Genomic DNA, 55701 nt, shown 5'->3' with positions numbered 1-55701 from the left:
CCAGCTCATTGTAGCGATCGAGGATGGCCTTCTGCTTGCCGACGCCGAGCATGACGTTCTCGCGCACCGTGAGCTTGGGATCGAGCTGCGGCTCCTGCTCCAGATAGCCGACACGCGCGCCGTCCGCGACCCAGGCCTCGCCGGTGTAGTCCTTGTCGATCCCTGCCATGATCTTGAGCAGGGTCGACTTGCCCGAGCCGTTGACGCCGAGCACGCCGATCTTGGCGTCGGGATAGAACGACAGGTGGATGTTATCGAGCACCTTGCGGGTCGGGTAGGTCTTGGACAGACCCTGCATGAAGTAGACGAACTGGCGCGCCATCGCGTGTCCCTCAAAACCGGCTGAAATTTCGGAAAATGGTTGCCGCTGATGTAGCCGTGCGGTCACCAAAGGGCAACCGGAGAGCCCACTTCAAGCGGAACAATTGCCGGGACAATCCCGGGTCGTATCCGCCCGGCGCAGACCCAGCGCTCACGGACGACTACGGTTTCCTCACCATGTGTGCGGTCGATCACGACAATTGCAACCATCTTTTAATTAATTCGGCGGGACACTCGGTCTCGGCCCGCAAGAACCGCGCGCCCAAGCGGCACAAGCCGCGACCGACAACAGCGAGAGCCCGTCATGGCAACCCTTACGTCAGTTTCACTGTCCGCCGCGGTGGCAGAACGCCAGAGCCGATCCGGTCTCCTCGCCGACGTCAGGGCTTTCTGGCGCGAATTCGTCGCCCGGGCCTTCAATCCGTATCGGCCGGAACTGCACTACATGCGCGGTCCGGGCCCCGCCTGGCGCGCGAAATACGGCAGCGACGCAGCGTTCCGCCTCAAGGCTGATCTCGACTGATCTTGACCGGCGCGCGGCTTGCGCCGCCCGCGCTTTGCGCGCAACGATGCCATCCATTCGCTGGCGACGGTCTCACGTCGCCGTTCCCTGCCCGAATGGATCCGGACCGATGACGCGGCTGCGCTGTGCAATTCTCGACGACTATTACGATACGGCTCTGTCGCTGGCGGACTGGCCCCGGCTGGCCGACAAGGTCGATGTCACGGCCTTCACCCATCCCTTCGACAGCGAGGATACGGCGGCCAGCGCGCTGGCCGAATTCGACGTCATCTGCGCGATGCGCGAACGGACGCCATTCCCGCGCACGCTGATCGACCGGCTCCCCAAGCTGAAGCTCCTGATCACGTCGGGCATGCGCAATGCCGCGATCGACATGGAGGCCGCCAAGGCGCGCGGCGTCGTGATCTGCGGCACCCAATATGGCCGCGACCCGACCGCTCCTCTCACCATGGGCCTGATCCTGGAACTGACCCGCCGGATCGGCCAGGAGAATGCGCGGATGCATGCCGGCCAGCCCTGGCAGTCGCTGGGCGGGGTCGAGATCGAGGGCAAGACGCTCGGCGTGATCGGGCTCGGCAAGCTCGGCGGCAAGGTTGCCGGGCTCGCTCAGGCGTTCGGCATGAAGGTCATCGCCTGGAGCCCCAATCTCACGCCGGAGCGCTGTCAGGACGCCGGCGTCGGCTACGCGAGCAAGGAGGAGTTGTTCGCGACGGCCGACATCATCACCATCCACGTCGTGCTGAGCGAGCGCTCACGCGGGCTGGTCGGCGACGCCGACATCGGGCGGATGAAGCCATCCGCCTATCTGGTCAACACCTCCCGGGCTCCCATCATTGATGAGCCCGCGCTGCTGCGCGCCCTCCGCGAGAAGCGCATCGCGGGTGCCGCGCTCGACGTGTTCACAGTCGAGCCGCTGCCGGTCACGCATCCCCTGCGCAGGCTCGACAACGTCGTGCTGACGCCGCATCTCGGCTACGTCACGGAGGAAAGCTTCCGCGCCCATTACGGCCAGATGGTCGAGTGCATCGCCACTTGGCTCGGTGGGGCCGAGCCGCCACGCCGGCTCGCCTGACCCCCTTCCGAAACGAAAACACCCTCCGCGAGGAGGGTGTTTCGAAGCCATCGATCGCCGCTGCTCAGCGGATGGTCACCGGCGGAGGCAGCGGCTGCATCGTCGCCGGCTGGGCGGCCGGGACATTGGCCTGGGCCTGGACGGGGGCCGGCGCAGGCGCGCCGTTGGCTGCTGCCGCCATGTTCTTGTTCGATCCCGCCGGCGCGCCGCCCGGCATGACCACGACGCGGGTGCCGACCTTGACGCGCTCGAACAGGTCCGAGACGTCCTCGTTCAGCATGCCGATGCAGCCGGAGGACACGAACTTGCCGATCGTCGAGGGCTGGTTGGTGCCGTGGATGCGATACACGGTCGAGCCCAGATACATCGCGCGGGCGCCCAGCGGGTTGCCCGGACCACCGGCCATGAAGCGCGGCAGATAGGGCTGGCGCTCGATCATCTCGCTCGGCGGATACCAATCCGGCCACTCGGTCTTCTTGGTGATCTTCTGCACGCCGGTCCAGGTGAAACCTTCACGGCCGACGCGGACGCCGTAGCGCATCGCCCGGCCGTTGCCGAGCACCAGGTAGAGATAGGTGTTCGGGGTGTCGACGACGATCGTGCCCGGCGGCTCCTTGGTGACGAAGTCGACTTCCTGGCGACGCAGGTTGGCCGGCAGCGGCGCGGGCGCTGCATCCGGCTGCTCTTCCGGCGGCAAAGCCGCCACCGTCATCGGCCGATCGCCGGCCGGAGCCTGGGCCGTTCCCGGAACGGACGAGGCGCCGCCGACCGCGCCCGGAGGACGCAGTGCGCCGGCATCGCCGCCATAGGCCTGCTGCGATGAGGCCGGGCGATCCCCGTAGATCACCGGGGGAGGCCCTGCTGGTCGACCGTAACGCGGATCATCCGGAGACATCACCGGGCCGGTCGGCGCCGCGCTATAAACCGGAGCATTGGCCGGACGCCCGTAGCGGGGGTCATCCGGTGAGAGAACAGGGCCGGTTGGAGCGGCGGTCCCATACACGGGTCCGCTGGCAGGCCGTCCATAGCGCGGATCGTCCGGCGAGATCACCGGTCCGGGCGGCGGCAGCGCGGCGGAGTTGCCGGGCGCGTCCTCGTCGTCCAGCGCATCGAAATCCGGGTTATGTCCGCGCGCGTCGGTTGGGTAAGGAGTCGGCGCGGGCGAGTAAGCTCCCGGTGCAGTCTGATAGACCTGCTGTGCCTCGGCGAACGAAGTCGCCGCCGCGCCCGCCGCTGCGACCGCGCAAACCGTCAGAATGTGTCTGATCATCATCGCCCTTGCAGTATCCCCAAGCCGCCGATTGGGACCTTTGCTCCGCCAGATGGCCGAAGATAGCGGCGCATTCAAGACAATTCCGGCCGACGCGGTGCCATTTCGGCAAATTGTGATCACACCACCGTCGTTGCACGGAAGTCTCACGCCGCCGAAAAAGTGCAGCCAAGCTCCGGATGGCCGCATCGATGCCGCGATTTGACGAGCGAGCGGGAACGCTTTCGGTATTCTGACTTCAGCCTGATTCGCGATGCACGGCAGAAGCCGGCACCGTCGCGAACGCGGCCATTCCCTGTGATCACCGCGTTCCCTACTGGCTCGAAGGTCTCGGCAGTCCTGCTGCCGTGACGGAGAGTTTTCCGTCGATGCTTCCCGGCTTTCGTTTCCTCGTCGCCGCGATCCTCTGTTCGATCTCTCTCACCGTTTTCGGCATGGGTGCTGCAGCTCTGTTGCGCGCCGCTCATGAACAGTTTGCCAGCAACTCGTCCTGGCGCTCGACCCAGGCATCCGGCTTCACCACCTTCCTGCCACCGGCGGAGCCACCGCCGGTTCTCGCCGTGCTACGGGTCGAGCCCAGCCCCGCAGCCCCGCTCGCTTCAGCCGCGAGCCCCATCGACGCGCCGCAGGCCGCAGCCGAGCCGCTGAGCGCCGCGGCATCCGATGCTCCGGTGACGGAGAAGATCGAGACAGCGGCCGCCGTCGAGCCGCCGGCCTTGCCGACCCCCTCTCTGCCGGCTGACCTGGTCGACACGAGCCGTGTCGTGATCCCGAGCCAGACCGTCGCGGCGCTGAGCGATGGCACCGGCAGCGTGAAACCTGAAATTGGCAGCGCCGATATGGCGAGCACGGTCGTCGTCGAGAAGGCGACCGACAAGCCCAAGATGGACATGGCTCCGGAAGCGGCCGCTTCGAATCCAGCACCGGTCGTAGCGTCCTCCACCAGCGAGCCTTCGGCCACCCCAACCGCGCCTGCGTCCGGGCTGCAAGTCGTCGCGAGCGCAGATACCGCCATCGCGACTCCGGCTCTGCCGGCGCCTGCCCCGGCACCGGTGGCGCTCGACCCGATCGCAGCCAAGCTGGCGGCACTCGGCGAGCAGCCCATCCACCAGGAGCGACCCGCGGCCGGCGAGCATCGCGCTTCGGTCAAAATCGCCAGCGTTCAGTTGCGGCGGAGCGTCCTGAAGAAGCGGCAGGCCCGCGAGAAGCAACTGGCCGCCAAGCGTGCCAAGCAGCGCCGCTATGCCCAGCGCGTCCGGGCCGCCCGCCAGGCTGCAGCCCAGCAGCAGCAACCCCAGGCCTTCCCCAACCCGTTCGAGCAGCAGCCCTTCGGTCAGGCCCAGGGCATGACCCAGGCGGCCGCGCCGCGCTCCCGATAGGAGCCGGCGCCGGTCAGGCCGGTCCGGTCGCGACGGGCGGCCCGTTCTCGACGCCCCATTCCGACCAGGAGCCGTCATAGAGCGCGGTGTCGCGAATGCCGAGCCGGTAGAGCGCCAATGTCAACACCGCCGCGGAGACGCCAGAGCCGCAGGAGGTGACGATCGGCCTCGCCAGGTCGACGCCCGCGGCGCTGAACGCTCTGCGCAGGTCCTCGAGCGGCTTCATCACGCCGGTGGCGGCGTCGAACAGTTCCGCATACGGCAGATTGCGGCTGCCCGGAATGTGACCCGAGCGCAGGCCGGGCCTCGGCTCGGCGACCTCGCCGGCAAAGCGCGGCGCCTGGCGTGCATCGATCACCTGTTCGGCATGGCCTGCGAGGTTGGCAACCATCTGCTCGATCCGGCGCACGCGCGCGGCGTCAAAGGTCGCGCGATAGCTGCCCGCGGCCGGCGTGACCTGTCCGCCATCCACGGGGCGCCCCTCGGCAACCCACTTCTTCAATCCGCCATCGAGAACGCGCACATCCGCGTGGCCGAACGACAGGAACATCCACCAGGCGCGCGGGGCGGCGACCCAGCCGCCGGCATCGTAGACCACGACCGTATCGCCGTTGCTGACACCGAGCCGCGCGGCGTCCCGGCCGAACTGCTCCGCGCTCGGATACATGTGCGGCAGCGGATTGGAATGGTCGGAGACCTCGTCGACGTCGAAGAACACGGCGCCGGGGATGTGCGCCTTCAGATAATCGTCCTTCGGCAAAGGCAGCACGCCCGGCATCTTGAAGGTCGCGTCGAGCACCTTGACCTTGGGATCGCCGAGACGGGCCGCAAGCCAGTCGGTGGAGACGAGCGGGTCATTGGGGGCGGTCATGGCCTGGCTCCAGCATCACTTTCAAATCGTCATCGCCGGACTTGATCCGGCGATCCATCTTCTTCAAGCGATGGACACGCGGGTCAAGCCCGCGTGTGACGAGCAGGTTTCAATCCTTTTTCTTCGGCGCCCAGGCCTCGACCGGCCCGCCCGCCTCGCGCCAGGCGGCAAAGCCGCCGCCGATGTGGGCCACGGGCTTGAGCCCCATATCCTTTGCGGTCTTGGCGGCCAGTGCCGAGCGCAGGCCGCCGGCGCAATGGAAGATGAACGTCTTGTCCTCTTGGAAGATCGGCTTGGCGTAGGGGCTCTGCGGATCGATCCAGAACTCCAGCATGCCGCGCGTGCAGGAGAATGCGCCGGGAATCCTGCCCTCGCGCTCGATCTCGCGGGGATCGCGGATGTCGACGATCACGACGTCGTCGCGCTTGGCCGCCTCCATCGCCTCAGCCGCGGAGAGCGTCTCGATCTCGGCATTGGCTTCGTCGAGCAGCGTCTTGATGCCGCGGGTGATGGTCTGGGGCATTCTCGAACCTCCCTGCCCCGCTATTGCAGAGCGTCGTATTTCTCGGCGTCATTCCGGGGCGGCCCGCAGGACCGAACCCGGAATCCAGAGCTTATCGAACAAACCTCGAGATTCCGGGTTCGATCGCTGGTGCGACCGTCCCGGAATGACGGGGCCGTTCTAGCGCACCAGCTCCTTCATCGCCGACTCCAGCCCCTCGATCGTGATCGGATACATGCGCTCGGAAAAGATGCGGCGGATGATGGTGGTCGACTCCGAGTAATCCCAATGCTTCTGCGCCACCGGATTGAGCCACACCGTATGCGGATAGGTGCGGATGACGCGATCGAGCCAGACCGAGCCCGGCTCCTCGTTGACATGCTCGACCGAGCCGCCGGGCACCATGATCTCATAAGGGCTCATCGACGCGTCGCCGACGAACACCACCTTGTAGTCGTGCGGATATTTGTGCAGCACGTCCCAGGTCGGCGTGCGGTCGGTGAAACGCCGCTTGTTCTGCTTCCACACGCCCTCATAGAGGCAGTTGTGGAAGTAGAAATATTCCATGTGCTTGAATTCGCTCTTCGCCGCCGAGAACAATTCCTCGACCTGGGCGACGTGCGAATCCATCGAGCCGCCGATGTCGAAGAACACCAGCACCTTCACCGCATTCCGCCGCTCGGGACGCATGTGCACGTCGAGATAGCCGTGATTGGCCGTCTCGCGGATGGTGGTGTCGAGATCGAGCTCGTCCGGCGCGCCGGTGCGGGCGAACTTGCGCAGGCGGCGCAGCGCGACCTTGATGTTGCGGATGCCGAGCTCGACATTGCCGTCGAGATCCTTGAACTCGCGGCGGTCCCACACCTTCACGGCGCGGTTGTTGCGGTTCTTGTCCTGGCCGATCCGGACGCCTTCGGGGTTGTAGCCATAGGCGCCGAACGGCGAGGTGCCGGCCGTGCCGATCCACTTGTTGCCGCCCTGGTGACGGCCCTTCTGCTCTTCCAGCCGCTTCTTCAAGGTCTCCATGAGCTTGTCCCAGCCCATGGCCTCTATCTCTTTCTTCTCTTCCTCGGTGAGATACTTCTCGGCCAGCTTGCGCAGCCACTCCTCGGGGATTTCGGCCTTCTCCATCGCATCGAGGAGATTTTCCAATCCCTTGAACACGGTGCCGAAGACGCGATCGAACTTGTCGAGATTGCGTTCGTCCTTCACCAGCGCGGTGCGCGACAGATAGTAGAAGTTCTCGACCGAATGCTCGGCGAGATCGGCGTCGATGGCCTCCATCAGCGTGAGATATTCACGCAAGGAGACCGGGACCTGCGCGTCGCGCAGTGCTGTGAAGAATTGCAGGAACATGCCCATTAGATCGCGCGGCCCGGAGGGCACGTCAAGGGCCAGGGCGCGTCGAGGGCTGCCGCTGCGGCCAGTCTGGACCGGGCGGCTTTTTGCTCTACAATCCCAGGAACCACGGATGGAATGGGGGTTTTCATGGGTATCATTGCAGCGCTGATCATCGGTGCCATCGCGGGCTGGCTGGCCGGATTGATCGTTCGCGGCGCCGGTTTCGGCCTGATCGGCAATATGGTGATCGGCATCATCGGCGCCCTGGTCGCGAGCTACGTGCTGCCGGCGCTGCACATCGCGCTCGCCAGCGGCACCTTGGGTGCGATTTTGGACGCCACCATCGGCGCCGTCATCGTGCTCGTGATCCTCTCGCTGATCAGGCGCGCTTGATTATTTCTCCTTCCGATGGCAGCCATCATCTCAAAGCCGCTGCCGCGGCGTAGCCACTCAACACAAGTTCGACCGACAAGCGAGGCGCGATGAAATTTACCGGGACCCAGGACTACGTCGCCACCGACGACCTCAAAGTGGCCGTCAACGCGGCGATCGTGCTCGAGCGCCCGCTGCTGGTGAAGGGCGAGCCGGGGACCGGCAAGACCGTGCTGGCCGAGGAAGTCGCCAAGGCCGTCAACGCGCCGCTGCTCACCTGGCACATCAAGTCGACCACCAAGGCGCAGCAGGGCCTCTACGAATACGACGCGGTGTCGCGGCTGCGCGACAGCCAGCTCGGCGATAGCCGCGTGTCCGACATCAAGAACTACATCAAGCGCGGCAAGCTGTGGGAGGCGTTCACCGCCGAGCAGCGCCCGGTACTGCTGATCGACGAGATCGACAAGGCCGACATCGAGTTTCCGAACGATCTCCTGCTCGAGCTCGACCGGATGGAGTTCCACGTCTACGAGACCAACGAGACCATCAAGGCCAAGTTGCGCCCGATCGTCATCATCACCTCGAACAACGAAAAGGAATTGCCCGACGCATTCCTGCGCCGCTGCTTCTTCCACTACATCAAGTTCCCCGACGCAGACACGATGGGCCGCATCGTCGACGTGCACTTCCCGAACATCAAGAAGCGTCTGGTCGAGGAAGCGTTGCGCATCTTCTTCGAGGTGCGCGACGTGCCCGGCCTGAAGAAGAAGCCGTCGACCTCGGAGCTGCTCGACTGGCTCAAGCTGCTGCTCAACGAGGACATCGGCCCCGAGCAGCTTCGTGAGCGCGATCCGCGCAAGCTGATCCCTCCGCTGCACGGCGCCCTCCTCAAGAACGAGCAGGACGTGCATCTGTTCGAGCGGCTCGCCTTCCTCAGCCGGCGCGAGGTGTAGGGCCTCCGCCTCCCGCCCGGCAGGTCCGTGCCGCGGGCGCGTCATTGTCGCGCCCCGGTTTCGGCCATGCGTCCGAGCGCACCGATGAGCCCCTCGACTGCAATCGGCTTCTCGTAGCGGAGAATCTCCGCGAACCGGTCGGGGATGATCGATTCATCGTAGCCCGTCGTGAACACGAAGGGCACGCCGCGCTCAACCAGCAAGTCCGCGACCGGAAACGCCATCTCGCCACGCAGATTCACGTCGAGCACGGCACCATCGATCCTCGCCTGGCTGTTCGCGAGCACCAGCGCTTCCGCAACGGTTCCGACCGGTCCCAGAACCGTTGCGCCGGCACCGCCGAGCTCGCGCCTGAGCTCGTCGGCCAGCATGTATTCGTCCTCGACGATGAGGATGTGACGGTCACGCAGCGGACGTTCAGGCATGGTCCTCGAGCTCCGGCGTGGTGAAAGACACGGGAAGCGAAATCGTGCAGCTGACACCGTCGGGCGTGAACCCGAACGAGGTCCTGGCATTGAGCTGATAGGGCAAGGCCTGCTCGATCAGCTCGCGGCCCTGTCCCGTGCCGACGGAGACGACGCCAGGGGGCGGCATGTCGACGTCGCTCTCCCGCCAATCGATGTGCAGCCAGGGCCTGTTGTCCGCGCCGTTCCGCTCCAGCGACCAAACCACTCCGAGCCGGCCGGACGGCTGCGCCAGCGCGCCATATTTGACGGCATTGGTGGCGAGCTCATGCAGCGCCATCGCAAGCATCTGCACCGTGGAGGATCGCAATCGCACACCCGGCGGCCCGGCCAGTGTGACGCGCTCGGACGTGCCGGCGACCGCGGACAGCTCGCTGCGGATCAGATCGTCGAACGTGACCCGGTCCTGCTCCTTGAGGCGCGACAGCAGGCCCTGGACACGCGACAGCGTGTCCAGCCGGTCACGGAAGCGCGTGCGGAAATCGGCGAGATCGGTGCTGGCGCGCGCCGTCTTGTCGGCCATCGAACGCACGACGCCGAGCAGGTTGCGGGTGCGATGCTGCAACTCGGCCACCAGCACCGTCTGCCGCTCCTCCCACTCGCGCCGCTCGGTGACGTCGATCATCGCGCCGGTCATGCGGATCGCCCGTCCGGCCTCGTCGTAGAAGAAGCGGCCGCGGCCATACAGCCAGCGCAGCGTCCCGTTCGGATGAATGACGCGAAACTCGCGCGCATAGTCCTCGCGCAGCTCCATCGCCCGCCGCACCGCCGCTTCCGTTGCCGCTCGATCCTCCGGATGAAGCCGCGCCGTCCAGGCCTCGTAGCTCGGAGGCACTTCGCCGACGCCGTAGCCTTCCATGCGGAAATGCTCGTCCGACCAATAAACCTCGCCGGTCCTGACGTTCCAATCCCACAGACCGAGCCGCCCGACCTCGACCGCGCTGCGCAGCCGCTCCTCGCTCTTGCGCAACTCCTCTTCGGCCAGCTTCTTTTCGGTGATGTCGCGGGCCGCGCCGAACCATTCGAGGACGACGCCATCGCCACTCATCATCGGCACGGCACGCGAATGCGCCCAGCCGAGCGTTCCGTCGACCCTGATGACACGATGCTCCAGCTCGAACACGCTCTTCGTCGCAATAGCCCTGCCGACGGCGTCCAGCACCTGCGGCTGGTGATCGGACGGGATGTACTTCGCGAGCCAGCGCCGGCTCGGGGTCATCGTATCGGCAATGAAATCCTTGCCTCGGAGAAAGCGCATCTCGCTCCAGTCCGGGCTCATGCAATAGACGACGTCGAAGCTCGCGGTCACGAAGGCGCGGAAACGCTCCTCGCTGGCGCGCAGTCGCGCCATCGCATCGGCGCCCTGCACGACGTCGGCCTGGGGCGCGAGCATCTGCGTGTCCGCGCGCACGGCGTCCGAATGCTCGTTCACTTGCTGCCCCATTTTTCGGCATCGTATCGTGAAACCCGAGCATGCGCCAAGCGCCGGGCGTTTCCTGTCGACCGCGGCTTCGACCGACCCGCCGCAGCCTCGGAGTTCCCTGCAGAAATCATCCACAGCCGATGCTGAATCTGGGACAAGCCCGCACGAAGGCTCGACGCATCGGTCCGGGCTTGTTAAGCGCCACCCTCTGCGGGACGCGGGTTTGAGTCGGGGCACATGACGGTTGCGATCGAGATGGGGCAGACGACGGCGGGATCGCCTGCGGCCCTGGACCTCGAAGAACTGCTGGCGACCCGCCTGCTCGTGCAGGGCAATTCCGGCTCCGGCAAGTCGCATCTGCTGCGCCGGCTGCTGGAGCAGAGCGCGCCCTGGGTGCAGCAGACCATCATCGATCCCGAAGGCGATTTCGTTACGCTTGCGGAGCGATTCGGCCACCTCGTCATCGAGGCCGAGGACCACACCGAGCGCGCCCTTCAAGTCGCCGGCGAGCGGGCGCGGATCCACCGCGTCTCCACCGTACTCAACCTCGAAGGGCTCGACGCCGAGAACCAGATGCGGCGGGCGGCGGCGTTTCTCAACGGCCTGTTCGAGATCTCGCGCGACCATTGGTACCCGATGCTCGTCGTCGTCGACGAGGCCCAGTTGTTCGCGCCCGCCGTCGCCGGCGAAGTGTCCGACGAAGCGCGCAAGGCCTCGCTCGGCGCCATGACCAATTTGATGTGCCGCGGCCGCAAGCGCGGGCTGGCGGGGGTGATCGCGACGCAGCGGCTGGCGAAGCTGGCCAAGAACGTCGCGGCCGAGGCCTCGAACTTCCTCATGGGCCGTACCTTCCTCGACATCGACATGGCGCGCGCCGCCGATTTGCTCGGCATGGAGCGCCGCCAGGCGGAAGCCTTCCGCGATCTCGAGCGCGGCCAGTTCATGGCGCTCGGCCCCGCTTTGTCGCGCCGTCCGCTCGGCCTGCGCATCGGCCCGACCGACACCAAGCCGCGCAATGCGACGCCGCGGCTGATGCCGCTGCCGGAAGCCTCGCTCGAGGACGCCCGCGCCGTCATCCTCGCCGCCCCACCGCCCGAGGCCAACCCGCGGCCGCAGCGCAAGCCGCAGCCGGAGCTGCTCGACCAGCTCATCGCGGCGAAGTCCGCCGCACTCGAATTCCGCCCAGAACCGCCGCCGCCGGAGATCAGCGAGGAGGAGCTCGCCGAGCGCCGCGCCCGCGTCGAGCGGGTGTTGCAGGCGGTGCTGGCCGAGCCCGACGCCGGCTTCCGCGCCGTCGGCGTGCTCTACCAGGAGTTCGTCGTCCGCTGCCGCATCGAGGGGCTGGGCACGGCCGTGCCCGACCTCAACGAATTCCGCCGCATGCTGACCCGCGCGCGCGCCGGCCTCGGCGGTGACGCGGCCTCCGACGATGCCGGCTGGCAAGACGTCACCTTGCGCGCCTCGCTGCTGCCCGAGGACATGCAGGGCGTGTTCATGATGCTCGCCCGCGCGGCCAAGGACGGCCGCCCCTGCCCGAGCGACGCCGCGATCGCGCGCGCCTACGGTTCGCACTCGCTGCGCCGGGCGCAGCGGCTGCTCACCTATATCGAGGACCAGGGCCTGATCGTCTGCCAGCTCGATGGCGCCGGCCGCCGTATCGTGACCCTGGTCGAACTTGCCTGGGCCACCGCGCCCGGTGATCCCAACGCCGACGACGCCGATCAATCGCTCGTCACCTCTTCGTCCTGACGATGCGCCCGGATCGCTCCGGGCGCATCGCGTCGCTGTTGTCCGCGATCAGCTCGCGGCGATCTTGCCCATCGCCGGATCGCTGATGCTGGGCCGGCCGTTCTCGACATGGCCCGCGAGCTGCCAGTTGAAATTGGCGTCGCTGTCCGCCGTCACCGTCAGGTCGTACCAGCCATGGGTCTGGCGCAGCCGCACCTTGGTCTCCAGCCGCTGGCCGCGCTGCAGGCGATGCCGCTCGCTGCGTCCCGAATAGTTGTCGGTCAGCGTGACCACGCAGCTCGCGCCTTTGTTGGTGAGCGCCACCGCGAGGCTGCGGGCGTCGTCTCCCTCATCCCAGTCGCACATGTGAACGGTGTCGACGTCGACCAGCGCCGCGGTCGAGACGACGCCGCCCTTGAAGTGCCGGTAGAAGCCGTTCGGGCCGTACACCGACAGGTCATACTGGCCGGCGCTGGCGGCAAGATCCCACACGCCGTTCAGCGACTTGCCGGCCTCGACCGTGTAGCTCCACGGACCGGTCGCGGTGTTGCCGGAACGCACGTGGAAGCAGACGCCCGCCTGCCCCGGATTTACGAAGCGGATGCCGAACTTCTTATGCGCGGCATCCGCATCGCCGTCCACGCGCAGGTCATACGGCAGCGCGCGCGCCGGACGGATGCCGGGCTCCTGCTGCGGCAGCACCTGCTTGGCCGGCGGCACCGGGTGATAGTCGTCGAAGCGCGCGCCCGAGGTGATATCGGAGGCCGGCGGCTTGAAGCCCGCCGTGCTCGGCAGCGGCGCCAGACCTTCGTTCGGCGAGGTGAAGTTGAACGCCGAGGTGAGATCGCCACAGACAGCGCGACGCCAGGCCGGGATGTTGGTCTCGAACAGATCCTTCGCATGGCGATGGAAGCGCTGCTCGATGAAGCGGATCACCGAGGTGTGGTCGAAGACCTCAGAGCAGACATAGCCGCCGCGCGACCACGGCGACACCACCATCATCGGCACGCGCACGCCGAGACCATACGGTCCCGCGAGGTGATTGGCGTCGCCGGCGAACAGGTCGGTGCTGACGTCGACGGTGGATTGTCCATAGGCCCGCGACATCGCCGGATAGGGACCGACGACGTGGTCGAAGAAACCGCCGCCCTCATCGTAGTTGATGAGCAGCACGGTCTTGCTCCACAGCTCCGGATTCGACGTCAGGATGTCGAGCACCTTGGAGATGTACCAGGCACCCGGACCCGGCAGCCAATTCGGATGCTCGCTGAACGCCTCCGGCGCGGCGATCCACGACACCTGCGGCAGTGTGCCGTTGCGGACGTCGTTGCGCAGGCCGTCGAACAGATTCTCGAACGTACCGCCCTTGGCGATGTTGCTGCCGCGCAGCGCCTTCTCATACAGCGGGCTGCCCGGCTGCGAGTTCTGGTACTGATGGAAATACAGCAGCGAGTTGTCGCCGTAATTGCCGATCCACGGATTCTGCGTCCAGCCCCAGAAGCCGGCGGCATTCAGCCCGGTGCCGATGTCCTGATAGACCTTCCAGGAGATGCCGGCCTTCTCCAGCCGCTCCGGGAACGTGGTCCAGTCATAGCCGGCCTCGGCGTTGGTGATGACCGGGCCGCCATTCTTGCCGTCATTGCCGTCCCAGCCGGTCCACAGATAATACCGGTTCGGATCGGTCGGTCCCATCACCGAGCAGAAATACTGGTCGCAGATCGTGAAGGCGTCGGCGAGCGCGTAGTGCCAGGGCAGATCCTGCCGGTTCATGCAGGTCATCGTCGTGGTGCCCTTGTTGGCGATCCACTTGTCGTAGTTGCCGTTGTTCCAGGCCTTCTGGCCGTCGTTCCAGCCGTGCGCGACATCCTCGACATAGACCTGGCCGGCATTGTCGACGCGGAACGGCATCACCGATCCCGTGCCATTCGGCTGCTGCCAGACCGGATTGCCGTTCGGCAGCTTCACGGCGCGCGGATCGTTGAAGCCGCGCACGCCACGCATTGCGCCGAAATAATGATCGAACGCGCGGTTCTCCTGCATCAGCACGACGATGTGCTTGACGTCCTCGATGCTGCCGTGACGATTGAACGCCGGAATGGCGTGCGCGCGCTCGATGCTCTGGCTGAGCGCCGCGGTGGCGGCCGAAGCCCCGAGCAGGCGCAGGAACTCGCGCCGGTTGTGCGCGATCGTGTTCGACATCTCTTTCACTCCCGAAGTGACGAAGGTGTCGAGCGGCTTAGGTGGCGGCGTTAACAGCCGCGTGACCGGGCGGTTAAGGATGTGTGGCACGGGCTTGACAGCGGAGTTGGGAATGGCGTTCGGCCGAGCCGCCAATGCCCTTGCGCGAGGGACGAAAAGCTGAATGATCCTTTCGGTTTGAGACAACGGGCGGCCCGCGTGGCGCCAGGATTGACGCGTTGCCTTTTTGAGGATGGTTTGCAAATGCCGACATTGACGGTGCAAGCGGCGGGCCTGCCGGAGGCGCCGGGATGGTTCTGGCTGTATGTCGTGTCCAACGCGCTCATCGCCTGCGCCTTCTTCACGGTCTCCATCGTCATCGGCCTGTATCTGTTGCGGCGCTGGAAGGAGGTCATGTTCCGCGGCGCCCTGGCGGCGCTCGGCGTCTTCGTGGCGCTCTACGGGCTCACGCGTCTGCTCGCGATTCTCGATCTCTGGGTGTCGGACGCACGATTCGAGAGTCTTCTTTACGCCCTGCTCGCCGTGATCTCGGTCGTGGTCATTGTCAGCATGATCAGGATGCTGCGCAAAATCCTGGTGCAGCCGACTCGCATCGTGCTGCAGAAGGCCTATGAACGATTGGAGGAAGAAATCCGGCAGCGCCAGGCCGCCGAGGCGATGGTACGCCGTTTCCAGGAGATCGAGGCCAACGAGGCCCAGGTGCGCCAGGCGCAGAAGATGGAGGCGATCGGCCAGCTCACCGGCGGCGTCGCGCACGATTTCAACAACATCCTGACCGTGATCACCGGGACGATCGAGATCCTCGCCGATGCGGTCAAGGACAAGCCGCAGCTCGCCGGCATCGCCGACATGATCAGCGCCGCCGCCGAGCGCGGCGCCGACCTCACCCGGCATCTCCTCGCCTTTTCGCGCCGCCAGCCGCTGCAGCCGCGCTCTACCGACATCAATGGGCTCGTGGTCGATGCGGCACGCCTGCTGCGCCCGACGCTGGGCGAGCAGATCGAGATCGAGTCGATGCTCGCGCATGACAGCGCGCCGGCGCTGATCGACCCGAGCCAGCTCTCGACCGCCATCCTCAACCTCGCGCTCAATGCGCGCGACGCGATGCCGGATGGCGGCAAGCTGACGCTCGAGACCAAGAACGTCACGCTCGACGAGCACTACGCGCGGCTGAACCGCGACGCGAGGCCCGGCCACTACATCATGATCGCGGTCAGCGACACCGGCGAAGGCATTCCGGCCTCGCTGCTCGACAAGGTGTTCGAGCCGTTCTTCACCACCAAGGACGTCGGCAAGGGCTCGGGCCTCGGGCTCAGCATGGTCTATGGCTTCGTCAAGCAGTCCAACGGCCACGTCAAGATCTACAGCGAGCAGGGCCACGGCACGACGGTGAAGCTCTATCTGCCGCGCGCGGCGAGTGCGCCGGAGCTGCCGGCCGCCGACGTCGAGCGGCCAGCCGTGCCGCGCGGCGACGAGACCATCCTGATCGTCGAGGACGACGCGCTGGTGCGCGACTACGTCATCGCCCAGGTGCGCCGGCTCGGCTATCGCACGCTGTCGGCGAGCAACGCCGCCGAGGGGCTCGCGATCATCGACAGCGACGAGCGGGTCGACCTGTTGTTCACCGACGTCATCATCCCCGGCGGCAAGAACGGCCGCCAGCTCGCGATCGAAGCCGAGAAGCGGCGGCCCGGGCTGAAGGTGCTGTACACGTCGGGCTACACCGAGAATGCCATCGTGCATCATGGCCGGCTCGACGCCGATGTGCTGCTGCTCGCCAAGCCATATCTCAGCGCCGATCTCGCCCGCATGATCAGGACCGCGCTGGAGGCGTGAGGGCGACCGTGATGGAGCCGCGCGTCTCCTCGTCACGACGCGCCCCGCTCCCGTGCGGTTTTGGGACGCATAGGCCGGCCACACCCTCAGCGTCATCCCGGGCAAGTCCGGCCCTGCGAAGCGGGGGCGGACGCCGACCCGGGATCCATACGCCGTAGCAGGTGTGGCTGGGCGGGATGGAGCGGCCATCGTGCCTCGAACAGCTCCCTGGGGTTATGGGTCCCGGATCGGCGCGCGCTTGCCGAACAATGCTTGCGCGTGTCGGGAGCGCGCTTGTCCGGGACGACAGTGGTGGACTTGGTTGGGGACCTCGCCAACTCATAAGACGCGGGATTGCAGTCCCGCGGCACATCGTGCCCGAGGCATGCATCGCTCATGTCCCTCCGAAATAAGAGAGGGCGCGAGGAAGGCCGGACCTCGGCTGAGGCCCGTGGCCCGCCTGCAGAAAGAAATGCAGGCGGCAGTCACCACGAGTACAGCCGGACAGACCCGGCCTTCCCCGCGCGATTGGTTTTAACGGTGTCCTTCGTGCTCTCCCTGGGGATCGGCTTTGTTGCCCCCATCGCCCGCGCGTGCCGTCAAGCAACGACCACGGACTTGACCTCAGCGTCGAGAGGCCAGGACCACACGACTTCGCCGTCCGCGCCGGCCATGCTCGTCTGGCACGACCGTCACGTCCATCGCAGCCCACCTCCACGTTCGTGACGACGCGTACGTCCCTCTGCTCGAGGCGGGTGAGCCAGAGCATCGACCTGATTTGCCCGACGACACAAGCCAGGACGCCTGCGGCAAACTAACACGACGGGCAATTCACGCATGGCGCACATGCACGGCGTGCCCGTCGTGCAAACAAATCGCCAGACAGCACCGGATTAATTCCGCGTCGCATCCCACGTCACCGGCAGGTTGAGCAGGCCGCGGAAGGCCCAGCCGCCGATGCGGATCGGCTCGGCGTCTCGCAGCCGCAGGTTCTGCAGCCGCGCGAACAGCGTCGGCAGGGCGACGTCGGCGATCATCGCGCGCGAGGCCCAGGCGCCGGCGCAGAAATGCGGGCCGGCGCCGAAGGCGATGCTCTTGGCGACGTTGCGGCGGATGTCGAAGCGGTCGGGATCGGGAAAATGCGCCTCGTCCCGGTTGGCCGAGCCGAACATCAGGAACACGCGCTCCTCCGGCTCGAACGTCACGTCGCGGATGGTCCAGGGTTTGGCGATGCGCCGGGGCGACATGCCGATCGGCGAGATCCAGCGGGCATATTCCTCGAACACCTGCAGCCAGCGCACCTCGCCGCTTATGGCGAGCGCGAGCTGCTCGGGATGCGTCAGCAGCGCCCATACCGTGCCGGCGATCGCATCACGCGGCTCGTTCTGGCCGCCGGAGATCGCCAGCTTGATGTTGGCGCGGATGCTGTCCATCGGCATCTGCGTGGCGAGCATCACGCCGAGCAGGCTCTGGTTCGGGGTCTTTTCCAGCACCGGCAGCATGTCGTCGATCGCGGCGTCGATGCCTGTGGTGGCGGCGTTGCAGCGCGCCTCGACCGCGGGGTCGCCGGTGTAGTTGGCGATGCCGTCGATCATCGCCTGCGACCACGCGTTCATGTCCTCGAAGCGCATGTTGGTGAGGCCGGTGATCAGCTTCAGGCACTCGGCGGAGAATGGCAGCGCGAAATTGCGGACGAGATCGACATCGGCCGCCGGATCGAGCGCGTCGATCAGCCGGTCGGCGTGGGCCTGGAACTGTGCCAGCCACTGCACGCGGACCGCGCGCGGCGACACCGCCGGCGCGATCGCCTGGCGCTCGGCCATATGCGCGGCGCCGTCCTTGCGCATCATGTTGTGGCCCATCAGCCGGTTCATCAGCCCCTGCGGCTGGTGCGAGCTGAACACGTCGATCTGCTTCTCGGAGACGAAGATGTCGTCGCGCCGGCATAAAAGCGTGCTGCCGAGCTGCGGCACGAAGGCGATCGGGGCCTCCTGGCGCATTTTCGCCAGCGCCGGATAGGGATCGGCCCAGAACGCAGCGGGATCGATGTCGAAATGCGGTGCGGTGCTCACGCGTGGCCTCCGGTCAGACGGCGCAGGCTAGCCGCGCGCATGAGCGGCGTCTGTCCCGGTGATGTGTGACATGATCAGTTCAGCGGCTTCGGCGCCGTCATGAGCCGCAGCGCGATCGCGAACAGCTCGTTCTGCGAGGCGATGCCGAGCTTCTCATAGGCGCGCTTGCGGTAGGTGAAGACGGAGTTGAGCGCGATGCCGAGATCACCGGCGATCGCCTCCGAGGTGAAGCCTTCGAGGATGCGCCGGCAGACGTCCTTCTCGCGTGGGGTCAGCACCGACAGCGGTCCGCCTTGCGCGAATAGCAGCGCGAGCTTGTCGGCCGGAGCAGAGACAGTCGTATCGTCCTCGCAATGCCGCGCAACTGTGGCGGCGACGATCGGGGCGACCGCCGTGATGCGCTGCCGCTGGGCCTCGGTGAAGCCGCCCTGCTCCGCCGTGCGATAGAAGTTCACATAGGTGCAGTGATCGCCGACCCAGATCGCGGTGGCGGCCTTGTCGACGATCTCCGAGTCCTCGAAGAACAGCTTGCGATAGCCCTTCGGATACATCCGCCGGGCGAAGTGCGGCAGCAGGATGTGTCGCTGCTCCGCGCGCTCGCGGAAGATCACGTCGCGGTTCGGATCGGCGGTGTGGAAATGCTCCGAATAGGCGGTGCCGAGATCGGGCCCGATGGCGATGTTGCCGGTGCTGAGCAGGCAGCGGGCCGAGCGCTGGCCGGCGAAAGAGAACACCATGCAATGGCCGACATCGGCGACATCGCGCAAGGTGTCGATCAGGACGGCCGGAAACGACGGCTGGCCGATGGCGAGCACCAGGGCGCTGACGGCGCTGGTCGCATCGACGCCGGACCTGATGGCCTCCATGATGGTCCTCCCCTGGATGTTCTGTTTGTTTCAGCCTAGCAGCAACGTTGGACAGCTGGAAGGCCGCCCGACGTCACCAACCACGGGGACAGACGCACGGCCGCGACGGGGCTAGGCTTGGCAGCTCGAAGTCGCGGCCGATCAACGCGCCGGGCACGCTCAACGGGGAGGAACTCGCGATGAGAGCCGCACTCACTGCGCTCGGAATGGCAGCCATGCTGGCGCTCGGCGCGCCGGCGCGGGCTGACATCAAGGTCGGTATCGTGGTGTCGGCGACCGGGCCCGGCTCGGCGCTCGGGCAGCCGCAGATCAAGGCGGTCGCCGCACTGCCGAAGGAGATCGGCGGCGAGAAGATCGTCTACATCGCGCTCGACGACGAATCCGACAGCGTCAAGGGCCTGCAGAATGCGCGGCGCCTGGTCATCCAGGATGGCGTCGACGTCATCATCGGCTCGTCGCTGACGCCGGTCACGATGCCGATGCTCGATGTCGCGCTGGAGTCACGCACGCCGCTGCTGTCGCTGGCGGCCTCGACGGCGATCGTCCAGCCAATGGACGACAAGCGGAAGTGGGCGTTCAAGGTGGTGCCCAACGATGACATTATGGCCGCGGCGATGCTGAAATACATCGCCAAGAGCGGCGTCAAGACGCTCGGTTTCATCGGCGTCTCCGACGGCTATGGCGAGGGCTACTACCAGGAGGTGAGCAGGCTGGCGCCGAAGCTCGGCATCACCGTGACCACGCATGAGGTCTATGCGCGCGGCGACACCAGCGCGGCCGGCCAGGCGCTGAAGGTGATCGCGACCAATCCGGATGCGGTGTTCATTGCGTCGGCCGGCACGCCCGCCGTGCTGCCGCAGCAGGCGCTGCGCGAGCGCGGCTATCAGGGCAAGATCTTCCAGACCCATGGCGTGGCGACGCAGGAGTTCATCAAGCTCGGCAAGGAGAACGTCGAGGGCGCGATCTTCGCCGGCGAAGCGTTCTCGATCGCCGACGATCTTTCGCCGGAGGATCCGTTCCGCCGCGCCAACGACGCGTTCGTCTCGGCCTATCAGGCCGTCCATGGCGACCGGCCGAACATCTTCGCCGCGCATCTGTGGGACACGGTGACGCTGCTGAAAGGCGCCATTCCCGGCGCGCTCAAGGCCGCCAAGCCCGGCACGCCGGAATTCCGCGCCGCCCTGCGCGACGAGTTGGAGCGCGGCAAGGACATCTATCTCAACAACGGCCTCTCGACCATGAGCCCGACCGACCACAACGGCTACGACGAGCGCTCGGCGTTCCTGATCAAGGTCGAGGGCGGGAAGTTCAGGCTGGTGAAGTAGTCGGGTTCGCGTTTTTGGCACAACGAGCCCGGCGCGGACGGTGCACTCCCCTCCCCCTTGCGGGGAGGGGTCGGGGGTGGGGGGCCACGAGTCCGACTATCAATGATGCGCGATTGAGTGCGCGCGAGACAGACTGGTCCTGGATAGCAGCTCGCCGAAAGAAACTGCGTTCAGCGCCCGGGGACCCCCACCCCCGACCCCTCCCCGCAAGGCGGAGGGGAGCTCACCTTTGGCGCGGTGGGTGCTCGACCTCCACGGGTGAGGTGACGCGCTCTTAGGCCGATAGTCTCTCCGCCGTCGCGCCCTTGCCCAAAATCAGATCCGCCGCCTTGTCGCCGATCATCAGCGTGGCCGCATTCAGGTTGGCCGAGATCATGCGCGGCATGATGGAGGCGTCGGCGACGCGGAGGCCTTGCATGCCGTGCACGCGGAGTTGGTCGTCTACGGTGGCCCAGGTGGAGTCGGCCGGGCCCATGCGGCAGGTGCAGCCGGGGTGGAAGGTCGTCGTGGCGCGCTGGATGGCGGCGGCGAGAAATTCGTCGTCGCTGTTCACCTTCGGGCCCGGGAAATCCTCGTAGGCGTAGTACGGCGCGAGCGGCGCCGAGGCCAAGAGCCGGCGCGCCAGCTTCATGCCGGCGACGATGACGCGGCGGTCGAGCTCGGCTGTGAGATAGTTGGTCTGGATCAGCGGCGGCGCGAACGGATCGGCGGAGCGGATGCGGACATAGCCGCGGCTCTCCGGGCGCTGCTGCCACGACGCGACCGTCATGCCGGGCTCGTCCTCGAGCTGGCCCTGCACGCCTTCCTTATAGCTCGCAGGCGTGAAGGTGAGCTGCAGGTCGGAGCTCTCCGCGGTTTCTCCGGAATGCCAGAAGCAATAGACCATGGTCGGTGACAGCGACAGGATGCCCTTGCGCGTCACCGCCCATTTCAGCGCCTCGCCCCACAGATTGAGGCCGCGCGCGAGCTCGTTGATGGTCTTGATGTTCTTGACGCGCGCCACCGTGCGCGGCGCGTAGTGATCCTGCAGGCCCTCGCCGACAGAGCGGAGCGCATGGCGCACCTCGATGCCGTGCTGCTGCAACAGCTCGGGCGCGCCGATGCCGGAGAGCTGCAACAGCTGCGGCGAGTTGTAGGTGCCGCCGGACAGGATGACCTCCTTCCGCGCGCGCACCTCGACCGGCACGCCGCCGCGTCCGCCGCGGCTGTAGCGCACGCCGACGGCGCGCTTGCCGTCAAGCATGATGCCGGTGGCATGCGCGTGGGTGCGGATCTCGACGTTGGGCCGCTTGCTGGCGGGCTTCAGGAACGCGGTCGCCGACGACACGCGGCGGCCGTTCTGGATGGTGCGCTGGACGTAGGACACGCCCTCCTGGATGGCGCCGTTGTAGTCGGGATTGCGGGGGATGCCGAGCGTGACAGCGCCGTCCATGAAGGCCTCGCACAGCGTGTCCTTCCACTCCATGGTGGTGACTTCAAGGCTGCCGTCGCGGCCGCGATATTGCTCGTCGCCGGCGCCGATGCGCTTCTCCATGCGCCGGAAGTGCGGCAGCACGTCGGAATAGCTCCAGCCGCGATTGCCCATCTGCGCCCAGGTGTCGAAATCCTGGCTCTGGCCGCGATTGTAGACATGGCCGTTGATCGAGGACGAGCCGCCGAGCGTCTTGCCGCGCGGCGCATAGATGCTGCGGCCGGCCGTGTAGGGCCCCGGCTCCTGCTGGTAGCCCCAATTGATGCTCTTCATGTAGAAGGTCTTGATGAAGCCGGCCGGCAGATGGATGTAGGGATGCCAGTCACGCGGGCCCGCCTCCAGCACGCACACCGTCACCGACGGGTCCTCGCTGAGGCGGTTGGCGATCACGCAGCCGGCCGAGCCGGCGCCCACGATCACATAGTCGAACGTATCCATCTCGTCTGTCGTCCCGGTCTCATCATGCCTGCCGCATGACGCGGCAAGGCGGCCATAGCGCGATCAGCGCGCCTTGTCATGCAGTTGATAATCGAGATGCGCCCGCACCGTCGGCCATTCCGCGGCGGTGATGCTGTAGACGACGGTATCCCGCAGCGTGCCGTTCGGCGCGATCTGGTGGCTGCGCAAAATGCCGTCCTGCTTGGCGCCGAGCCGCTCGATCGCGCGGCGGCTCTGGTGGTTGAAGAAATGCGTGCGGAACTCGACCGCGATGCAGTCCATCGCCTCGAAGGCCTGCGCCAGCAGCAACCGCTTGCACTGGGTGTTGAGCGCACTGCGCTGCACCCGCTTCGCGGTCCAGGTCGATCCGATCTCGACGCGGCGGTTGGCGGCGTCGACATTCATGTAGGTGGTCATGCCGGCGACCTTGCCGTCGGCGTCGAGCACCGTGAACGGCAGCATGCTGCCCGCGGCGAACAGGCCGAGCCGGCGTTCGATCTCCTTGGCCATGGTCTCGGGTTTCGGAACTGCGGTGTACCACAGATTCCACAATTCGCCGTCGCTGACGGCCTCGACCAGCGCGTCGTGGTGGTCGGGCGACAGCGGCACGAGGCTGGCGTGCGTGCCGCGCAGGGTGACCGGTTCGAGAAAGGGCATCATTGGATTCCGTCATTGCGAGGAGCGCAAGCGACGAAGCAATCCAGAGTCGCGTACGCGGCCCTGGATCGCTTCGCTGACGCTCGCAATGACGGAACTATCATGCCGAACGTCACTTGTTCAGAAAATTCAGCGGCAGGCCCGGGCGCGGCCAGTCCATCGTCACCAGTTCGCCCCGGCCGGACAGCGTGATGTACGCGGTCTTCAATTCGGGGCCGCCGAAGGCGATGTTTGTGGTGACGCGGTCGCCGGTCGGGACCTGCTCGACCAGGGTGCCATTCGGCGCGATCACGCTGATGCAGCCGGAGACCAGCGTCGCGACGCAGACATTGCCGTTGGCCTCGACCGCGAGCGAATCGAACATCTGGTAGCCCCCGAGGCCGCAGATCGGGCGGCCGCGCTCGCCGCGATAGATCACGTCGCGCGGCTTCACGGTGCCCGGCTCCGGCACGTCATACGCCCAGAGCCGCGCGGTCGGCGTCTCCGCGATGTAGACGGTCTTCTCGTCCGGCGACAGGCCGATGCCGTTGGCCGGCAGGATGCCGTGCACGGCCTCGACGATCTCGCTCATGCCGGGCTTGAGATAATAGAACGCGCCGACATCCATGTCGCGGGCGCGGCGCTTGCCGAGGTCGGAGAACCACAGCCCGCCGTGACGATCGAACACGAGGTCGTTCGGCCCGCGCAGTTCGTGCTCGCCACAACGAGTGACGACGGTCTCGACCTTGCCGCTCTGCAGATCGATCCGCTGGATCGAGCCGCCCTGATAATCCTCCGGCTGCGGGCCCGGCATGATCATCTTGCCGGTCGGAATCCAGGAGAAGCCGCCATTGTTGCAGATGTAGATCTTGCCATCGGGGCCGAGAGCGGCGCCGTTCGGCCCGCCCGGAATCTGCGCCACGACCTCCTTGCGGCCGTCGGGATGGACCCGCGTCAGGCGCTTGCCGCGGATCTCGACCAGCACCACCGAGCCGTCGGGCATCACGACCGGCCCTTCGGGGAATTCGAGATCTGTGGCGAGCACGCGCATGTTGGACATCGAACGGACCTCCCGCTTGTCACGCCGCGATGCGGCGCCTTGTTGTTATCAGGAGGTTATCGCAAAGCTGACGTGGCTTGCCAAGCAAGCGGCTGGGTGTGCGACCGCAGGGCAGCTCTGCTGCGGGGTGAGGCTCGCAGCAGGCTGACGCAAGTCGGCGCGGTCAGCGGATCACCGGCAGCCAGATCTCCAGCCCGCCATTGCCGGTCAGCGGGTCGAAGCGCTGGTCGTAGCGCTCGAAATTCGGCGCGTCGACGATCGTGCAGCCCGACTGCGGCAACCAGCGATTCCAGATCGTGTGCACGGTGCGGCGGATCGAGGAGATGTGGCCGGCATGGGTGAACACGGCGAAGGTCGAAGCCGGCACCCGCACGCGGCTGAAGGTCCGCGGCAGGTCGGAAAAATCGGCCACCTCGATGCCTGCGATGTAGTCGAAATTGCCGGCATCGTCGCCGTTGCAGCAGACGCCGTAAGCCACCGTTCCGCGGCGTGCCGGAACCTCGTGCGTGATCGCATTGAAGCGGCGCCACAACGCGGGAATCCCGGCGCCGCTGTCGACGCTGACACGCTCGCCGAGACCGGCGACGAGCAGCGCCTCTGACGTGACGAAGCGGGGAACGGGACAATCATCGAGCGGGGTCTGGTCCATCAGGATCGGCTCCTGCAATGCGAGGCCATCGAGGCGCGCGTCGGCGCGGACCATCTCCGGCGTGACACCAAACTGGTCGCGAAACGCACGGGTGAAGGCTTCGTGGGAGCCGTAGTCCGCCTCCAGCGCGAGAGTAAGGATATCGGGCGCGCCCTTGGCGAGCGCGCGCGCCGCCTCACTGAGACGACGCAGCCGGACATAGCGCATCACCGACACGCCGGTTGCCGCCGCGAACGCACGCACGATGTGAAAGCGCGACACGCCGGCCATGCGCGCGATGTCATCGAGCGACAGCGGCGCGGTCAGATGACTCTCGATGTACCAGAGCGCCTTCTGGGCGGGGTTGGTAGACACGCCTGTCTCCTGACGAAGCCGCGCATCATGCCGGTCGACGGATTCGACCGCTTGATCGTTCTTGCGCCGCGGCCCGGCTATTTGCCGGCCGGCTTCGCCGGGGCGGCGTCCTTGGCGGCCGCTGCATCGGCCTTCTTCTTCAGTTCGTCGACGAGCTTCGCCTGCGCGGCCTTGAGTTCGTCGATCGCGCTCTGCTGCGCGATCAGCGCTGCCCTGAGGGCCTGGATCTGCCGGTTCGCGGCATCGAGCTTCTGCTGCTGATCGAGCGACTGCTTGGTGATCGTCTTCTGCAGGAAATCGATGTTGCTCTGCAGGCATGAGGTCCTGCGATCCATCGCCTTCTCGGCGGTGCAAATCTCGATCCCTGGAATATCCTGCGCATGCACGGCGGAGCACACACACATCGCGAGCACGCTCGCAGCCATGACGATTCGCATCACAATTTTCTCATTCGCTTGCCAAACACATGATTTTGCATGGAACTTACGCTGTTTCCTGATTGATACCATACTGAGACCTCAATCGCGCATTGAAGTTCCAGGCTCGGACCCGTTTTTAGGGAGATGGACAGAATGGCTACGCGCGAAAAACGGCTGGCGCAATTCGACGGCAACGGCGAACCACCGCCGGGCCAGACCGTCGAGGTGCTCTGCGAGGATCACAGCGGCACCTATCAGCTTCCGTTTCCGTGTTTCTATATTGATGGCAAGTGGCACAACAAGGAATCAGGCGGCGCACTCGAAGCCACCGTCATCGGCTGGCGCTTCCCGCGCACGCGCTTTGACGAGCGCAACGCGCGCCGTCCGCAGCCGAGCTTCGTTGCCGACCGCGCTTCGTCTTATTGATCACTCAAGGCCCTGGGCTCCGCTCAGGGCCGGTCTTGCCGAACATCTATTTTCGAACGTGCATTGAGCATCACGAACGGATCGGCCGCCAGCGATCACGCCGCAATCGCCGTTCCGCCATTGGCCCCGCTATCCCGTCATTGCAAGCCCACTGCGTCATCGCGATTTCCGTCGGCAAGAAAGGCAGCCACGCGCGCTGCCAACGGACATGCCGGGCATTCAAGGCGCGCCCTGCGTGTTTCAAGACCCGGCCTGTTGCAAAATGTGACGGTGCCGAACGGTCGTCTTAAGGTTCGGAACGCGACTGGAACGAATCGCGCTCGAATCAGCGGCGACATCAGGTCCGACACTTGTTCACGGCTACATCTGCGCGTTCATCGGCCCGACCTACCAGATGGTGACGGCTGCGATTGCAGCAGTGATGATCAGGCGCACATCAAAGCTTAACAACGCGGATGCTGGCCGATGAGAGCAGGACTCTCTCGCCAACATCGTCATCCGGGCTCGCCGATGTTCGACATTCACGCTGAGTGTCCCAGAACGCAACGGCGATCGTGACGGCGCTTAACCTTCGGAACGCGACTGGAACGAATCGCGCCCGAATCAGCCGCAGCATCATGTTCTCGGCTGTTCACCGCTACATCTCGGCGCGGACCGCGATGCACCACCAGATCGAGCAACGCCGTGATGACCGCCGTCCGCCTGCAGAGAGGATTCGGACGACGGGCATTAACGGATCAGAGCGTGGGCCGCAGCGCTCAACTCCAGGGCGTGACCGGCGGCACCTTGTCGGTGGCGGGCGGCATCTCGACCGTCTTGAAATCCGCCGGGCTGACGATCTCCATGTATTCCATGTCGGGGGAATAATCGTACAGGTAGTGCACGATGCCCGGCCGCTGGTGCACGACATCGCCGGCCTTCACCAAAGTCGGCTTGTCCTCGTACATGAAGCGCGCCCAGCCCTTCATCATGATGACGATCTGGAAATCGCAATCGTGCCGGTGCCAGCCGGTGCCGTCGACCGGCGGGCACTCGGGATTCGCCTTGACGAGATGGCAGATCACCTGGCCGCCGGTGGCCTCGGCGATGCCGAGATCGCGATAGAGGAAGAAGTCGCGCAGACCCCCGCCCTTGTAGTCGGTGTCTTCAGGCTTCACGTGCGAGAACTTGGTCACCACAGCATGCTGGTTCATGACGGCCTCCACCGGTTGATCGCGGCATCGGCAACCCCTGAGGCCCATCGAACGGCCGCAGCGGCCACCACGCCTGAAAGCCCGTTGTGCTATGCGAAAACCGCGCCATGCCCTGCTCCCAGCGCAAGGATGGCCGGCGGGCTCCCCGCACGCGCGCGCGAACTGCTTGTGAGCAACGGGATTTTCGCGGTCGTCTCTTGTGGCGAAGGTCGCCCCGGAGACGCGGATCACGCGCAGATGCCGGACCGTGTCGGCTTCGATTTGGGCAGCGTCTGCCCGAGCCATGAGCCGCATGAGACCGCCAGAGCGGCAAGCCGCGGGGCGAGCGGCGGCTGCCGGGCCGTCAGTACTCGACCTCCAGCTCCTCGATCTCCTCGGGCTCGGCCTTGGCCGCCTCGATCCATTCGCGCATTTCCGGCATCGCCATGATCAGGTCGGCATAGGCCTTGAGCTGCGGCTCGAGCTTGACGTCATAGGTGACGAAGCGCGTCACGACAGGCGCATACATGGCATCCGCCATGCCGCGCTGCTGGCCGAACAGGTATGGGCCGCCGGACTTCGCCAGGCAGTCGCGCCAGATCGCCCAGATGCGGTCGATGTCCGCCTGGGCGCGGGTCCACACCTTGAAGCCGGGAAAATGGCCCTTGAGGTTGACGGGGAGCGACGCGCGCAAGGTGGTGAAGCCCGAGTGGATTTCGCCCGAGATCGAGCGGCAATGCGCCCGCGCGATGCGATCGGCCGGCAGCAGTCCGGCCTGCGGGAAAGTCTCGTTGAGGTATTCGGCGATGGCCAGCGTATCCCAGATCGTCGCGCCATCATGGCGGAGGCAGGGCACCAGGATCGAGGACGACAGCAGCAGGATCTCGGCGCGCGCCGAGGCGTCGTCCGGGCCGACCACGACCTCGTCGAAATCGAGCCCGGCGAACTTCGCGAGCAGCCAGCCGCGCAACGACCATGACGAGTAATTCTTGCTGCTGATCGTCAACGTCGCTTTGGTCATCTCGCCCTACCCCCTTGTCGTGTCGTCGGTCGCTTGTCGCTCAGGCGATCGGCCGGCCCGCACGGGCCGGTGATCACGCGGAGCCGGATACTGCTGAGATTTCATTGAGCAAGCGACATGCCAGTTTTTCAGGCAAGACTCCGTGGCCCTGGCTCCGATATTGCATCTTCGATGCTGCCTATGCACGTGCATGTAACGGATCGGACCCGATGGCGCTGCTGTACCAAGCCTATCAGAACCACATGGACCTGACCGAGCCATGGCGCCAGGGCGCTGCGGCCGCCATGCGCTATCTCAATCTGATCCCCTCAGGCCTCTCCGGCCGCGCCATGCGGCGGCTCTCCGCGGCGCTCGAGCTGATTTCCCGCTCCGCGCTGACCTACGCACGCCCGGCCTATGGCATCGACAGCGTGATGGTCGGCAACCACGAACTCGGCGTGACCGAGGAGGTCACGTTCAAGACGCCATTCGGCTCGCTGCTGCATTTCAAGAAGGATGGCGCGCCGGACCAGCCCAAGGTGCTGCTGGTCGCGCCGATGTCCGGCCACTTCGCCACGCTGCTGCGCGGCACGGTGAAGACGCTGCTGCAGGACCACGACGTCTACATCACCGACTGGCACAATCCGCGCGACATTCCGCCGGGCCACGGCCGCTTCGGGCTGGAAGATTACACCGATCATCTCATCAGCTTCCTCAGCCAGCTCGGACCGCGGCCGCACATGGTCGCGATCTGCCAGCCATCCGTCTCGGCGCTGGCCGCAACAGCCGTGATGTGCGAGGGCAACCATCCGTCACGGCCGGCGACGCTGACCCTGATGGCCGGGCCGATCGATACGCGAATCCAGCCGACCAAAGTCAACGAGTTCGCCAAGAGCAAGCCGATCGACTGGTTCGAGGACAACCTGATCCACTACGTGCCCTTTCAATGCCGGGGCGCGTTCCGGAAAGTGTATCCGGGCTTCGTGCAGCTGACGGCGTTCGTCTCGATGAACCTCGAACGGCATGTGAAGCAGCACCTCGACCTCGCCGATCACATCGCCAAGGGCGAGGTCGAGAAGGCCGAGACGATCAAGACCTTCTATGACGAGTACTTCGCGGTCATGGACCTTCCGGCCGAGTTCTACATCGAGACTGTGCGCGACGTCTTCCAGGAGCATCTCTTGCCGCAGGGCAAGCTGATGCATCGCGGCCGTCCGGTCGATCCGAAGGCTGTCAGGCGGATCGGCCTCATGACCGTCGAGGGCGAGCGCGACGACATCTGCTCGATCGGCCAGACGCTGGCGGCGCAGGACATCTGCACCAATGTGCGGGCCTATCGCCGCGTCCACCACATGCAGGCCGGTGTCGGCCATTACGGCGTGTTCAGCGGCAAGAAGTGGAATAACGAGATCTATCCGTTGCTGCGCGACTTCGTCCACGTCAATTCGTAGAGCGGCCACGCTGCACGCGCTGCAGCGTCGCTGACGGCGTCTCCCCGAACTTCTCGCGATAGGCCCCCGCCATCCGCCCAAGATGGGTGAAGCCGAGCTCGAAGGCCAGGTCGATGATGCGGGCCGCGGGGGCCGCCGTCATCAGCTGCGCATTCAGCCGCGCCAGCCGGATATCCAGCAGCATGTCGGAGATCGACATGCCGAAGTGACGGCGGAAGCCGCCCTGCAGCGCACGAATGCCGACGCCGGCGGCGACGGCGAGTTCGTTGAGATCGAGCGGTTCTGTTGCCTGCGCATCGAGCAGATCGCGCGCCCTGCGGACGGCCTGGGGCAACGTCGCGCTCCGGCCGGAATGCACCCTGATCGCCTCCGACAATCCGTCGCCCGGCTGCCGGAACAGGATGTCCAGCAGCGTCTCGCGCCAGTCGGCGGCGGCTACCGCCGACAGCCTTCGCTCGCCGCCGAGTTGTTCGGCGAGGTCGGCAAGAGCAAGCATGTGGGCCCGGAGCCGCGCGCCGTGGTCGACGGACAGCTCAATCGCCGGATCGAACTCGACCGGCCGCACCGCGCGCCCCGAGAGCGCTGCGGCCCGCTGCTCGACCAGGCTCCGATCGAGCAGCAGAATGAGCTGGGCGCAATGGTCCCAGACCATCCGCGTCGGCACGGTCGGGGACAACAAGGAGGCCGCGCCCTCGGGACCGGTCGTCACTTCGCGGGCGGCGGTGCGAATGCCGGCCGCCCCCGCGCACGGCAACTGCACCAGGAAGAACCGGTCGAGGCAGCCGGGATCGATCGAGACCACGCCGCCATAGGCGACATAGTTGATGGAGAAGCCGTCGAATGCCGCGCAATTATGCAGCGCGAGGAAATCACGCGCAGTCTCTGCCTTCGGTTGCAGCCCGTGCGGACAGAAGATGCGGCCTATTTGTTCAGCAGCCTCATCGACATCGTGCGTTGCAACACGGCGATAGGCGGCGAGCCGCGGCGATGCGGCGTCTTTCCAACTACGATCAGCGGCTGCAGCTGCAGTCATGGCTCACATCGTCCGTCGAAATCATTTGAAACCTATAATAATTAGCATCTGGCGTCGAGGGATTCGTTTTCTGGATAGACACCGCGCCGCGACCTGCTCGATCCTCAGCCCGTGTGCAGCAAGGAGATCCGCCATGATCACACTGGAAAAAGGCATCACGCGTGCGGGCACCGGCTATGCCGGCAAGACCTGGAATATCCTGGGTCAGCTCTACTTCCCCAAAGCCATCACCGACTCGACCTTCGCGTTCGAGACCAACAGCGATCCCGGGCAGTTCGTGCCGGTTCACGTCCATCCGACGCAGGACGAGTTCATCCTGGTGCAGGAGGGCGTGCTCGATCTCAAGCTCGACGGCGCCTGGGTGAAGGCCCATGCCGGCGATCTCGTGCGCATGCCGCGCGGCATTCCGCATGGCTACTTCAACAAGTCGGACAAGCCGGCGAAGGCGCTGTTCTGGGTGTCGCCGATGCAGAAGCTCGAGGCGCTGTTCAACATGCTGGACAATCTCGCCGACCCTGCCGAGGTCGTGCGGATCTCCGCCGAGCACGAGGTCAACTTCCTGCCGCCCGAAGCCAACGACTAGGCGCGGGCGACGTCGGGAGCACAAGCTCATCACGGCAGTGCGGCGCGCGGTGGGCGCGATCGCCTTGGCGTGTCTCCGCGGGATGAGCGGGTGCTTCGCTTGAACCAATTCTGACTGGCGAGAGCATCTCGCCGTCTCACCGGCGCTGGCCTCTTGTCAGCGTCATCTGCTGCGGTCGCGCCGGGCGGCCTTCGCCATCATCGAATCTTTCAGCGAGCTCCTGCAGCGCGGCCGATGACGGCCGTCCGCATGCGGCCGCGCGCTCGACAACAGGAGGTCCCATGATCACTCGAAAAAACGTCTGCGTGATCGGCGCCGGCGTCTCCGGCCTCGCCGCAGCCAAGGCATTCACGGCACACGGCCACGATGTCACCATCGTCGAGCGCAGTGCCGATCTCGGCGGCGTCTGGGAACCGGCGCGCTCCTATCCCGACGTTCAGACCCAGAGCCCGAAGGATCTCTATCGCTACACCGACAAGGCGATGCCGGACAGCTATCCGGAGTGGCCCAAAGGACCGCAGGTCTATGCCTATCTCGCCGACTACGCGCGAAGCCATGACCTCACTCGCCTCATGCGGCTGAACACCGCCGTGCTGTCGATGCAGCGCCGCGCGGACGGCAAGCCGGGCTGGACGCTGGATCTCAAGACCGGCGATCAATCGAGCCGAGAGGATTTTGATTTCGTCGCCGTCTGCACCGGCCAGTTCAACGAGCCGCAGACCTTGTCGCTTGCCGGTGAGGATCAGTTCGCGGCCGCTGGCGGCACCATTCTGCACTCGTCGAAGTATAACGATCCTAGTATCGCAAAGGGGCGCAACGTCGTCGTGCTCGGCGGTTCGAAATCGGCGACCGACATCGCCGTCAACGCGGTCCGCTCCGGCGCGCGCTCGGTGACGATCGTGTTTCGCGAGCCGGTGTGGCGCATCCCCTATTTCATCGGCGGCCTCCTCAACTTCAAGCGCATCCTCTACATCCGCGCCCAGGAGCAGATGTTCGCGAGCTGGGGCATCGGCCCGCTGTCGCGACTGGCGCACAAGCTCGCCAAGCCGCTGGTCTGGGCGAATTGGCGCGGCCTGGAAAGCCTGCTCAAGGCGCAGCTCAAGCTCGCCAAGTGCAAGATGGTGCCCAAGGAGCGGATCGAGGACGGCGTCAATTGCTCGGTCCCGATCGCGACGCCCGACTTCTTCCCGATGGTCGCGGATGGCCGCATCAAGGCGGTGCTCGGCACCTTCGATCACTATGAGCCGGGCACGATCGTCGCCAGCAGCGGCGAGCGGATCGCCGCCGACGTCGCCGTGCTCGCGATCGGCTACAAGCTCGGCGTTCCCTTCCTGTCGGCGGCCGATCGCGCCAAGCTCGTCGACCCCGACGGGCAGTACCGGCTCTACCGCGTCATCGCGAATCCCGATCTGCCGGACATGGGCTTCGTCGGCTTCAATTCGAGCTTCTGCACTGTCCTGTGTGCCGACATGGCCGCGCGTTGGCTCGTCCGCTACGCCGACAAGCAGCTCGCGCACCAGCCGAGCGAGCGTGAGATGCGCGACAACATCGAGATGATGCTGCACTTCAAGCGGGTCGAGCGGCCGGCGGCGGGCGTCTATGGCGGCCTCTGCGTCGCGCCATATCATTTCAAGCATTTCGACGAACTGCTTGCGGATATCGGCGCCAAGCGCCGGCGGCGCGGCGCGCTGGCGGAGATGTTCACGCCGCCCGACGCCGACGCCTACCACGCGTTTCTTGCGTCCGCTCCGTCCTATCAGGCGGGGTGATGCCGCTCGGCGCCAGCGTGTCGCCTCCGCGCCGACACGCTGTTGCCGCACCAGAGATCGCTCGGTATTCCGTGGCTCCACAGCACTCGGATTTGATCCGATCGATGGGACGCGCCGCACAGTCGGCCGCTGGTCATTGAACGGCAGGCGGGCTATCCAAGGCGCCCCTGGCCACAGGCCTCTGCCTCGGAGACTCACATGACTCTCGCAACCCGCCTGCGTTCCCTGACCGCCGCTCTTTCGGCGGTGATCGCCCTGAGCGGCGCAGCACAGGCCGCAGAGGTTCACGTCATGATCTCCGGCGGCATGACCGCAGCCTTCAAGGCGCTGGTGCCGGAGTTCGAGCGGCGCTCCGGCCATAATGTCACGATCGCCTATGGCCCGTCGATGGGAACCACCGCCAATGCCATTCCGGTGCGGCTGGACCGCGGCGAGCCCGCGGACGTCCTGATCATGGTCGGCTATGCGCTGAGCGATCTCACCACCAAAGGCAAGGTGGTGCCGGACAGCCATGCCGATCTCGCCAATTCACCGATCGGCGTGGCGGTCAAGTCAGGCACGCCGCACCCGGACATTTCGAACGCCGACGCCGTGAAGCGCATGCTGGTCGCCGCCAAGACCATCGCCTATTCGGACAGCGCCAGCGGCGTCTACGTCTCCACCGAGATGTTCGACAAGCTCGGCATCAAGGACGAGATGAAGGGCAAGGCGCGGATGATTCCGGCCACCCCGGTCGGCGAGATCGTGGCGCAGGGCGAGGCCGAGATCGGCTTCCAGCAGATCAGCGAGCTGAAGCCGGTGCATGGCATCGACATCGTCGGGCCGCTGCCGGCGGGCCTGCAGAAGATCACCGTGTTCTCCGCCGGCATCGCGACGAATGCCAAGGAGCCGGAGGCCGGCAAGGCGCTGATCCATTTCCTGGGATCACCGGACGCACGCAAGGTGATCGCGGAGAGCGGCCTCGATCCGATCGTCAGGAAGCCCCCGAACTGATCCGATCGCATCGGGTCGAAACAGAAAACTCTCCCTCGCATGACGCGCAGGGAGAGTTCGGTCGGCTATACCGCAACGGCTGCGACGCTCACTGGGTGAACAGCGTCGCCTCGCTCAGATTGTTGGCGCCGTAGGCCTTCTTCAACAGGCCGTTTGCCTTGGATTCCGTCATGAACTTGGTGACGAAGGCGAGCGACTGCGGATGCTTCAGCGGCACGGCGACAGCGGTGTCGGTCTTCTTGAAGGTCTCGTTCAGCACCTTGGTGCCCGGGAGCTGCTTGGAGAGGATGACCAGCTGATCACGCGCCAGCGCCAGTGCATCGATCTCGCCGGCCGCGAGCAACGCATAGACCTCCTCGTAAGACTTGAAGCCGACGACGGTCGCCTTCTTCATGAATGCCTTCGCCCCGCGCATGACCGTCGTATCGTTGATGGCCGCGATCTCATGGCCGGCCTGATCGAGCGCGGCAAGGTTCGGAATATCGAGCCCGGCGCGGATGATGAACGTCGTATCGACGGAGTCGTAGACCGGGCCGAATGATGCCTTGGTCTCGCGCTCGGAATCCTTCGGCAGGAAAGTGACGTCCCAGGCGCCCTGTGAAGCTCCATCGATGATGGAATTCGCATTTGGATGCTCGACGAACTCGACGGGGACGCCCACCTGTGCAGCCATCGCCTTGCCGAGTTCGACGGGGACACCTGCATAGCCGCTATCGGACTTGACGCACCAGAACGCACCACCAGCCGGGCCGACGGCGATAGCGACTCTGAGCTTCCCGCCCGGCGCGATCTCGTCCTTCAGGCCCGCGGCCCCGGCGCTGTGACCGACAAACGTGACTACCGCAGCTGCCAGGGCTGCATCACGCAGCCAGCGCCAGAACGCCATGGCCCTCTCCCATCGAATTGCAAAGTGGTTACGGGCCGCACCTTGCCGGGAGCACTGTTAAATACAGCTTACCTTGCTCTCGCAAAGCAACAAGCGACGCGCAAAACTTGCGCGCCGCCATTACCGTTTCGAATAGCTCGATATCGAAAGGCGATTAAACCCGCCTTAAACGCAACGACGAACGGCCACGCCATTCACGATCACGGTCCGGCACGCCGTCGTGGCCGCCGCAACGGGCGGCTTGCGCACGACCACCGCACCGGCGGCACCGGCGCAGCCTGCCCGAACGACGCCGCGCGCGCAGACGACGGCGTTGGCATCCGACATCGAGACGAACGGCATCAATGCCAGAACGAACAGGCCACAGAGAGTCGAAAGAACGATACGTGAGAGAATGCTGCGCATGACGAACTCCTGATGGTCATCATTTGATTAGGAAAATATCCACCCTGTCTTGAATTTGCCGGGCCTCCCGCGGCTTTTCAACTGTGACAATTTGGGTGGATCGAAACGATCCGCACGTTGGGGTGCAATGCCCGTCGAACTACGGGGCCGGTCGGCGAGGCCGCCTAGCGATTGGCTGCAAACTGGGCGAGCATGCCCTTGCAGGCCGGCGACAGCGCGCCGGCATTGGCGGCAAGGCATTGCGCAACACGGCCGCCGCCCGGCTCGACGCCGCTGCAGAAGGCCCGGGCATCGGTGCCGCAAGCGGCCCTGACGATGCGCAATTCCTCCAGCGGCCGGAGCGGCCTCAGCACCATCGCGGGAGCAGCCGGTGGCGCCGCAGCCGTCGTCGGCGCGACTGCGGCCGTCGCCGCGGGCGACGCAGCGGCGGCCGCGCCGCCGCCACTCGCCGCCGCGATGGCCTGAGCGCACGCCGGCCCGACCTTGGCCTTGTTCTGCTCCAGGCACTGCATCGCAGCGGCGCCGCCCGGCGGCACGCTGCTGCAGACCCTGCGATAATCGGAGCCGCAGGCGCTGCGGATCGCGGCCACCTGCGCCTCGCTCGGCTTTGCTGCCGGTGTTGCCGCCGCGGGCTTCGCCGGCTCCGGCTTGGCCGTCGCCGCCGCTGCGGCGGGCGCGGCTGCAGGCGGAGGGGTCGCCGGCGCTGCCGGCTGCGCCGCGGCCTTCGGTGCGTCGACGGCAGGCTTCGGCGCCTCCGCGGCCGCGGGCTTCGGAGCCGCCGGTGAAGGAGCAGCCGGCTTGGTCTCGGCCGCGGGTTCGAGCGCCTTCACGGCGGCTTGGCACGACGAGGACAAGCCGGCCATGTTCTTCTGCAGGCACTGGAATGCCGCCGCGCCGCCGGGCGGCACGCTCGAACATTTCGACATGTAGTCGGACCGGCAGGACGACTTGATGGCGTTGCGCTGCGCATCGGTCTGCGCCAGCGCTTGCGTTGCAGCGAAGCCGGCCGCTGCCGCCAAGCCGAGCAATAACATCCGCTTGTAACGATTGATCATCGATCGATCCTCAATGCTGCCGAGCCTGGATTGCTCTCAAATGTGAAACATCGCCCGCATCCGGCAAGCGCCATCAACTTGTCAGTATGAGCACGATATCAGGCCATCCCCGGTCGACGTGCTTCCGCCCGGAGACAACCTGATGAGAATGGGTCCCGGAGGCTGCGATGACCGGACGGGCTTGGCAAGTGGGAAAATTTGGGTGGATCGGCCAGAGGCCAGGATTTCTTCGCGCCTGCTGCAGTGCATTGCTGTTCCGCCGCTGAACGATTGTTGTTATGGAGGCGACCAACATTGTTGTTTGTTGTCCGACACGACGATTGCTCCGAAGATCATTTCATACGGAAGGCGGAATGGCGCAGATCGACACTTCCATCTCCTCACGGGCGGAATTTTCTAAACAGCGCATCGCCTGCGCCTGGCTGCCCAGAACGGCTGCCCTCCTGATTGCGTCCGGCGCCTCGCTGCTCGCGGGCTGCGAGCAGAACAGCTACCAGCCGCCGCCACCGCCGAAGGTGGACGTCGCCCTGCCGGTGCAGCGCGCCGTCACCCGCTATCTCGAAGCCACCGGCAACACCGCGCCGGTCAAGAACGTCGATCTGGTCGCCCGCGTTCAGGGCTTCCTGCAGTCGATCGACTACAAGGACGGCGACGTGGTCAAGGAAGGCACGACACTGTTCACGATCGAGCCGGAGACCTACAAGCTGAAGCTCGACCAGGCGCAGGCAGCGGAAGCCGGCGCGCAGGCGTCGTTCAAGCAGGCCGATGCCGATTTCAAGCGGCAGTCCGACCTCGTCGCGCGCCAGGCCGCGTCGCAGGTCGCGCTCGACAATTCGACCTCGGCTCGGGACAACGCCCAGGCCAATCTGCAGCAGGCGCAGGTCAACACCAAGATCGCGAAGGTCAATTACGGCTACACCAAAGTCATCGCGCCATTCGACGGCGTCGTCAGCGCGCACCAGGTCTCGGTCGGCGAACTCGTCGGCGTGGCGTCGCCGACCCAGTTGGCGACGATCGTTTCGCTCGATCCGGTCTACGTCAACTTCACCGTCAACGAACAGGACGTGCTGCGCATCCGTGCCGAAGCGCGGCGCCGCGGCATGACGGCGACGGATCTCAAGCAGTTCCCGATCGAGCTGGGCCTGCAGACGGAGAGCGGCTATCCGCACCAGGGCAAGCTCGACTACGCCGCGCCGACCGTCAATGCATCGACCGGCACGCTGGCCGTTCGCGGGGTGGTGCCGAACCCCGATCACGTGCTGCTGCCCGGCTATTTCGTGCGCATCCGCATCCCGCTGGACCGCGTCAATGACGCGCTGCTGGTGCCCGACTCCGCGCTCGGCAGCGACCAGAGCGGGCGCTACGTGCTCGTGGTGAACGGCGACAATTTGGTCGAGCAGCGCAAGGTCAAAATGGGACCGCTCGACGGCGGCCTTCGCGTGATCGATGGTGGGCTCAAGGCCGACGACCGCGTGGTCGTCGCCGGCCTGCTGCGCGCTATTCCCGGGCAGAAGGTCGATCCGCAGTTGAAGGCGATCGAACCGGTCTCCGCGAGCAAATGAGGCCCGGCCGTGATCTCCAAATTCTTCATCGAGCGCCCCGTCCTCTCCAACGTCATCGCGATCCTGATGATGCTGATCGGCGCGGTCGCGCTGTTCAACCTGGCCATCGCGCAATATCCCGAGGTGGTGCCGCCGACGGTGCAGGTCACGACGCGCTACCCCGGCGCCAGCGCCAAGACCGTGGCCGACACCGTCGCGCTGCCGATCGAGCAGCAGGTCAACGGCGTCGACGGCATGCTGTACATGCAGTCCTACAGCGGCGCGGACGGCAGCTATTCGCTGACGGTCACGTTCAAGATCGGAACCGATCTGAACTTCGCGCAGGTGCTGGTCCAGAACCGCGTCTCCAGTGCGCTCGCGCAATTGCCGCAGGCGGTGCAGAACCAGGGCGTCACGGTGCAGAAGCGCTCGACGTCGATTCTGCTGTTCGTCACGCTGACCTCGCCTGATGCCAAGTACGACAGCCTGTATCTGAGCAACTACGCGACCATCAATCTCAAGGACGAACTGGCGCGGCTGCCCGGTGTCGGCAATGTCACCGTGTTCGGCGCGGGGCAGTATTCGATGCGGATCTGGCTTGATCCGAGCAAGCTGCAGGTGCGCAACCTCGTGCCGCAGGACGTGATCCAGGCGATCCAGCAGCAGAGCCAGCAGGTCGCCGCCGGCCAGATCGGCGCGCCTCCCGCGCCCTCCGGCCAGGCGTTCCAGTACACCCTGAACATCGCCGGGCGGCTCGATGATGCCAGGGAGTTCGAGGACATCATCGTCAAGACCGGCAGCAATGGCGACGTCACGCGGGTGCGCGACGTCGGCTCGGTCGAGCTGGGTGCACAGACCTACGGCCAGATGTTCTCGCTCAACGGCCAGCCCGCTGTCGGCATCGGCGTCTTCCAGTCGCCCGGCGCCAATGCGTTGGAGGTCGAGAAGGCGGTCGAGGCCAGGATGGCGCAGCTGTCGAAGACGTTTCCGCAAGGCATTCAGTACGACACGCCGTTCGACACCACCAAGTTCGTCAATGCCTCGATCCACGAGGTCTACAAGACCCTGATCGAGGCCGGCGTGCTGGTGCTGGTCGTCATCCTGATCTTCCTGCAGGACTGGCGCGCGATGCTGGTGCCGACCACGACGGTGCCGGTGACGATCATCGGCGCGTTCGCGGCGATGGCCGCGCTCGGCTTCACCATCAACCTCTCGACCCTGTTCGCGATCGTGCTGGCGATCGGCATCGTGGTCGACGATGCCATCGTGGTGGTCGAGGGCGCCGCGCACAACATCGAGCGCGGCATGAACGGCCACGACGCGGCGATCCGCGCCATGGACCAATTGTTCGGACCGATCGTCGGCATCACGCTGGTGCTGATCGCGGTGTTCCTGCCGGCCGCCTTCCTGCCCGGCCTGACGGGCCGCATCTACGCGCAGTTCGCGCTGGTGATCGCGGCGACCGCCCTGCTCTCGGCGATCAACGCCGCGACCTTGAAGCCCACGCAATGCGCGCTGTGGCTGCGGCCGCCGGTGCCGCTGGAGCAGCGCAACATTCTCTACCGCGTCTTCAACAATCTCTATGCCCGGCTGGAGCGGCGCTACACAAATCTCATCGGGCGCCTCGTCAGGCACAGCACTGCGTCCGTCATCGTCGCGCTGATCCTGATCGCGGCCGGCGGCTACGGGCTGTCGCGGGTGCCGACGGGCTTTCTGCCGATCGAGGACCAGGGCTACCTGATCGCCGCCGTGCAGCTGCCCGACGGCGCCTCGCTGGAGCGCACCCAGAAGGCCCTCGACAAGGTCGGCGCCATCGCCAAGGCGACGCCCGGCGTCGCCCAGGTCATCACCATCGCCGGTATCTCCGCGCTCGACAACAGCGCCAGCCTCGCCAATGCAGGGGTCGCCTACATCATCCTCAAGGATTGGGAGGCGCGAGGCAAGGGCGAGGATCTGCGCTCGCTCGTCTATGGCCTCAACGACAAGCTTGCCGAGGTCATTGAAGCCCGCAGCCTCGTGCTGCCGCCGCCGCCCATCCAGGGCATCGGCAATGCCGCGGGCTTTGCCATGCAGGTCGAGCTGCGCGACGGCAACAGCGACTATGCCAAGCTGCAGGCGATGACCTCGGCGATCGTCGCCAGCGCCCAGAGCCAGAGCGCGCTGCAGCGCGTGCAGTCGCCGTTCCGCGCGATGGTGCCGCAGTTCGACGTCGAGATCGACCGGATCAAGACCCAGACCCTGCACGTCACCACCGACCAGGTGTTCTCGGCACTGTCGTCCTATCTCGGTGCCTCCTACGTCAACCAGTTCAACAAATTCGGCCGCGTGTTCCAGGTCTATGTTCAGGCCGATTCCGCGGCGCGGCTGACGCCGCGGCAGATCGAGAGCCTGATGGTGCGCAACCAGAGCGGCGACATGATCCCGCTCGGCACGGTCGCGACGGTCAAGCCCTCGGTCGGGCCGTCGCTCATCAGCCTCTACAATCTCTATCCCTCGGCGGCGATCGTCGGCCTGCCCGCGCAGGGCTATTCCTCCGGCCAGTCGCTGAAGCTGATGGAGGAGATCGCGGCGAAGACCCTGCCACCGGGCGCGGGCTATGAATGGACCGCGATGTCCTATCAGGAGAAGGTCGTCTCCAATCAGATCTATCTCGCCTTCGCGCTCGCCCTCCTCCTCGTCTATCTCGTGCTGGCCGGCCAGTATGAAAGCTGGTACGCGCCGATCTCCGTCATTCTCGCCGTGCCGCTGTCGCTGCTCGGGCCGATGGCGGTGCTGACGGCGCTCAGGATCGACAACAATCTGTATGTACAGATCGGGCTGATCCTGCTGATCGCGCTGTCGGCGAAGAACGCGATCCTGATCGTCGAGGTCGGGCTCGAGTTGCACGGCCGCGACGGCAAGCCGCTGATCGAGTCCGCCATCGAGGCGGCGCGGTCGCGGTTTCGGCCGATCCTGATGACGTCGTTCGCCTTCATCCTCGGCGTCGTGCCGCTGGTGCTGGCGACCGGCGCCGGCGCCAGCGCGCGCAAGTCGATCGGCATCACCGTATTCTCCGGCATGCTGGCCTCGACCTGCCTTGCCGTGTTGTTCGTGCCGGCGTTCTTCGTCGTGGTGCAGCGCTTCGAGAACTGGCGCGCGGCGCGCAAGGCGAAGCCGGTGATCGCGCAGCCCGCGGAGTGAGCCATCATTCGGCCAGCACCTCCCGCAACGCCGGCCGCGCCGCCGGGAGCTCCGGCGGCAGGATGAGCGCGGCGATAACAGCGACCAGCGCCAGCGCGGCGAAAGCCTGCAGCATGGTGACGAAGCCGCCGTGCTCATACAGCCAGGCGACCAGGCCGACCGACGCGCCGGCCGCGGTGAAGCCGACGAAGTAGCGGACGGCATAGGCGCGCGAGCGCCATTCTTCGGCGGTGTACTTGCCGACCATGGCGTCATTGACGGTGACCTGGCCGAACGCGCCCATGACGATGCCGATCGAGGCTGCGATCAGCGCCCAGTCGCGGGCATCGGCGGCGAGATACAAGAGCGGCGCCAGCACCAGCGACAGCGGCAGCGCCACGGCCTTCAGCGTGTGGCGATCGAGCAAGCGCCCGATCGTGTACTGCGTCATCGCGCCGAACACGTAGACACCGGCCGCGATCACGCCGAGCAGCGCCGGGCTCTGCGTCAGGCCCGTCAGCCGCTCCGCGAACAGCTTGGGCAGCGCCACGGTGATCGCGTTGAACGTGGTGGAGATCGCGATCACCACCAAGAGCAGCGCCAGCACTACGCGCCACATCTGCTCGCGCGCGACGCGGGCCTGCGCCGCCGCCTGCTTCGAGCCGCGGCGGTCCTCATGCGCGACCAGCATCGCGAAGACAACGCCGATGCCGATCGTGATGACCCCTGGCACGATGAAGGCGAAGCGCCAGCCGAGATACTGCCCGACCACGCCCGTCACCAGCGCCGAGGAGGCGACGCCGAGATTGCCGAACACGCCGTTCAGCCCCATGTCGCGGCCGAGCCGGTCGGCATAGGACACCAGCATCGCGGTTCCCACCGGATGATAGATCGAGGCGAACAGGCCGATCGAAAGCAGCGCCGCGCCGAGCTGCCATGGCGTCTGCACCAGGCCGACCGAGATCATCGACAGGCCGATGCCGAGATAGAAGATCAGCATCATGTGCCGCCGGCTCCAGCGGTCGCCGAGCCAGCCGGTCACGAGCGCGCCGGCGCCGAACGCGATGAAACCCGGCGTCGCATAGGGCAACAGGTCCGCATAGGCCATGCCGAGCGCGGGGCCCATGATGATGACCGCGGCCGCGAAGATCAGCATCGCATAATGGTCGATGAAATGGGCCGCGTTGACGAAGCCGATGACGCGGCGGGGAGTGTTCATGGGCAGTTCCTCGATTCCCGAATAAATCGGTTATACTGGCTCGCCCCAACGAGAAGCCGCCAATGACCATCGTGGACACGCCATTGAAGCCGCTCGGCGCCGACCGGGTGACGACCGAGCCCGGCGTGCACCTGATCGCGCGCAGCTACCTCAAGGGCACCCGGCTCGATCCGCACATGCACCGGGAGTCGCAGCTGATCTACGCCTCCGCCGGCACCATGCAGGTGACGACGCCGCAGGGCCGCTGGCTGGTGCCGCCGGACCGCGCGGTGTGGGTGCCGGCGCGGCATGCGCATGCGATCGACATGCTGGCCGACAGCGAGATGCGGACGCTGTATTTCGAGCTCGACTGGCTCGCGCGCGAGGCGCGCGGTCTCCGGCTCGATCGCGAATTCGTCGTGCACGTCTCGCCGCTGCTGCATCAGGCGATCCTCGCGCTGTTCGACGCCAGCAGCGGGCCCGAGCGCACCGCCCTGCTGGTGCGGCTCGCTCTGCTCGAATTGCGCCGCGCCGAGGATTCCTCGACCTTCATCCCACTTCCGCAGGACCCGCGCGCCCGGCGCGCCGCGCTGCTGGTGCTCGCCTCGCCCGCGAACGAGCAGGATCTCACGACCCTCGCGAGCGCCGTCGGCAGCTCGGCCCGCACCTTGTCGCGGCTGTTCGCGGCCGAGACGCGGCTGAGCTTCAAGGCGTGGTGCCAGCGCGCCCGCATCGCGGCGGCGATCGAGCGGTTGTCGACCGACCGTCACCTCTCCGTCAAGCAGCTCGCTGCCGATCTCGGCTATGCCAGCGTACCGGCATTCTCGCACGCCTTCCGGCAGGTGACCGGCCGTACACCGACGGAATTCGCCGGCCAAAGCGAATGACGACGCTGCCGCGCATGCGGGCAGCGACGGCGGCGTTGACGATTTGTTATGTTTGAATGTGGCCACCTTTGCCATAAATCCATGTAACATCACAGCCTGTCGCTTTGCGGGATTCGACCGAGACCAGATGGCCAACGCCTTTTTTACTGACCTGATCACCACCATTTCCGAACGCGGCCGGACACTGCTGCGCGGCGGCTCGCCTGCCGTCGACAAGCACGATGCGGCGAGCCTTGCCGAGCTGTGCGAGGCGCTGGTGTCCGGTGCCGGCGAGGCCTCGGGCACCGCGATGGCCCGCGACGTGCTCGACGGCTATCACGATCTCGACCCCGAGGGCCGCAAGGCGTTCTTCACCGCGCTGGTTCACGATTTCGGTCCCGACAATGCCAGGCTCACCAAGGCGATCGAGGCGTGGCGCGCGGCGCCGTCGGACGAAGGCGCGAGCGCGCTGCATTTCGCCTCGGAGCCGCGGCGGCAGGAACTGATCCGCCGCCTCAACCGCGCGCCGGGCGGCACGCCCGAGCTGGTCGCGATGCGCACTGATCTGCTGGATCTCCTGAAGGCAAATCCGGAACTCGCCGCGCTCGATCGCGACATCGTGCATCTCTTGAGTTCGTGGTTCAACAGGGGGTTTCTGGTGCTGCGCAAGATCGACTGGTCGACGCCGGCGAACATCCTCGAGCAGATCATCCGCTACGAGGCGGTGCACGAGATCCACGACTGGGACGACCTGCGCCGCCGCATCGATCCGGTCGACCGGCGCTGCTACGCCTTCTTCCATCCGGCGATGCCCGATGCGCCGCTGATCTTCGTCGAGATCGCGCTGACCGAGACCATTCCCGGCGCCATCGCGCCGCTGCTCGCGGTGGATCGCGCGCCGGTGCCCGCCGATCGCGCTCGCACCGCGGTGTTCTATTCGATCTCCAACACCCAGCGCGGTCTCGGCGGCATCTCGTTCGGCAACTTCCTGATCAAGCAGGTTGTTGAGGAGCTCCGGCGCGAGCTGCCGAAGCTCGACACGTTCGTGACGCTGTCGCCGGTGCCGGGCTTCATGGGCTGGCTGAAATCCACCGAGGATGCGACCGAAGAGGATCGCAACGTGCTCAAGCTCCTCAACGAGCCGCGCTGGGTCGAGGACGCCACGATCACCGCCGAGCTGCGCAGCGTGATCGAGCCGCTCGCCGCGCACTATTTCCTCAAGGCGCGGACGTCCAAGGGCAAGCTGATCGACCCCGTCGCCCGCTTCCACCTCGGCAATGGCGCAAGGCTGGAGCGCATCAACTGGCTCGGCGATCTCTCGGCCAAGGGCCAGCGCGAGTCGGCGACGGTGATGGTGAACTACCTCTATCGCCTTGAGGACATCGAGAAGAACCACGAGGCGTATGCCAATGACGGCGAGGTCGTCGCGTCGAGCGCGGTGAAGAAGCTGCTGCGCGGCGAAGGCCGGCGGCTGCTGGATATGAGGCTGTCGTCGTAGGAATGGCGCGGACGCGTTCGATCGCGTCGCGTCGTTTTGAAGCTTAAGGTTCGATAGCTTATGGCTCGACAGCTGCTGGCTTGAGTCACGCTATCCACTCCAAACTCCGTCATTGCGAGCGAAGCGAAGCAATCCAGAGCCCCACGCGCCGCCCTGGATTGCTTCGCTTCGCTCGCAATGACGCGTGGTGAGCTTGTGTGCTCCCACAACAACCACCGCCGTCATCCCGGCGAACGCCGGGATCCATAACCACAGGACCTCGCTTGAGGCAGGCCAGTCGTTAGACCTCGCCAAGCCACATCCGCAGCGGCGTATGGGTCCCGGATCGGCGCCGCGACGCGCCTTGCGCGTCACGGCTTGTCCGGGACGACGCTGTGGAAAACCGCTTTCACATCTCAAACAGCCTGGGGACGTGCGACCATAGCCTCGCGGCGCGTCACGCCCGAGTGCTGCATCGACATGTCCCTCCGATCAATGACAGAGGGCGCAGGGAAGACCGGGTGCTGGCCGCAACCCATGGCCCCCGTGCGTGAGAAAAGTGCACGGGGCAGGAACCACAGGTACGACCGGTGCATTCCGGCCTTCCCTGCGCGATGGTTGGAACGGTGTCCTTCGTGCTCTCCCCGGGGATCGGCGTTCTTGCCCCCGTCGCCCGCGCGTGCCGTCAAGCAACTGACCGCGAACTTGACCTCAGCGTCGAGAGGCCAGGACCACACGACTTCTCCGTCCGCAGCGACGCCGGTCGTCCACCGTCGCCGCTACGGCCACCGCATCCCTGCCCCGACGTTCGTGACGACGCGTACGCCCCTCTGCGATGAGGCAGGATGCAGGCAGTATTGCTGATTTTCGGAATTTGTCAAGCGCGACGACTCCGGCCGATCCCGACGCCCCCCGTCGGGACGTCGTGCGCCCGGCACAGTCAGGACGCCTTCGCCTCCACGTGCCGTTTGAAATTGTCGAGAATGGCCTGCCAGCCCTGCTGTTGCATCTCGACCGGGTGCGTCGTTTCAGGATCGAAGACAACGCGAACGAGAACGCCGTTCGGACCGGTCTCGAAATGGACGTCCGCTTTCCGGTCGCCGAAGGCGTAGGCGACCAGCTTGTGCTCGACGATCTTCGTGTAGGTGCCGGCGAAGTCGAAGCCCATGCTGCCGTCCTTGGCTTCCATCCGCGAGGAGAAATCTCCGCCCTCGCGCAGGTCGACCGTGGCCTTGGTCGTATGCCAGTCGTCCGACGCAGCGTTCCACTTCACGATGTCGGCCGGCGTCGTATAGGCGCGCCAGACCTGATCGATCGGGGCTGCGACGGTGGCTTCGACGGTGATCCGCATGACCATTGCTCCTTGGTTCGATTTGACGGCTCGCTGCAGACGTGCAGGAGTTTGTGCTCGAAGGACGATACAGACTGGCAGGTCCCGACAGACCGTAGAACAAATCTTGCCTCCAGGGAGGCCGCAGGATGTCGATGGGACAAGCGATACGAGCGTCAGTCGTTGCCGCCACCGCGCTGATCGGCGGCGCGCTTGGGGCGGTCGGTCTCGGCTACGCGGCCTTGGCAGCCGGCTTCTTTGCTCTCAGTTTCGCGCCCAGGGGGATCCACAGCGACTGGAGCATGCTGGCGCTGTTGGGTGTCGTGGTTGGCATAGGCCTGGGCGGCCTCCTTGGAATTTGGGCGGGCGTGACGGCGGCGAAATTGTTGCTCCGGGAGAAGCAGACACCGGAACTCCGAGGGCATTCCGACACCGAGAGATATTCATGAGCACCTCAGCAGAGATTTCGAAACGCATATTCGAGCTGCTCTCGGAAGATGGCTTTCGGCAGCCTTCCCGCGGGATCTATGTCAAGCCATGGACCAACGCGTGGCGAGGATGGATCGGTGTGGACTCCGGACGTTACAGCTTGGGCCCGGTTGTCGGCGTCTTCAACGACGAATTCCTGAAGGCCAGCAGCGACGCGCTGAAGATGTCGGGTGCTCCATGGCGATACGGCAAGAATGGACCACCACTGATCATGATCAACCTGCAGCAACTTGCCGAACAGGACGCTGACAATCGGGCCAGGATTTCTTGGACTTATCGCGGCAAAGCGTTGGAGCCGAACGTTGCGGACGACATCGTTCACTGCATCCGGACCTGCGGGTACCCATACATTCAGGCGCACACCAGCATAGAGGCCTTGTGGCGCGCAGCCGTGGATGAACGAAGAGCCTCGCCTGCCTTCGTGATGTATGTGCCGATCTTCCTCATCAAGCTCGGCCAGCTCGATACCCTTCGTCAATATGTCGCTGCCAACCGGGAGCGCCCTGTCAGCGCCGATCTTTCTGTCAGCTACCCGCAATATGTCGATGCGATGCTGAAAATCCATGGCATCGCACCGTTCGGATCGTAGCGTTGCGCCTAGGCGCCAACCGTTCGGGCCTCATGGTCCGAGACGCGCCGCGAGCGGCGCTCCTCACCATGAGGAGCGCCGCCGTCTCAGCGGATACGGACCTCGTCCTGAGGAGCGCGCCGAAGGCGGGCGTTTCGAAGAGCGGCCGTAGCGCAGGCTTTAGGCCGCGACTTGTTGCGGCCGCAGCCGCAGCACCGCTGCCGGCAGATTGGCCGCCAGCCATTCCGCAATCGCTCCCTGCTTCCGGTGATACGCCAGCCCCGCGGCCACCACCGCGACGCCGATCAGGGACAGCGCGAAGGGGAAGAGCAGCGAGTCCTTGAAGACGACGTCGGCGAGGTGGCCGAGATACATCGTGATGCCGATGGCGCCGAACACGGCGTAGGCGCGGCGGACGATGATGACGGCCACGGCCAGCAGACCGACATTCATCAGGCAGTAGATCGCCTTGCCGAGCTCGGTGGCGCCGTCGGTGGCGCTGATGCCGCCCCAGAAGGCCATCAGGCCGAACAGATGCAGCCAGAAACCGAAGTCGCGGTTGTTGCTGGTGTAGTCGACGATCCAGGCCAGGCTGAGCATGCCCAGGCCGAACCAGATCGAGACGATGCGGCGCATCTCCCAATCGATGTGGCTGACATTGAAGATCCAGGGCGTGAGGTCCATCGACATGAACCACAAGGCGACCGAGATGACCGCATAGATGAAGGGCACGCGGTAGAAGCGCAGCGCGATCGCGCCCGCTGCGATGGTGGCGAGCTCCATGAACAGCCAGCTGCCCTTGATCCAGACATAGAAGTCCTGAACCGTGCCGGGCTTGCCGAACCTGCCCCACCAGCCGAGCTCGGCTTGAATGCCGTAGACGGCGAGCGGCGCCATGGACACGGCGATGGCGATCAAGAGGCCACCGGGGATACGCAGGCTGCGGCGCCAGAGGTGGTCGCCGGCGAAGCCGAAGGCTGCGGCATAGGCGAGCGCGCAGGCGGTCAAAGCGCGGCCGCCTATTTGCGAGAAGGCCACCGTCGAGAACAGGCCCATGGCGCCGATCACGATCAGCGCCCCGGCGTACCAGAGCAGATGCGCGGCATCGAATTTAGCGCGGGGCGTGTCGGTGGAGGGGGCGCGCTGGTGGAGATAGGCCAGCAGGCGCTGCAGTTCGTCCGGGCTGATGGCGCCGGCGCTCGATGCGGCGCGGAGGTCGGTTTCGGAATAGGACATCGTCGTTACCTCGGGTGGTCCGCCAGCAGACGGGCACGGGGGGCCGGTCGCGCAAACGCTGCTCGCGTTGCGCGTCCCGGCCGACGCCGGCGTGGCGGATAAGGGTGAGTGTAGCGGAACGTGAGCGACGTTCAAGAAATTATTTGAGCGACGCTCAAATATTTCCGAGGTCAGGGATCAGCCCCCGCTCCCGCGCATCGGTTCCTGTCCGTGGGCCCGACGCCCGCACGTCACCCTCAGTGTCATTCCCCGCGCAGGCGGGGAATCCAGTACGCCGCGGCCTCTCGATCGATCACTGTCGCCTCTGGAATACTGGATCGTCCGCCTTCGCGGACGATGACAGATGGGGTGGAACGAGCTTTTTCAGCGTCATTGCGAGCGAAGCGAAGCAATCCAGAGTCCTTGCTCCGGCCCTGGATCGCGTCGCGGAGCCCGTCATCCGGCCGCGCTTCGCGCGGACCGGGTGGCTCGCGATGACGACCAACCGCGGCGCGAGGTCTGCGGCTAACGCTGTCGATGCCCCCCGCCCCTCAATCCTTGAAATACGGCTCCACCGGGCCGTGGACCTTGATGGTCAGCGGGTTGCCGTGGCGGTCCTTGGCGGTGCCGGCGGCGACGCGGATCCAGCCTTCGCTGATGCAGTATTCCTCGACATTGGTCTTCTCGGCGCCCTTGAAGCGGATGCCGACGTCGCGCGACAGGATTTCCGCGTTGTAATAGGGGCTCTTCGGATCGACCGAAAGGCGGTCGGGGAAGGTGAAGGTCTCGTTGTCGCTCACAGCAGTGCCTCGATCTCTTTCTTCAGCGCCTCGGGCGTGGTGGTCGGCGCATCACGCGACACCACATGGCCAGCGCGATCGACCAGGAATTTGGTGAAATTCCATTTGATCGCCGAGCCCAGCAGGCCCGTCTTCTCGCCCTTCAGGAACTTGTACAGCGGGTGCGCGTGCGTGCCGTTGACGTCGATCTTCGCGAACAGCGGGAAGGTGACATCGTACTTCGTCGAGCAGAACGCGCCGATCTCCTCGGCCGTGCCGGGCTCCTGGGCGCCGAACTGGTTACAGGGAAATCCGAGCACGGCAAAGCCCCTGTCAGCGTAGGCGCGGTGCAGCGCCTCGAGGCCACGATATTGCGGCGTGAAGCCGCAGGCACTCGCCGTGTTGACGATCAGGAGCACCTGGCCCTCGAAGCGCTTCAGCGGCACCTCTTCGCCCGTCAGCGCGGCCGCGGTGAAATCGTAGATGCTGGCCATCAGCCGAGCACCGGGTCGATCGGCGATGGCGGCGTGCCGCCGGCCTCGATGGCTTCGCCCGCGGCGAGGCACATGTCTTCGCGAAAGCGCTGGCCGACGAGCTGCACGCCGACGGGGACGCGGCCGACCATGCCGGTGGAGACCACGAGGCCCGGCAGGCCGAAAAAGGGAATCGCGATCTGCGTCAGCTGGGCGTGCCAGACCTGCTTGAACGACTCCTCGTCCTTGCGGTCGAGCTGGTCGGCGAACGGCAGCATGCCGGACACCGGCATCAGCAGCAGCGGGTGCTGCTCCATGAACAGGAGCCACTGCCGGGTCAGCGCAGCGCGGCGCGCCAAGGTCGCGGAGAGATCGAACGGATGCACCTTGTCACTGACGCCGCGCAGGCAGGCGAGCGCTCCCGGGTCGCCCTCCTTCTCCGCGGCCGCGAGTTGCGCCTCGTAGCCGTCGCCGAGCCAGAGACGGGTCTGCAGCAGCGCGGCCTCCTGCATCGGCGGCGTGTCCGCGATCTCCTCGACCGTCCAGCCGGCGGCTTCGAGCCGCTTGGCGGCGTCGCGCAGCGCGGCGACCACTTCGGGCACCGGGTTCAGGCCATCGGGATTGACGCAGAGCGTGACGCGCTTCGGCAGCGGCGGTCCCTCGAGCGGCACCGGCATCCACCAGATATCGCGGACGTCGCGCGCCGACATCGCCGCAAGCGCGATCCTGACGTCGTTGACGGTGCGGGCGAGCGGGCCGGAGACGGCGCTGATCTGCGGGCCGATCGGACGCTCCGGCAGGCAGGTGTTGAAGGCGGGGATGCGGCCGACCGTCGGGCGCAGGCCGTGGATGCCGCAGGCATAGGCGGGGTAGCGGACGGAGCCGGCGATGTCCGTGCCGTGGCCGATATGGCCGATGCCGGCGGCGGTGGCCGAGCCGGCGCCGCCGGAGGAGCCGCCGGGCGTGATGCCGGGGTCGCGCGGGTTCTTGGTGTGGCCGTGGATGAGGTTGCTGGTGAACCAGCGATAGGACACCGCCGGCGTGTTGGTGCGGCCGAGCAGCACAGCGCCGGCCTTGACGAAATTGTTGACGACGGGGTTATGCGCCGACGCGATCGCGTCCTTCTGCAAATTGAGGCCGTTGGTGGTGGCGTAGCCTTCCTGGTCGACATTGACCTTGATCGTGACGGGCACGCCGGCGAGCGGCCCCGGATCTTCGCCACGCGCGAGACGGGCGTCGATGGCGTCGGCCTGCTGCAGCACGTCCTCGGGCCGATGGTCGATCACGGCGTTGATCGCGGGGTTGACCGCATCCAGCCGGGCCAGCGCCGAGGTCGCGGCGTCGCGCGCGGAGACCTGTTTCGACTTGATGAGGGCGGCAAGGTCGGCAGCCGGCAGGCGCCAGAGATCGGTCATGAGAAGCTCCGTAATGGTCTGGCGTTCTTAGCGCGGCGGATGCGGCGGAGAAAGCAGCGCATTGCGTGGTGGGCTATGCAAGAGCAGCCCCCTCGCCTGCGCCAGTCTCACCGTGCAGAACCGCGGGAGCGCTGGCGCCCGCGGCCGTCCTTCGCCCGCCTCCGGCGGGTTCCTCAGGACGAGGGTTGAGCTTGTGGCGAGCGCACGTCGCAGCGCGCCCCACTTCTTCCCCTCATGGTGAGGAGCGCCGCGTGCGGCGCGTCTCGAACCACGAGGCCCCCAAAGCTCCTACGGCGATCGATACCCGTCCTGCATCGATCGATCCGGAAACAGGCTTGGTCAAGCCTGGCAATCGACTTTAAGAGCTGAAGCAACAACATCACAAAGGGGGAAACAGATGATCAGAACGGGCACCATCATGGCCGCTACATTCGTCCTCGCCGCCGCGGCAACGCTCGCGCCGCGCGCGGGGCACGCCGAGACCTACGCCTATGTCGGCAATGCCGACAGCAACGACATCAGCGTGTTCAAGTTCGATGCTGCCTCCGGCGAGATGACGCTGGTGCAGACGGCCGCGTTCGTCGGCGTCGAGAAGCCGGGCGCGTCGACCCCGCTCGCGGTCAGCCCGGACAAGCGCGTGCTGATCGCGGGCGTTCGCTCGCAGCCCTTCCAAGCCGAAAGCTTTGCGATCGACGCCAAGACCGGCCAGCTCACGCATCTCGGCAACGGCCCGCTCGCCGACAGCATGGCCAACATCGCCTTCGACCGCACCGGCAAGGTGCTGTTCAGCGCCTCCTATGGCGGCAACAAGGTGGCGGCGAATCCGGTGCAAGCGAATGGCGTCGTCGCAGCGCCGAGCCAAGTGATCCCGACCGGGCTGAATGCCCACGCCGTCCTGCCCTCGCCCGACAACCGCTTCGTGTTCGCGACCAATCTCGGCTCCGACCAGGTGCTCGGCTTCGCCTTCGATGCCGCCACCGGCATGCTGACGGCCAAGGACGCGCTGACGGTGAAGACGCCGGAGAAATCAGGCCCGCGGCACTTCATCTTCCACCCGAACGGCAAGTTCATCTATCTCCTGCACGAGCTCAACGCCGATCTCGCGGTCTATGCCTATGACGCCGATAAGGGGACGTGGACCGAGCAGCAGCGCGTCACCACCCTGCCCCCTGGCTTCACCGGCAAGCCCTGGGCGGCCGATCTTCATGCGACGCCTGATGGCACCTTCCTCTACACGTCAGAGCGCGGCTCCAACACGCTGGCGGTGTTCAAGATCGATGCGGCCAGCGGGCGCGTGACTCCGATCGGCAGCGTGCCGACCGAGACCCAGCCGCGCGGCTTCGCCATTGATCCCACGGGGCGCTATCTCGCCGCCGTCGGCGAGGTCTCGAACGGCATGACGGTGTACCGGATCGATGCCCCGAGCGGCGCGCTGGACAAGGTGAAGTCCTACGCGGTCGGCAAGAAGCCGAACTGGGTGGAGTTCGTCAGCCTGCCGTGAGCGGCGGGTGGAGAGAGCGAACTTGTGGCCATCCTTCGAGACGCGCGCCGGAGGCGCGCTCCTCAGAATGAGGGCGGAATATGCGGCGAGGATTGTTCTCCGCATTCCTCTCCGCACACCGGACTGTTTACCCTCATGGTGAGGAGCGCCGTCTTCGGCGCGTCTCGAACCATGAGGCCCCGCTGCGGCGCGGCATTCCCCAGGGCGTACTCAGTCCCTATATACGATGCCATGAGCATGCCCCCCGCCCAGCCTGAACGACATCCTCTCGCGGTTCAGAATCCGGAACTGGACGACGCCGCGATCCGGCGGCTGGTCGAGACGTTCTACGGCCGTGCGCGAGAGGACGCGCTGATCGGGCCGATCTTCAACCGCACGGTCGAGGATTGGGACGAGCACATCGGCAAGATCAGCGATTTCTGGTCGTCGATGTTCCTGAAGACTGGACGCTACAGTGGCGCGCCGATGCGGCCGCATCTGTTGCTCGAATTGCACGGCCCGCATTTCGACCGCTGGCTGCAGCTGTTCGAGGCGACGGCGACGGACCTGTTCCCGCCCGAGCTCGCCGAGCTCTTCATCATCCGCGCGCGGCGGATCGCCGACAGTTTCGAGATGGGAATCGCCAGCACGCGCGGCGAACTCGTGCGTCCTCGGCATTCCGTCTGAGGCCGCGTTCGATCAGCGGCCGTGCCGATGCGCTCAATGGCGTGTCATCGATTGCGCGCTCATGTTGAAGATCGCTTCCGAGAACGGAAACTCCAGCACGATCTCGCCGTCCTCGTCGGTGACCTCGATGACGGCCGTCATCAGCGCCGCATTGCCACCTTCGGTGCGCAGCAGTTCCTTGATCATGTCGCGTGCGACTTCCCAGGCGCGGTCGGGATTGCGCAGCACTTCGCCGTCGGTGTCGGAGACCAGTTCCTCGCCGATCCGTGTGTTGAAGAAATATCGGGGCATCGTCAGTTTCCAATGGGGTCGCGCGCTGGGGTTTTGAAGTCTCAAACGTCTCACAACTGCTTTATCCAGCCCATTCCGCCCCAAATCTAAGGGCGGAACAGAACGGCCATGCGAAGCCATCGATCACGAATTCGTTGTTTTCGCGGCTCCTCCGGGCGAAAACGACAACAACTCGCGGGTGCGGCTTTGCACTGCAATAAACGGGCCTGAGAGGCTCAAACAAAAAGATTCCACTGGCGAACTTTTCGTAGAACGGTAGTTTAATTCGGAGGACGACAACCGTCCCGTCGTGAAGGAGAGGACAATGGCCTGGAAAGCTCCCAAGATTGTTGAAGTGCCGGTCGGCATGGAAATCAACATGTACGCTTGCGCCGCCCGCAAATAATTCGCGGGTGTGACGTCCAGGTCCCGCTGGGATCAAGTCCCGCTGGGATCGGGACGTCGACGCTTGAGGGTGGGGATCTGTGATCGCGTCCGGGCACGCGCCCATGCGAAGGTCCGATATCCCACCCTCGTCGCTGTCCTGACCTGCCGATCCCCCGAGATTGCTCGTCATCCTGCCGCCGGTAATCGCGTGCGCCACCACAGCTGAATTCCAGGAGACGGCTCATGCTTCGCCTCGTCGTCCTGGGCGCCGCCGCGGGCGGCGGAGTCCCGCAGTGGAATTGCGGCTGCGCCGTGTGCCGCGCCGCGCGCACCTCTCATCCCGAGATCCGCAACAGCCAGGCGTCGGTCGCCGTCAGCGCCGACGGCGCCAACTGGTTCCTGATCAACGCCTCGCCCGACCTGCGCCAGCAGCTGACCGCCACGCCGCAATTGCATCCGAAGCCAGGCGCGCTGCGCCACAGCCCGATCGCCGGCGTGATCCTGACCAATGGCGAGATCGACGCCATCACGGGCCTGCTCTCGATGCGCGAGAGCTCGCCGTTTTCGATCCATGCGCATCCGAAGGTGCTTGCGATCCTGCGTTCCAACAACATCTTCGATGTGTTGAAGGAGGAGAACGTCAAGCGCGTGCCGATCGTGATCGACGTTCCGTTCCGCCCCACTCTGCAGGACGGCGCGCCGTCGGGCCTGGAGATCACGGCCTTCGCGGTGTCCGGCACCAGCGCCTGGTATCTGCGCGACAAGCAGCATCCCGGCGGCAGCGCCTCGGCCGGCGACACGCTGGGCCTGAGGATCGAGGACGTCGAGAGCGGCCAATATGCCTATGTCATCACGGCCTGCGCCGATGTCGACTTTGACTTGAAAACGAGATTGAAGGGCGCGCCGCTGGTGCTGTTCGACGGCACGGTGTGGCGCGACGACGAGATGATCCAGGCCGGACTCGGCAACAAGACCGGGCAAAGCATGGGGCATATCGCGATGTCCGGAGACAGCGGCGCGATCAGGCAGCTTTCGGACCTCGGGATTGGCAGGAAGATCTTCCTGCACATCAACAACTCCAATCCGGCGTGGCTGCACGCCTCACCCGAGCGGCAAACGTTGGAACGCGAGGGATGGGAAATCCCCGCTGAAGGGATGGAGATCGTATTGTGAGTGAGGTCAATCTGAGCGGAATGACGGCGCTGTCGATCGGACGCGGCGTCACGCTGAACACTGCAAGCGAGCTGGAAGCGGCGCTGCGCCATATCGGCGCGACGCGCTATCACAATCACCACCCGTTCCATAAGCTCTTGCACGGCGGCAAGCTGAACAAGGGCCAGGTCCAGGCCTGGGCGCTGAACCGCTACTACTACCAGTCGACGATCCCGCTGAAGGACGCAATGGTGATGACCCGCTTCCGCGACCGCGCCACGCGGCTGGAATGGCGGCACCGCATCGAGGATCATGACGGCGATATCGGCAGCGAGGGCGGCATCGAGCGCTGGCTGAAGCTGACCGAAGGTCTCGGCCTCGACACGGCGTATGTGGAATCCACCGAGGGCATCCTGCCGGCGACGCGCTTCGCGGTGGAAGCCTATGTGCATTTCTGCCGCGACCGTTCGCCGCTCGAGGCGATCGCCTCGTCGCTGACCGAGCTGTTCGCGCCCGGGATTCACGAGGAGCGCATCTCGGGGATGCTGGAGCACTACGACTTCGTCAACAACGACACCATGAGCTACTTCAAGCGCCGTCTCACCCAGGCCCCGCGCGACGCGAACTTCGCGCTGCACTACGTCAAGGAGCACGCCACCACGCCGGAGCAACGCGCCGCGGTGTGCAACGCGCTGATCTTCAAGACCAACGTGCTGTGGGTGCAGCTGGATGCGCTGTATCATGCGTATGTCGAAGGCCACATCCCGCCGGGCGCATTCGTGCCGAAGGAGAGGTAGCATGCGCGTTGTGGACCACCGCTGTCGTACCACGATAGGTGCGCCCCCCTCCCCCTTGCGGGCAGGGCTATCGCACGTGACTGAGGAGTTCGAAAAAGAAGTCATCGCTCCAACCGGCGCGC

52 protein-coding genes (1 of these 52 only partly in view) are annotated in these 55701 nt (G+C 65.8%); 24 read left to right on the top strand and 28 right to left on the bottom strand.

Annotated elements, in window-relative coordinates:
• On the bottom strand, positions 1-322 hold the start of the coding sequence (gene ettA / locus ACQR1Y_RS05515) for an energy-dependent translational throttle protein EttA (RefSeq protein WP_434879525.1). It extends 1328 nt beyond the left edge of the window; the window shows 322 of its 1650 coding nt (coding positions 1-322); it begins with the start codon at positions 320-322; its stop codon lies off the left edge, out of view.
• Positions 323-625: 303 nt separating this feature from the next.
• On the opposite strand from ettA, the gene ACQR1Y_RS05510 reads away from it, so the two are divergent.
• Together ACQR1Y_RS05510 and ACQR1Y_RS05505 are read left to right on the top strand one after the other, a co-directional pair.
• Positions 626-844 (top strand): hypothetical protein, encoded by a 219-nt coding sequence (locus ACQR1Y_RS05510; RefSeq protein ID WP_434862357.1) that lies wholly within the window; start codon positions 626-628, stop codon positions 842-844.
• A 109-nt stretch (positions 845-953) separates the two neighbouring features.
• Positions 954-1916, top strand: a complete 963-nt coding sequence (locus tag ACQR1Y_RS05505) for a D-2-hydroxyacid dehydrogenase family protein (protein ID WP_434879526.1) — start codon at positions 954-956, stop codon at positions 1914-1916.
• A 64-nt stretch (positions 1917-1980) separates the two neighbouring features.
• On the opposite strand, the gene ACQR1Y_RS05500 is transcribed toward ACQR1Y_RS05505, so the two are convergent.
• On the bottom strand, positions 1981-3189 hold the full coding sequence (locus ACQR1Y_RS05500; RefSeq protein ID WP_434862355.1) for a L,D-transpeptidase family protein: 1209 nt from the start codon (positions 3187-3189) through the stop codon (positions 1981-1983).
• 365 nt (positions 3190-3554) lie between these two features.
• Here ACQR1Y_RS05500 and ACQR1Y_RS05495 point away from each other — a divergent pair, with 365 nt between their 5' ends.
• Positions 3555-4565 carry a hypothetical protein gene (locus ACQR1Y_RS05495; protein ID WP_434879527.1) on the top strand — a complete coding sequence of 337 codons (1011 nt, stop codon included), beginning with the start codon at positions 3555-3557 and terminating at the stop codon, positions 4563-4565.
• 13 nt (positions 4566-4578) lie between these two features.
• Here ACQR1Y_RS05495 and sseA read toward each other — a convergent pair whose 3' ends face one another.
• The 3 genes from sseA to ACQR1Y_RS05480 all read right to left on the bottom strand — a co-directional run bounded on the left by sseA (position 4579) and on the right by ACQR1Y_RS05480 (position 7294).
• A complete protein-coding gene (sseA, locus tag ACQR1Y_RS05490; protein WP_434879528.1) occupies positions 4579-5436 on the bottom strand; it encodes a 3-mercaptopyruvate sulfurtransferase in 858 nt (285 codons plus the stop codon).
• 109 nt (positions 5437-5545) lie between these two features.
• Complete coding sequence (locus ACQR1Y_RS05485) at positions 5546-5959, bottom strand: rhodanese-like domain-containing protein (RefSeq protein WP_434862352.1); 414 nt, start codon at positions 5957-5959, stop codon at positions 5546-5548.
• Between the two features lie 159 nt (positions 5960-6118).
• Complete coding sequence (locus ACQR1Y_RS05480; RefSeq protein ID WP_434862351.1) at positions 6119-7294, bottom strand: vWA domain-containing protein; 1176 nt, start codon at positions 7292-7294, stop codon at positions 6119-6121.
• Positions 7295-7426: 132 nt separating this feature from the next.
• Between ACQR1Y_RS05480 and ACQR1Y_RS05475 the strand changes: the two genes are divergently transcribed.
• Positions 7427-7672 (top strand): GlsB/YeaQ/YmgE family stress response membrane protein, encoded by a 246-nt coding sequence (locus ACQR1Y_RS05475; RefSeq protein WP_434862350.1) that lies wholly within the window; start codon positions 7427-7429, stop codon positions 7670-7672.
• Positions 7673-7761: 89 nt separating this feature from the next.
• Positions 7762-8604 carry an AAA family ATPase gene (locus ACQR1Y_RS05470; protein WP_008964954.1) on the top strand — a complete coding sequence of 281 codons (843 nt, stop codon included), beginning with the start codon at positions 7762-7764 and terminating at the stop codon, positions 8602-8604.
• Between the two features lie 41 nt (positions 8605-8645).
• Here the strand turns inward: ACQR1Y_RS05470 and ACQR1Y_RS05465 are convergent, their stop codons facing one another.
• Together ACQR1Y_RS05465 and ACQR1Y_RS05460 are read right to left on the bottom strand one after the other, a co-directional pair.
• Positions 8646-9029, bottom strand: a complete 384-nt coding sequence (locus tag ACQR1Y_RS05465) for a response regulator (protein WP_434862349.1) — start codon at positions 9027-9029, stop codon at positions 8646-8648.
• Positions 9022-10500 (bottom strand): sensor histidine kinase, encoded by a 1479-nt coding sequence (locus ACQR1Y_RS05460; protein WP_434879529.1) that lies wholly within the window; start codon positions 10498-10500, stop codon positions 9022-9024. The genes ACQR1Y_RS05465 and ACQR1Y_RS05460 overlap by 8 nt, the downstream gene beginning before the upstream one ends.
• A 228-nt stretch (positions 10501-10728) precedes the next feature.
• Between ACQR1Y_RS05460 and ACQR1Y_RS05455 the strand changes: the two genes are divergently transcribed.
• Entirely contained in the window at positions 10729-12240 is a 1512-nt protein-coding gene (locus ACQR1Y_RS05455) for a helicase HerA domain-containing protein (RefSeq protein WP_434879530.1), read from the top strand.
• Between the two features lie 48 nt (positions 12241-12288).
• On the opposite strand, the gene ACQR1Y_RS05450 is transcribed toward ACQR1Y_RS05455, so the two are convergent.
• The gene (locus ACQR1Y_RS05450) at positions 12289-14418 is read right to left on the bottom strand and encodes a phosphocholine-specific phospholipase C (protein ID WP_434879531.1); all 2130 of its coding nucleotides are present in this window, start codon (positions 14416-14418) and stop codon (positions 12289-12291) included.
• Positions 14419-14661: 243 nt separating this feature from the next.
• Between ACQR1Y_RS05450 and ACQR1Y_RS05445 the strand changes: the two genes are divergently transcribed.
• Complete coding sequence (locus tag ACQR1Y_RS05445; RefSeq protein ID WP_434879532.1) at positions 14662-16254, top strand: ATP-binding protein; 1593 nt, start codon at positions 14662-14664, stop codon at positions 16252-16254.
• 872 nt (positions 16255-17126) lie between these two features.
• Here the strand turns inward: ACQR1Y_RS05445 and ACQR1Y_RS05440 are convergent.
• Positions 17127-18305, bottom strand: coding sequence for a cytochrome P450 (locus ACQR1Y_RS05440; protein ID WP_434879533.1), 1179 nt, complete (start codon positions 18303-18305; stop codon positions 17127-17129).
• 74 nt (positions 18306-18379) lie between these two features.
• Positions 18380-19171 (bottom strand): helix-turn-helix transcriptional regulator, encoded by a 792-nt coding sequence (locus ACQR1Y_RS05435; protein ID WP_434879534.1) that lies wholly within the window; start codon positions 19169-19171, stop codon positions 18380-18382.
• Positions 19172-19350: 179 nt separating this feature from the next.
• On the opposite strand from ACQR1Y_RS05435, the gene ACQR1Y_RS05430 reads away from it, so the two are divergent.
• Positions 19351-20496: an ABC transporter substrate-binding protein gene (locus tag ACQR1Y_RS05430; protein ID WP_434879535.1), complete on the top strand. Its 1146-nt coding sequence runs from the start codon at positions 19351-19353 to the stop codon at positions 20494-20496.
• A gap of 274 nt (positions 20497-20770) precedes the next feature.
• Here the strand turns inward: ACQR1Y_RS05430 and ACQR1Y_RS05425 are convergent, their stop codons facing one another.
• The 5 genes from ACQR1Y_RS05425 to ACQR1Y_RS05405 form a co-directional block, all read right to left on the bottom strand.
• Entirely contained in the window at positions 20771-22405 is a 1635-nt protein-coding gene (locus ACQR1Y_RS05425; protein ID WP_434879536.1) for a GMC family oxidoreductase, read from the bottom strand.
• Positions 22406-22468: 63 nt separating this feature from the next.
• A complete protein-coding gene (locus ACQR1Y_RS05420; protein ID WP_434879537.1) occupies positions 22469-23062 on the bottom strand; it encodes a GNAT family N-acetyltransferase in 594 nt (197 codons plus the stop codon).
• A 112-nt stretch (positions 23063-23174) separates the two neighbouring features.
• Positions 23175-24101, bottom strand: coding sequence for an SMP-30/gluconolactonase/LRE family protein (locus tag ACQR1Y_RS05415; RefSeq protein WP_434879538.1), 927 nt, complete (start codon positions 24099-24101; stop codon positions 23175-23177).
• A gap of 163 nt (positions 24102-24264) precedes the next feature.
• A complete protein-coding gene (locus tag ACQR1Y_RS05410) occupies positions 24265-25104 on the bottom strand; it encodes a GyrI-like domain-containing protein (protein ID WP_434879539.1) in 840 nt (279 codons plus the stop codon).
• A gap of 77 nt (positions 25105-25181) precedes the next feature.
• Complete coding sequence (locus tag ACQR1Y_RS05405; RefSeq protein ID WP_434879540.1) at positions 25182-25541, bottom strand: hypothetical protein; 360 nt, start codon at positions 25539-25541, stop codon at positions 25182-25184.
• 135 nt (positions 25542-25676) lie between these two features.
• Here ACQR1Y_RS05405 and ACQR1Y_RS05400 point away from each other — a divergent pair, with 135 nt between their 5' ends.
• The gene (locus tag ACQR1Y_RS05400; RefSeq protein WP_434862334.1) at positions 25677-25949 is read left to right on the top strand and encodes a hypothetical protein; all 273 of its coding nucleotides are present in this window, start codon (positions 25677-25679) and stop codon (positions 25947-25949) included.
• 758 nt (positions 25950-26707) lie between these two features.
• Here ACQR1Y_RS05400 and ACQR1Y_RS05395 read toward each other — a convergent pair.
• Both ACQR1Y_RS05395 and ACQR1Y_RS05390 read right to left on the bottom strand, forming a co-directional pair.
• Complete coding sequence (locus tag ACQR1Y_RS05395) at positions 26708-27142, bottom strand: cupin domain-containing protein (protein WP_434879541.1); 435 nt, start codon at positions 27140-27142, stop codon at positions 26708-26710.
• Positions 27143-27485: 343 nt separating this feature from the next.
• Positions 27486-28142, bottom strand: coding sequence for a glutathione S-transferase family protein (locus ACQR1Y_RS05390; RefSeq protein ID WP_434879542.1), 657 nt, complete (start codon positions 28140-28142; stop codon positions 27486-27488).
• A 209-nt stretch (positions 28143-28351) separates the two neighbouring features.
• Here ACQR1Y_RS05390 and ACQR1Y_RS05385 point away from each other — a divergent pair, with 209 nt between their 5' ends.
• Complete coding sequence (locus ACQR1Y_RS05385; protein ID WP_434862331.1) at positions 28352-29572, top strand: polyhydroxyalkanoate depolymerase; 1221 nt, start codon at positions 28352-28354, stop codon at positions 29570-29572.
• Here the strand turns inward: ACQR1Y_RS05385 and ACQR1Y_RS05380 are convergent.
• Positions 29562-30605 (bottom strand): AraC family transcriptional regulator, encoded by a 1044-nt coding sequence (locus ACQR1Y_RS05380; protein ID WP_434879543.1) that lies wholly within the window; start codon positions 30603-30605, stop codon positions 29562-29564. The genes ACQR1Y_RS05385 and ACQR1Y_RS05380 overlap by 11 nt on opposite strands.
• Positions 30606-30738: 133 nt before the next feature.
• Here ACQR1Y_RS05380 and ACQR1Y_RS05375 point away from each other — a divergent pair, with 133 nt between their 5' ends.
• From ACQR1Y_RS05375 to ACQR1Y_RS05365, 3 genes are all read left to right on the top strand, one after another.
• Positions 30739-31188 carry a cupin domain-containing protein gene (locus tag ACQR1Y_RS05375; protein ID WP_434879544.1) on the top strand — a complete coding sequence of 150 codons (450 nt, stop codon included), beginning with the start codon at positions 30739-30741 and terminating at the stop codon, positions 31186-31188.
• A 281-nt stretch (positions 31189-31469) separates the two neighbouring features.
• The gene (locus tag ACQR1Y_RS05370; protein WP_434879545.1) at positions 31470-32957 is read left to right on the top strand and encodes a flavin-containing monooxygenase; all 1488 of its coding nucleotides are present in this window, start codon (positions 31470-31472) and stop codon (positions 32955-32957) included.
• Positions 32958-33155: 198 nt separating this feature from the next.
• A complete protein-coding gene (locus tag ACQR1Y_RS05365) occupies positions 33156-33950 on the top strand; it encodes a substrate-binding domain-containing protein (RefSeq protein WP_434879546.1) in 795 nt (264 codons plus the stop codon).
• A gap of 88 nt (positions 33951-34038) precedes the next feature.
• Here ACQR1Y_RS05365 and ACQR1Y_RS05360 read toward each other — a convergent pair whose 3' ends face one another.
• The 3 genes from ACQR1Y_RS05360 to ACQR1Y_RS05350 form a co-directional block, all read right to left on the bottom strand.
• Positions 34039-34836 carry a transporter substrate-binding domain-containing protein gene (locus ACQR1Y_RS05360; RefSeq protein ID WP_434862327.1) on the bottom strand — a complete coding sequence of 266 codons (798 nt, stop codon included), beginning with the start codon at positions 34834-34836 and terminating at the stop codon, positions 34039-34041.
• Positions 34837-35001: 165 nt separating this feature from the next.
• A complete protein-coding gene (locus ACQR1Y_RS05355; protein WP_434862326.1) occupies positions 35002-35241 on the bottom strand; it encodes a hypothetical protein in 240 nt (79 codons plus the stop codon).
• Between the two features lie 164 nt (positions 35242-35405).
• On the bottom strand, positions 35406-36296 hold the full coding sequence (locus ACQR1Y_RS05350) for a hypothetical protein (protein ID WP_434879547.1): 891 nt from the start codon (positions 36294-36296) through the stop codon (positions 35406-35408).
• A 353-nt stretch (positions 36297-36649) separates the two neighbouring features.
• Here ACQR1Y_RS05350 and ACQR1Y_RS05345 point away from each other — a divergent pair, with 353 nt between their 5' ends.
• Positions 36650-37858: an efflux RND transporter periplasmic adaptor subunit gene (locus tag ACQR1Y_RS05345; protein ID WP_434879548.1), complete on the top strand. Its 1209-nt coding sequence runs from the start codon at positions 36650-36652 to the stop codon at positions 37856-37858.
• A 9-nt stretch (positions 37859-37867) separates the two neighbouring features.
• The gene (locus tag ACQR1Y_RS05340) at positions 37868-41017 is read left to right on the top strand and encodes an efflux RND transporter permease subunit (protein WP_434879549.1); all 3150 of its coding nucleotides are present in this window, start codon (positions 37868-37870) and stop codon (positions 41015-41017) included.
• Positions 41018-41021: 4 nt separating this feature from the next.
• On the opposite strand, the gene ACQR1Y_RS05335 is transcribed toward ACQR1Y_RS05340, so the two are convergent.
• Complete coding sequence (locus ACQR1Y_RS05335; protein ID WP_434879550.1) at positions 41022-42215, bottom strand: MFS transporter; 1194 nt, start codon at positions 42213-42215, stop codon at positions 41022-41024.
• A gap of 62 nt (positions 42216-42277) precedes the next feature.
• On the opposite strand from ACQR1Y_RS05335, the gene ACQR1Y_RS05330 reads away from it, so the two are divergent.
• Together ACQR1Y_RS05330 and ACQR1Y_RS05325 are read left to right on the top strand one after the other, a co-directional pair.
• Positions 42278-43081: an AraC family transcriptional regulator gene (locus tag ACQR1Y_RS05330; protein WP_434879551.1), complete on the top strand. Its 804-nt coding sequence runs from the start codon at positions 42278-42280 to the stop codon at positions 43079-43081.
• A 127-nt stretch (positions 43082-43208) separates the two neighbouring features.
• Positions 43209-44558, top strand: a complete 1350-nt coding sequence (locus ACQR1Y_RS05325; protein WP_434879552.1) for a malonyl-CoA decarboxylase — start codon at positions 43209-43211, stop codon at positions 44556-44558.
• Between the two features lie 919 nt (positions 44559-45477).
• On the opposite strand, the gene ACQR1Y_RS05320 is transcribed toward ACQR1Y_RS05325, so the two are convergent.
• Positions 45478-45888, bottom strand: a complete 411-nt coding sequence (locus ACQR1Y_RS05320; RefSeq protein ID WP_434879553.1) for an SRPBCC family protein — start codon at positions 45886-45888, stop codon at positions 45478-45480.
• 128 nt (positions 45889-46016) lie between these two features.
• On the opposite strand from ACQR1Y_RS05320, the gene ACQR1Y_RS05315 reads away from it, so the two are divergent.
• Complete coding sequence (locus ACQR1Y_RS05315; protein WP_434879554.1) at positions 46017-46316, top strand: hypothetical protein; 300 nt, start codon at positions 46017-46019, stop codon at positions 46314-46316.
• Positions 46313-46945, top strand: a complete 633-nt coding sequence (locus tag ACQR1Y_RS05310) for a hypothetical protein (protein WP_434879555.1) — start codon at positions 46313-46315, stop codon at positions 46943-46945. Before ACQR1Y_RS05315 ends, ACQR1Y_RS05310 begins: the two co-directional genes overlap by 4 nt.
• Positions 46946-47104: 159 nt before the next feature.
• Here ACQR1Y_RS05310 and ACQR1Y_RS05305 read toward each other — a convergent pair whose 3' ends face one another.
• From ACQR1Y_RS05305 to ACQR1Y_RS05290, 4 genes are all read right to left on the bottom strand, one after another.
• Positions 47105-48160: a hypothetical protein gene (locus ACQR1Y_RS05305; RefSeq protein ID WP_434879556.1), complete on the bottom strand. Its 1056-nt coding sequence runs from the start codon at positions 48158-48160 to the stop codon at positions 47105-47107.
• Positions 48161-48690: 530 nt separating this feature from the next.
• Positions 48691-48939, bottom strand: a complete 249-nt coding sequence (locus ACQR1Y_RS05300) for a DUF3297 family protein (protein WP_006614234.1) — start codon at positions 48937-48939, stop codon at positions 48691-48693.
• Complete coding sequence (locus tag ACQR1Y_RS05295) at positions 48936-49412, bottom strand: glutathione peroxidase (RefSeq protein ID WP_434879557.1); 477 nt, start codon at positions 49410-49412, stop codon at positions 48936-48938. The genes ACQR1Y_RS05300 and ACQR1Y_RS05295 overlap by 4 nt, the downstream gene beginning before the upstream one ends.
• On the bottom strand, positions 49412-50806 hold the full coding sequence (locus ACQR1Y_RS05290) for an amidase family protein (RefSeq protein ID WP_434879558.1): 1395 nt from the start codon (positions 50804-50806) through the stop codon (positions 49412-49414). Before ACQR1Y_RS05290 ends, ACQR1Y_RS05295 begins: the two co-directional genes overlap by 1 nt.
• 397 nt (positions 50807-51203) lie before the next feature.
• Here ACQR1Y_RS05290 and ACQR1Y_RS05285 point away from each other — a divergent pair, with 397 nt between their 5' ends.
• Positions 51204-52307, top strand: a complete 1104-nt coding sequence (locus ACQR1Y_RS05285; RefSeq protein ID WP_434879559.1) for a lactonase family protein — start codon at positions 51204-51206, stop codon at positions 52305-52307.
• Between the two features lie 231 nt (positions 52308-52538).
• A complete protein-coding gene (locus ACQR1Y_RS05280) occupies positions 52539-52973 on the top strand; it encodes a group III truncated hemoglobin (RefSeq protein WP_434879560.1) in 435 nt (144 codons plus the stop codon).
• Between the two features lie 33 nt (positions 52974-53006).
• On the opposite strand, the gene ACQR1Y_RS05275 is transcribed toward ACQR1Y_RS05280, so the two are convergent.
• The gene (locus tag ACQR1Y_RS05275) at positions 53007-53264 is read right to left on the bottom strand and encodes a DUF6894 family protein (protein WP_434862309.1); all 258 of its coding nucleotides are present in this window, start codon (positions 53262-53264) and stop codon (positions 53007-53009) included.
• A gap of 304 nt (positions 53265-53568) precedes the next feature.
• Here ACQR1Y_RS05275 and pqqA point away from each other — a divergent pair, with 304 nt between their 5' ends.
• The 3 genes from pqqA (at position 53569) to pqqC (ending at position 55579) form a co-directional block, all read left to right on the top strand.
• Positions 53569-53649, top strand: coding sequence for a pyrroloquinoline quinone precursor peptide PqqA (gene pqqA, locus ACQR1Y_RS05270; RefSeq protein ID WP_012029362.1), 81 nt, complete (start codon positions 53569-53571; stop codon positions 53647-53649).
• Positions 53650-53873: 224 nt separating this feature from the next.
• Positions 53874-54803 (top strand): pyrroloquinoline quinone biosynthesis protein PqqB, encoded by a 930-nt coding sequence (gene pqqB / locus ACQR1Y_RS05265; RefSeq protein ID WP_434879561.1) that lies wholly within the window; start codon positions 53874-53876, stop codon positions 54801-54803.
• Positions 54804-54823: 20 nt separating this feature from the next.
• Complete coding sequence (pqqC, locus tag ACQR1Y_RS05260; protein WP_434879565.1) at positions 54824-55579, top strand: pyrroloquinoline-quinone synthase PqqC; 756 nt, start codon at positions 54824-54826, stop codon at positions 55577-55579.
• Positions 55580-55701 lie beyond the last annotated feature (122 nt).

Source organism: Bradyrhizobium sp. HKCCYLRH3099 (assembly GCF_051167855.1).
Lineage (GTDB): Bacteria > Pseudomonadota > Alphaproteobacteria > Rhizobiales > Xanthobacteraceae > Bradyrhizobium.
The sequence above is the reverse complement of the archived record's forward strand: the minus strand, read 5'-3'. Positions and strand labels throughout refer to the sequence as shown.

Bases quoted from the DNA above. Each gene is read 5' to 3' on its own strand.
- ACQR1Y_RS05485 (WP_434862352.1), bottom strand. From the start codon at position 5,959: ATGCCCCAGACCATCACCCGCGGCATCAAGACGCTGCTCGACGAAGCC.
- ACQR1Y_RS05445 (WP_434879532.1), top strand. From the start codon at position 14,662: ATGCCGACATTGACGGTGCAAGCGGCGGGCCTGCCGGAGGCGCCGGGA.
- ACQR1Y_RS05505 (WP_434879526.1), top strand. From the start codon at position 954: ATGACGCGGCTGCGCTGTGCAATTCTCGACGACTATTACGATACGGCT.
- ACQR1Y_RS05295 (WP_434879557.1), bottom strand. From the start codon at position 49,412: ATGGCCAGCATCTACGATTTCACCGCGGCCGCGCTGACGGGCGAAGAG.
- ACQR1Y_RS05370 (WP_434879545.1), top strand. From the start codon at position 31,470: ATGATCACTCGAAAAAACGTCTGCGTGATCGGCGCCGGCGTCTCCGGC.
- ACQR1Y_RS05380 (WP_434879543.1), bottom strand. From the start codon at position 30,605: ATGACTGCAGCTGCAGCCGCTGATCGTAGTTGGAAAGACGCCGCATCG.
- ACQR1Y_RS05480 (WP_434862351.1), bottom strand. From the start codon at position 7,294: ATGTTCCTGCAATTCTTCACAGCACTGCGCGACGCGCAGGTCCCGGTC.
- ACQR1Y_RS05385 (WP_434862331.1), top strand. From the start codon at position 28,352: ATGGCGCTGCTGTACCAAGCCTATCAGAACCACATGGACCTGACCGAG.
- ACQR1Y_RS05455 (WP_434879530.1), top strand. From the start codon at position 10,729: ATGACGGTTGCGATCGAGATGGGGCAGACGACGGCGGGATCGCCTGCG.
- ACQR1Y_RS05470 (WP_008964954.1), top strand. From the start codon at position 7,762: ATGAAATTTACCGGGACCCAGGACTACGTCGCCACCGACGACCTCAAA.
- ACQR1Y_RS05330 (WP_434879551.1), top strand. From the start codon at position 42,278: ATGACCATCGTGGACACGCCATTGAAGCCGCTCGGCGCCGACCGGGTG.
- ACQR1Y_RS05465 (WP_434862349.1), bottom strand. From the start codon at position 9,029: ATGCCTGAACGTCCGCTGCGTGACCGTCACATCCTCATCGTCGAGGAC.
- ACQR1Y_RS05350 (WP_434879547.1), bottom strand. From the start codon at position 36,296: ATGATCAATCGTTACAAGCGGATGTTATTGCTCGGCTTGGCGGCAGCG.
- ACQR1Y_RS05310 (WP_434879555.1), top strand. From the start codon at position 46,313: ATGAGCACCTCAGCAGAGATTTCGAAACGCATATTCGAGCTGCTCTCG.
- ACQR1Y_RS05405 (WP_434879540.1), bottom strand. From the start codon at position 25,541: ATGCGAATCGTCATGGCTGCGAGCGTGCTCGCGATGTGTGTGTGCTCC.
- ACQR1Y_RS05500 (WP_434862355.1), bottom strand. From the start codon at position 3,189: ATGATGATCAGACACATTCTGACGGTTTGCGCGGTCGCAGCGGCGGGC.
- ACQR1Y_RS05430 (WP_434879535.1), top strand. From the start codon at position 19,351: ATGAGAGCCGCACTCACTGCGCTCGGAATGGCAGCCATGCTGGCGCTC.
- sseA (WP_434879528.1), bottom strand. From the start codon at position 5,436: ATGACCGCCCCCAATGACCCGCTCGTCTCCACCGACTGGCTTGCGGCC.
- pqqB (WP_434879561.1), top strand. From the start codon at position 53,874: ATGCTTCGCCTCGTCGTCCTGGGCGCCGCCGCGGGCGGCGGAGTCCCG.
- ACQR1Y_RS05395 (WP_434879541.1), bottom strand. From the start codon at position 27,142: ATGAACCAGCATGCTGTGGTGACCAAGTTCTCGCACGTGAAGCCTGAA.
- ACQR1Y_RS05425 (WP_434879536.1), bottom strand. From the start codon at position 22,405: ATGGATACGTTCGACTATGTGATCGTGGGCGCCGGCTCGGCCGGCTGC.
- ACQR1Y_RS05495 (WP_434879527.1), top strand. From the start codon at position 3,555: ATGCTTCCCGGCTTTCGTTTCCTCGTCGCCGCGATCCTCTGTTCGATC.
- ACQR1Y_RS05315 (WP_434879554.1), top strand. From the start codon at position 46,017: ATGTCGATGGGACAAGCGATACGAGCGTCAGTCGTTGCCGCCACCGCG.
- ACQR1Y_RS05345 (WP_434879548.1), top strand. From the start codon at position 36,650: ATGGCGCAGATCGACACTTCCATCTCCTCACGGGCGGAATTTTCTAAA.
- ACQR1Y_RS05285 (WP_434879559.1), top strand. From the start codon at position 51,204: ATGATCAGAACGGGCACCATCATGGCCGCTACATTCGTCCTCGCCGCC.
- ACQR1Y_RS05320 (WP_434879553.1), bottom strand. From the start codon at position 45,888: ATGCGGATCACCGTCGAAGCCACCGTCGCAGCCCCGATCGATCAGGTC.
- ACQR1Y_RS05475 (WP_434862350.1), top strand. From the start codon at position 7,427: ATGGGTATCATTGCAGCGCTGATCATCGGTGCCATCGCGGGCTGGCTG.
- ACQR1Y_RS05290 (WP_434879558.1), bottom strand. From the start codon at position 50,806: ATGACCGATCTCTGGCGCCTGCCGGCTGCCGACCTTGCCGCCCTCATC.
- ACQR1Y_RS05365 (WP_434879546.1), top strand. From the start codon at position 33,156: ATGACTCTCGCAACCCGCCTGCGTTCCCTGACCGCCGCTCTTTCGGCG.
- ACQR1Y_RS05435 (WP_434879534.1), bottom strand. From the start codon at position 19,171: ATGGAGGCCATCAGGTCCGGCGTCGATGCGACCAGCGCCGTCAGCGCC.
- ACQR1Y_RS05510 (WP_434862357.1), top strand. From the start codon at position 626: ATGGCAACCCTTACGTCAGTTTCACTGTCCGCCGCGGTGGCAGAACGC.
- ACQR1Y_RS05420 (WP_434879537.1), bottom strand. From the start codon at position 23,062: ATGCCCTTTCTCGAACCGGTCACCCTGCGCGGCACGCACGCCAGCCTC.
- ACQR1Y_RS05275 (WP_434862309.1), bottom strand. From the start codon at position 53,264: ATGCCCCGATATTTCTTCAACACACGGATCGGCGAGGAACTGGTCTCC.
- pqqA (WP_012029362.1), top strand. From the start codon at position 53,569: ATGGCCTGGAAAGCTCCCAAGATTGTTGAAGTGCCGGTCGGCATGGAA.
- ACQR1Y_RS05360 (WP_434862327.1), bottom strand. From the start codon at position 34,836: ATGGCGTTCTGGCGCTGGCTGCGTGATGCAGCCCTGGCAGCTGCGGTA.
- pqqC (WP_434879565.1), top strand. From the start codon at position 54,824: ATGACGGCGCTGTCGATCGGACGCGGCGTCACGCTGAACACTGCAAGC.
- ACQR1Y_RS05450 (WP_434879531.1), bottom strand. From the start codon at position 14,418: ATGTCGAACACGATCGCGCACAACCGGCGCGAGTTCCTGCGCCTGCTC.
- ACQR1Y_RS05280 (WP_434879560.1), top strand. From the start codon at position 52,539: ATGAGCATGCCCCCCGCCCAGCCTGAACGACATCCTCTCGCGGTTCAG.
- ACQR1Y_RS05400 (WP_434862334.1), top strand. From the start codon at position 25,677: ATGGCTACGCGCGAAAAACGGCTGGCGCAATTCGACGGCAACGGCGAA.
- ACQR1Y_RS05375 (WP_434879544.1), top strand. From the start codon at position 30,739: ATGATCACACTGGAAAAAGGCATCACGCGTGCGGGCACCGGCTATGCC.
- ACQR1Y_RS05305 (WP_434879556.1), bottom strand. From the start codon at position 48,160: ATGTCCTATTCCGAAACCGACCTCCGCGCCGCATCGAGCGCCGGCGCC.
- ACQR1Y_RS05390 (WP_434879542.1), bottom strand. From the start codon at position 28,142: ATGACCAAAGCGACGTTGACGATCAGCAGCAAGAATTACTCGTCATGG.
- ACQR1Y_RS05355 (WP_434862326.1), bottom strand. From the start codon at position 35,241: ATGCGCAGCATTCTCTCACGTATCGTTCTTTCGACTCTCTGTGGCCTG.
- ACQR1Y_RS05335 (WP_434879550.1), bottom strand. From the start codon at position 42,215: ATGAACACTCCCCGCCGCGTCATCGGCTTCGTCAACGCGGCCCATTTC.
- ACQR1Y_RS05325 (WP_434879552.1), top strand. From the start codon at position 43,209: ATGGCCAACGCCTTTTTTACTGACCTGATCACCACCATTTCCGAACGC.
- ACQR1Y_RS05415 (WP_434879538.1), bottom strand. From the start codon at position 24,101: ATGTCCAACATGCGCGTGCTCGCCACAGATCTCGAATTCCCCGAAGGG.